The sequence below is a fragment of the Ramlibacter sp. 2FC genome, from assembly GCF_005503345.1.
Classification (GTDB): domain Bacteria; phylum Pseudomonadota; class Gammaproteobacteria; order Burkholderiales; family Burkholderiaceae_C; genus SCMQ01.
In genome coordinates, this window is record NZ_SCMM01000006.1 from 56,291 (window position 1) to 109,982 (window position 53,692).

A 53,692-nucleotide genomic window follows, 5' to 3' on the forward strand; every position below is an offset into this window, starting at 1 on the left:
CGAGCAGTGGGGCATCAAGCCCAGCGAGCTGCAAGTGCTGAACATGCAGCCCAACCAGATCGCCGCGGCCTGGGAGCGCGGCGACATCGACGCGGCCTTCGTCTGGGACCCGGCCCTGGGCCGCATCAAGCAAAGCGGCAAGGTGCTGATCACCTCGGGCGAGCTCAGCCGCAAGGGCAAGGCCACCTTCGACGGCATGGCGGTGCAGAAGAAATGGGGCGAGGCCAACGCCGAGTTCATGGCCCGCTTCGTCAAGGCCCTGGCCGAGGCCGACGCCGCTTTCCGCGCCAACCCGGCGGCCTGGGACGCGGCCTCGCCCCAGGTCAAGGCCATCGCCGCCAAGATCGGCGGCGAGCCGCGCGACATCGCCGACGCGGTCAAGCTCTACGCCTACCCGACGGCCGAGCAACAGGCCTCGCCGGCCTGGCTGGGCGGCGGCAAGGACGGCGGCGCAGCCAAGGCGCTGAAGTTCACCGCCGAGTTCCTCAAGGAGCAAAAGCGCATCGACGCCGTCGCGCCCGACTACAGCCTCTTCGTGACCTCGAAATACGTCGAGGCCGCGCTCAAGCTCAAGCAAGCCCCCTGAGGAGAAGCCGCCATGAGCCTCGAACAGCTGCGTGTCCAGGGTGTCAGCGTGGTCTACCCGGGACGCGATCCCAGCGAGCGCGTGCACGCGCTCGACAACATCAACCTCACCATCGACCCGGGCAACTTCGTGGTGGCCCTGGGCGCCTCGGGCTGCGGCAAGACCACGCTGCTGTCGCTGATGGCCGGCTTCATCTCGCCGACCCAGGGCGAGATGCTGCTGGGCGGGCGGCGCATTGAGGGCCCGGGCGCCGACCGCGGCGTGGTGTTCCAGAAGCACGCGCTGCTGCCCTGGCTCAGCGTGATGGAGAACACCGAATTCGGCCTCAAGCTGCAGGGCTGCCCGAAGGCCGAACGGCGCGAGCGCGCCGCGCGCAACCTCAGGCTGGTAGGCCTGCAGGACTTCCACAAGCACATGATCTACCAGCTCTCGGGCGGCATGCAGCAGCGCGTGGGCATTGCGCGCGCGCTGACCTGCAACCCGGCCATGCTGCTGATGGACGAGCCCATGGCGGCGCTCGACGCGCTGACGCGCGAGACCATACAGGAGCTGCTGCTGGACGTGTGGCGCCAGACGAACAAGATGTTCTTCTTCATCACGCACAGCGTGGAGGAGGCCCTGTTCCTGGCCTCGCACCTGATCGTGATGTCGCCGCGGCCCGGGCGCATCACGCACCGCTACGAGCTGGACTTCAACCGGCGTTTCCTGGAGAGCCGCGACGCGCGGGCCATCAAGTCCAGCCCCGACTTCATCGAGATGCGCGAGACCGTGCTGGGCATCATCTACGGCGACGAGCGCGCCGGCCATGCACACAAGGAGGCTCTCCATGCCTAAGATTGCAGCATCCCGCAAGCGGCAACGCGGCGCGGTTTCCATCACCCAGGCACCGACCATGAACCCCATGCATTCCAGCGGCTTGCTGCGGCGCCTGTTCGCCAAGCGCTCGGCGCGCCCCGGCGAGCAGTTCGGCGCCCCCGGCCAGGGCCGCGCCGGCGGCATCGCCACGGCGACCGTCCTGGCCACGCTGGGCCTGTGGCTACTGGTCACCCAGATGGGCTGGGTCAAGCCGCTGTTCCTGCCCTCGCCGCAGGCGGTGCTGGCCAAGCTGGTCCAGGTCTCGACCGAGGGCTTCGCCGGCGCCACGCTGCTCGAGCACACGCTGACCAGCCTGACGCGCGTGTTCGGCGCCTTCACCCTGGCCTGCCTCACGGCAATCCCTATCGGCGTGCTGATGGGCGTGAGCCGCGTGGCGCGCGGCATTTTCGATCCGCTGATCGAGTTCTACCGCCCGCTGCCGCCGCTGGCCTACCTGCCCATGGTCATCATCTGGTTCGGCATAGGCGAGTTCTCCAAGGTCTACCTGATCTTCCTGGCCATCTTCGCGCCCATGGCGATCGCCGCGCGCTCGGGCGTGCGCTCGGTCTCGATCGAGCAGATCCACGCCGCCTACTCGATGGGCGCGACGCGCATGCAGGTGATCTGGCACGTGATCCTGAAATCCGCCCTGCCCGAGATCTTCACCGGCATGCGCATAGGCATAGGCGTGGGCTGGACCACGCTAGTGGCCGGCGAGATGGTGGCCTCCACGCGCGGCCTGGGCTTCATGGTGCTCAACGCCGCCGAGTTCCTGGCCAGCGACATCGTGATCATGGGCATCATCGTGATCGGCCTGTTCGCCTTCGCCTTCGACATGCTGATGCGCCACCTCGAGAAGGTGCTGGTGCCCTGGAAGGGCAAGGTCTGAACCGCTGATCCGGGAGGGGGCTGCGCGCGAAGGCCGCGCTTGGTAGACTGGGGCGGCCGAGTCAAGGAGATGCCGCCATGCGCTCTGCCCCCCTCGCCCTCTTTTGCGCCCTGCTCGCGCTGTCGGGCGCGGCCCAGGCCGCCTCCGACACCCCGCCCAGCCCCGCGCAACTCGACGCCGACGGCGTGCAGCGCCTGACCCTGGTCGGCGGCAGCTATTTCTTCCGCCCCGAACGCATCGCCGCGCGCGCCGGCCAGCCGCTGGAGATCACGCTGCAGATGGAACCCGGCATCGTGCCGCACCGCTTCGTGCTCGAGGGGCCGGACGGCCAGCCGCTGGCCGAGGTGGCCATGGGCAGCGAGCCCAAGACCGTGCGCCTGACCCTGCCGGCCGGCGACTACCCGTTCTTCTGTCCGAACCGGCTGCTGGGCTTCAAGAGCCACCGCGAGCGCGGCATGGCCGGGCTGCTGCAGGTGCGGGAGTAGCCGGTGCGATGGGGCCTGCTGCTCGCCCTGGCCCTGACCGCTGAGGCCATGGCCGACCCGCTGGACGAGGCACAGGCCCGTTTCCAGGCATTGGGCGGCTACCAGCTCATACTGCGCTCGACCGCGGCCGACGGCCAGCGGCAGCAGCTGCGCTATTTCTTCCGCCGCCCGGGCTGGGTGAGGATGGAGTTCCTGGAGCCGCACCGCGGCCTGGTCCTGGTCTACGACCCCGAGGCCCAACGGATCAGCCTGTGGCCCTTCGGCCCGGGCCGCTGGCCCAGGCTGCGCCTGGCCCCGGACAGCCCGCTGCTGCGCGAGCGGCACGGCCACCGCATCGACCGCTCCGACGTCGGCGCCCTGCTGGAGAACCTGCAGGCCCTGCGCGCGCGCGGCCGCCTGTCGCCGCTAGGCGAGGCCGCCGTGGGCGGGCGGCAGGCCAGCGGCTGGGAGATTGCCGGCGACGCCAGCACCAGCGTGGCCGGCGTGCAGCGCTATCGGGTCTGGTTCGCGCGCGACACCCTGTTTCCGCTCCAGGTCGAGAGCTTCGGCCCCGGCGGGGCGCCGATCGAAACCGTGACCATGGACGAGATCGAGACCAACCCCGTCTTTTCCGCGCAGGTCTTCGCGCCCTGAGCCAGCGCCGCCCCATGCCCCCCGCCGCCAGCACCTCCTACCGCCTGACCACGCTGTGGCAGTTCGAGGCGCCGCTGGCGCCGGTGTGGGAGGCCATCGTGCTCGCCGAGGCCTGGCCGACCTGGTGGCCAGGCATAGAAAGCGTGGTCACGCTCGCGCCGGGCGACGCCCACGGCCTGGGCGCGCGCCGGCTGTGGCGCTGCAAGAGCGCCCTGCCCTACCGCCTGAGCTTCACCACCTGCGTGACCCGCATCGAGCCGCTGCGCCGGATCGAGGGCCAGGTCGAGGGCGAACTCGAAGGCCGGGGCTGCTGCCGCCTGTGGACCGAAGGCGGCCTGACCCAGGTGCGCCACGACTGGCAGGTGCGCACCACGCCGCTGTGGATGAACCTGCTCGCGCCGCTGACCAGGCCGCTGTTCCGCTGGAACCACGATGCGCTGATGCGCGCAGGGGGACGGGGGCTGGCGCGGCGGCTGCGTGCCTGAGCCGCCGGTGCCGCTACGATGTCGCGAATTGTTTCTTGGAGCAACACATGAAGATCGCAGTGATGGGCGCGGGCGCGGTGGGCTGCTATTACGGCGGCACGCTGGCGCGGGCGGGCCACGAGGTGACGCTGATCGGGCGGGCCCAGCATGTGCAGGCCGTGCGGCGCGATGGCCTGTGGCTGGACACGCAGGGCTTCGAGGCCCATGTGCCCATGCAGGCCAGCACCGAAGCCGAGGGCGTGCGCGGCGCCGAGCTCGTGCTGTGCTGCGTCAAGTCCACCGACACCGAGGAAGCCGCGGCGGCCATGGCCCCGCACCTGGCGCCCGGCGCCCTGGTGCTGAGCCTGCAGAACGGCGTGGACAACGCCGAGCGCCTGCAGGCCCTGCTGCCGCAGCGCGTGGTGGCGGCCGTGGTCTACGTGGCCACCGAGATGGCCGGGCCCGGCCATGTCAAGCACCACGGGCGCGGCGAGCTGGTGATCGGCCCCCTGCCCGGCAGCGAAGCCCTGGTCGCGCAGTTCGCCGCGGCCGGCGTGCCGGTGCAGGTCTCGGACAACGTGGCCGGCGCGCTGTGGGCCAAGCTGATCCTGAACTGCGCATACAACGCCTTGTCGGCCATCACCCAGCTGCCCTACGGGCGCCTGGTGCAGGGCCAGGGCGTGGAGGACGTGATGCGCGACGCGGTCCAGGAATGCCTGGCCGTGGCCCAGGGCTGCGGCGTCACGGTGCCGGACGACACCTGGGAGGCGGTGCAGCGCATCGCGCGCACCATGCCGACCCAGTATTCGTCGACGGCCCAGGACCTGGCGCGCGGCAAGCTCAGCGAGATCGACCACCTCAACGGCCTGGTGCTGCGCCGCGGCGAGGCGCTGGGCATCGCGACCCCGGTCAACCGCGTGCTGCACTGCCTGGTCAAGCTGCTCGAGGGGCGGCCGCTGCCGGGCAGCCCGGCCGCCTGAGCGGCGACGGCTCATACCGACTTGCGACCAGAAGAAGAAGTCCCTCACTGCGTCGAGTGAAGCGGGGAGGGCGGGCGAACGGCTCCGTTCATGTCCCCCGACGAGGGCGTGCCGCCCTCGTCTCCTCCTTGACTTCACTGCGCCGTTCACCCACCCTCCCCTTCGGGTCCACCAGCGCTCCCACGCCATCGCTTCGCACACCACGACGTCGGCTGGAGCGCTGCGGCGCGGTGTCGTGTGCAGTGAAGTCAAGGAGGAGGCGGCGGCCGAAGGCCGGCGCCGGGGGACATGAACGGAACACGGCACCGCGTCGCAGCGCGATGAGGCTATCTCATTGCATGCAAAACCGTATCAGACCAGCTGGTCCAGCGCGATCTCGAAGGCAGTGCGGGCGATGCCGGTACGCGCCGGCGAGCGCGCGTGGCAGCGCTCCAGCGCCTGGGCGATGGTGGCCGAGACGTCGCCGAAGATCGCCGCGTCCGAGACTTCGGCGTCGCCCTGCATCAGGAAGGCGAAGGCGCGCGCCATGCCGCAGTTGGCGATGAAGTCGGGCACCACGGAGACCTGGGCATCGGCCTGCTCGTAGATGGGACCGTAGAAGATCTCGGGGTCGGCGAACGGCACGTTGGCGCCGCTGGCCACGAGCTCGAGACCGCCCGCGACCAGCTGGTCCAGCTGCCCGCGCGTGACCAGGCGCGAGCCGGCGCAGGGCAGGAAGATCTCGGCCCCGGCCTGCCAGATCGCGCGGTTGACCTCGTCGAAGGGCAGCAGGCCCTCGGCGGCCAGCTGGTTGCCCTTGCGGCCCAGGAACAGCGCGCGCACCTGCTCGAAATCCAGGCCCTGGGGCGCGAGCAGCCCGCCCTCGCGGTCGATGATGCCGACCACGCGGGCCCCGGCCTGGGCCAGGTAGTAGGCCGCGGTCGCGCCCACGTTGCCCCAGCCCTGGACGATCACGCGCTTGCCCTCGAGCCGGCCGCCGTAGAGGCGGTGGTGGTGGCGCACCGACTCGGCCACGCCCCAGCCGGTGATCAGGTCGGCCACGCGGTACTTGCGCTCGGGCGCCGGCGTGTAGCGCAGGTCCTCGACCCGCTTGGCCACGCCCATGCGCAGCTGGCCGACCTTCTGCACGCGCTCGCTCTCGCTGGGCAGGAAATGGCCGTTGACCACGCCCTCCTGCGGGTGCCACAGGCCATGGCTTTCGGTGATCGGGATCACCTCATGCACCTCGTCGACGTTGAGGTCGCCACCGGTGCCATAGTAGGTCTTGAGCAGGGGCATCACGGCCTTGTACCAGCGGCGCAGCACGCCGTCCTTGCGCGGGTCGGCCGGGTCGAAGTCTATGCCCGACTTGGCGCCGCCTATGGCCGGGCCGCTGACGCTGAACTTGACCTCCATGGTCTTGGCCAGCGACTCGACCTCGCGCCGGTCCAGGCCCGGCCGCATGCGCGTGCCGCCGCCGGCGGCGCCGCCGCGCAGCGAGTTGATCACCACCCAGCCGCGCGCCGGCGTCTGGTCGTCGTGCCACTCGAACACGATCTGCGGGGCCTTGGTTTCGAAACGGTTCAACAGTTCTTTCATGGCATTCTTTCCTTCCGTCAGGGGTGCTCAGGCGAGCAGCAGCTTGTCGTCGTCCAGGGCTTCGCCGCGCGTCTTCTCGAACAGGTGCAGCAGGTCCTCGACGCCCATGTTGCTGCGCTCTTCGCCCGAGACGTCGAGGATCACGCGGCCCTCGTGCAGCATCACGGTGCGGCTGCCGTAGTCCAGCGCCTGGCGCATGCTGTGCGTGACCATCATGGCGGTGAGACCGGCGCCCTCGACGATGCGCGCCGTGAGCTCGAGCACGAAGGCCGCGGTCTTGGGGTCCAGCGCCGCCGTGTGCTCGTCCAGCAGCAGGATGCGCGAGGGCTTGAGCGAGGCCATCAGCAGGCTCACGGCCTGGCGCTGGCCGCCCGAGAGCAGGCCGATGCGGTCTGCCAGGCGCATCTCCAGGCCCAGCTTGAGCGTGGCCAGCTGCGCGCGGAACTGCTCGCGCAGGGCCCGGTTGAGCGAGAGCCCCAGGCCGCGGCGCTCGCCGCGCTGGCTGGCCAGCGCCATGTTCTCCTCTATGGTCAGGCCCTCGCAGGTGCCGGCCATGGGGTCCTGGAACACGCGCGCCACGAGCTGAGCGCGCTGCCAGGCGGCCTTGCGCGTGACGTCGACGCCGGCGATCTCGATGCTGCCGCGGTCGACCATCAGGTCGCCGCTGACCGCGTTGAGGAAGGTGGACTTGCCGGCGCCGTTGGAGCCGATCACGGTGACGAACTGGCCGGCCGGGATCTCCAGGCTGAGGCCGCGCAGCACGCGGTTCTCGATCGGTGTGCCGGGGTGGAAGGTCAGCTCGAGGTTCTTGGCGCACAGCATCACTTGGCCTCCTTGCGGTTCACGGTCACGGGGCGGCGCCCCACCGGCAGCAGGCGCGCCAGCTTGCGCTGGGAGCCGGGCACCAGCAGGGCCAGGGCCACCAGCACGGCGGTGACCAGGTTCAGGTCCTGGGCCTTGAGGCCCATGAAGTCGGTGTTGAGCGCGGTGGCGATGAAGAAGCGGTAGAGCACCGCGCCCAGCACGCAGGCCAGGGTGGTGAGCCACAGGCTGCGCGCGGGCAGCAGGGTCTCGCCGATGATGACCGCGGCCAGGCCGATCACGATGGTGCCCACGCCCATGGAGATGTCGGCCCCGCCCTGGGTCTGCACGAACAGCGCGCCGGCCAGCGCGACCAGGGCGTTGGACAGCGCCAGGCCCCAGACCGTGAGGCGGTCGGTCGAGATGCCCTGGGCACGCGCCATGCGCGGATTGCCGCCGGTGGCGCGCATGGCCAGGCCGGTCTCGGAGGCGAAGAACAGGTCCAGCAGCAGCTTGGCCAGGACCACGATGGCCAGCAGGATCAGCGGCTTGAGCCAGTACTCGGGCAGGTCGGCGAAGGCCAGCAGGCTGAACAGCGTGGGCTCGCTGATCAGCGCCACGTTGGGCTTGCCCATGACGCGCAGGTTGACCGAGTACAGCGCGATCATCACCAGGATGCTGGCCAGCAACTGGGTGATGCGCAGGCGCACGTTGAGCCAGGCCGTGAGGTAGCCGGCCGCGCCGCCGGCCACGATGGCCATGGCCGTGGCGGCAAACGGGTTCCAGCCCGCGACGATCAGCGCGGCCGCGACCGCGCCGCCCAGCGGGAAGCTGCCGTCCACCGTGAGGTCGGGAAAATTGATGACGCGGAACGACAGAAAGACGCCGAGCGCGACCAGTCCGAAGATCAGGCCGATCTCGATCGCGCCCAGGGAGGCGATGAGCGACATGGGAGCACCTTGAGGGGAAATGGCGGCGGTGCGCGCAGGCGCCGGCCGCCGGGGCCAGGGGATGTGTGACAGCGGGATAGCGGGCCAGGCGCGCCGGGCGGCGCCTGGCGGGGTGGCTTACTTGACCACGACCTTGGCGGACTTCACGAGCTCGTCCGGCAGCGTCACGCCCTGCTTCTGCGCGGCGCCGGGATTGACGTGCAGCTCGAAGCTGTGGCTCAGCTGCGAGGCCATCTTGCCGGGCGACTCGCCCTTGAGCACGCGCACCACCAGCTTGCCGGTCTGGCGGCCCAGGTCGTAGTAGTTCAGGCCCAGGGCGGCGACGGCGCCGCGCTTGACCGCGTCGGTGTCGGCCGCGACCACCGGCAGCTTGGCCTGCTGCGCGACCTTGGCAATGCCCTCGAAGGCCGACATCACGTTGTTGTCGGTCGGTGCGTAGATCACGTCGACCTTGCCGACCAGGCTTTGCGCGGCGCTGGGCACGTCGACCGTGCGCGCGGCCGCGCCCTCGACCAGGCTCAGCCCGGCGGCCTGCGTGGCCTTCTTCAGGGCCTCGACGATGGCCACCGAGTTGGCCTCGCCGGGGCTGTAGATCACGCCCACGCGCTTGGCGCCCGGCACGACGCGCTTGATCAGGTCCAGGTGCTTGTCCAGCGGCGAGAGGTCCGACACGCCGGTGACGTTGGTGCCCGAAGCCTCCCAGCTCTTGACCAGCTTGGCCGCCACCGGGTCGGTCACGGCGCTGTAGACCACCGGCACCTCCTTGGTCGCCGCCACCACGGCCTGGGCCGAGGGCGTGGCCAGGGCCACGATCACGTCGGGCCGGTCGCCCACGTACTTGCGTGCGATCTGGGCCGCCGTGCCGGTGTTGCCCTGGGCACTCTGGTATTCGAATCGGAGGTTCTTGCCGGGCTCGAAGCCGGCGGCCTTGAGCTCGTCGCGCACGCCGTCGCGCGCGGCGTCCAGCGCCGGGTGTTCGACGATGGCGGTGACGGCCACGGACTTGTCGGCGGCCAGGGCCGGGGCGGCCATGGCGCCCAGCGCCATGGCCAGGGCGGCAAGCCGCCCTTTGAAGAAATAATATTTCACTCGCTAGTCTCCTTGTGGGAATTCGGCCGGGCCGGGCCGCGATCGGCGGGCCCGGCGTTGATTCACCGAGACCCTGGGGTGGGGAGGTCTTCGGCAGGGAGAATTCTAGGGTTGGCGCGACAAAATTGTGTTGCGTAAGCCCCCCGGGAGAACCCCGGTTCATGCAATATGATTTCTTCCAACCCGTCAAATACGGAGGCGAGATTGCATCGACTTGATCTGGATCGAACCGACCTCAAAATCCTGCGCTTCCTGCAGGCCCATGGGCGCGCCTCCAATCTGGAGCTGGCCGAAGCCGCCAGCCTCTCGCCGGCGCAATGCCTGCGCCGCCACCGCCGGCTGGAGGAGCTGGGCCTGATCGCGCGCTACGAGACGCGCCTGGACCCGGTGGCCATGGGCTTTCAGGTGGTGGCCTTCATCCACGTGGCGATGGAGAAGGGCCATCTCCGCGAGATGCCCAAGTTTCGCGACCTGATCGCCGACATCCCCGAGGTGCAGGAGTGCTACTCGGTCACCGGCGACTTCGACTACGTGATCAAGATCATCGCGCACGACCTCAAGTCGCTGTCGGTGTTCCTGATGAACACGCTGATGCCCCTGCCCGGCGTGAGCAGCGTGCGCTCCAGCGTCTGCCTGGACGAGATCAAGTGCACCAGCGCGCTGCCGCTGGCGGAGTGAGGCGCGGGACTGCCTCGGTGAATCAGGCCTTGCCCAGGCGGGCAGCGGCCTCGCGCTTGCCTAGCCCCCGGATGGCGGCGATGCGCTCCAGCTGGGCGGCGCGGGGCTGGACCTTGCCGGACTCCCACTTATAGACCGACAGGGCCGAGGCGCCCAGCAGCTCGGCCATCTGCGCCTGGGAAATCCCCAGCTTGGCGCGCTGGGCGGCAAAGGCCTGGGCGCTGAACCGCACGCGCCTGGGCTGCTCGGCGGCCGCCGCCGCGTCGACCTTGGGCGCTGCCACCTTGACCGCGCGCTGGGCCAGCTTGACCTGGGACGCCAGTGCCTTGAGCTCGCGCTTGAGGGCCGCGATCTCGGTGCGATGGCTGGACGCTGCCTTTCTCAAGGCGAGCATTTCATCCTTGAGCTCCTTGCGGGCCACGCGGGCGATTTCTGACTTGAGGGCGTTTGAGAATGAGTTCATGCGCGCCATCCTAACCTCAGCGGCTTGCATAGGCACGAAAAGCGCGGCAACGCGGGATGATGGCGGTGCCATCCCGCCTTCGGATCTGGCCCAGGTGCCATCGACAGGCAGCGGGCGAATCCAAGCTTTCCGCAACGTTTCAAACCGAATGCTTACGCTTCGTACAGGGCGCCCGGTAGCGCTTGCGCCTGGAAACAAAGTCGCGCCATGTCCTGCGTCCAGGGCGTCAACCCCGCATCCTGCCCCAGGGTTAAGGGGGCGTGCTGCCACCGTTCGGCGGCATGTTCACAACACCATGAAAGGTTTATGAGATGACGAAGCTGCTCTCCGCATTGATCGCCGGCCTGTTCGCTGCCAGTGTCTTCGCCCAGGCAACGCCTGCCACCCCCGCGACGCCCGCCACGCCTGCTGCACCCACGACGGCCACGGCCCCGGCCTCCCCGGCAACGCCTGCCACGCCTGCTTCCGCAGCCACGCCCGCCAAAGCCGACGCCAAGGCCGGCATGAAGGCCGACGAGATGAAGGACGGCGCGCAGGGCAAGGCCAAGGGCAAAGCCAAGGAGCATGCCGGCAAGGCCAAGAAGACCTCGCAGGGCGAAGCCAAGCAGACCACGAAGAACTGACGGCGGCATAGGCCTCCGCTAGCCCATGCCCGCGAATGCGGGCATGGGTTCTTTCAGGGATGCCTCTGGATAAGGGCGGGGATCACTTGATCAGTTGCGCCAGCAGGTTCGCGACCTGCTTGCGCAGGGCCTCGTTCTCGGCCGTGAGTTCGGCCACGCGCGCCTGCAGCGCCCGCAGCTGATCGCCCGTGGGCGCCTCGGCCGGGCTGCCCTCCTCCACGAGCTTGGCCTCGCGCGGCTGGCGCCTGGCCTCGCGCACGCGCTTGGCCGCCTGCTTCAACTCGACCGCGCCGCCACTGGCGGCAGCCTGCTGCTCTTCCGGCGGCAGGGTGGCCACAGCCGCTGCAGCACTGAGCGACAGGGCCCCGGTCTTGAGGGCCGCCACCACCTCGGGTGCTGCCTGCTTCTGGATCTTCTCGATCATCAGCACCTGGCTGCTACGCAGGCGTGCCGCCCGCGCGATGTCCTCGCGGCTCTTGAGCGGCTCGGGATCGGCAGGCGCGGCCGCCAGGCCTTCCGAGGGCGCGGCCGGCGAAGGAGCGTCGTCCCAGGGCGGCTCGTCGCTGGCGTCCGCGCCTTCCGCCTGGCCGGCGGCCTGGCTGGACGCGGCCAGCATGCGCGCGCGCCGCTGCGCGACGATCTCGCGCTTGCGCAAGGCCAGGACGCCGCGCTGGAAGTCCGAGACGCTGCGCCGGCCCAGGTGCTGGTCGATCATCCACAGGTGGACGTCCTCCAGGCTCAGGAACAGCTGGCTTTGCTGGGTCCGGAACGGCAGACCGTGCTTCTGGCAGATGGCGTAGCGGTTGTGGCCGTCGACCAGCAGCTCGCCCCAGAGCACCAGGGCGTCGCGGCAACCTTCGGCCAGGAGGCTGCGCTCCAGCGCCTCGTGCTCCTCGGGCGTGAGCGGATCGATGTAGGCCTTGAGTTCTTCGTTGACGACGATGTTCATGGATTCTGGATTCGGGGCGCCGGCATGCGAAGCGGCGCAGAAAAGCAAAACGCCCACTGTTGAGTGGGCGTTTTGCTTGGCGGAGACCGCCTTGTCTTGGTTGCGCGAGGAGGATTTGAACCTCCGACCTTTGGGTTATGAGCCCAACGAGCTACCAGACTGCTCCATCGCGCGGTAGACGGGAATTATAGCATCATTCTGCGGCGTTGCTCTCGGCGGCTGCAGTTTCCACCACGGCCGGACGATCCACGAGCTCGACCAGGGCCATGGGCGCATTGTCGCCAACACGGAAGCCCATCTTCAGGATGCGGGTGTAGCCGCCCGGACGGGTCGCGAAGCGCGGGCCCAGGTCGGCGAACAGCTTGGTCACGCTGTCGCGGCTGCGCAGGCGGTCGAAGGCCAGGCGCTTGTTGGCCACCGTGGGCTGCTTGGCCAGGGTGATCATGGGTTCGATCACGCGGCGCAGTTCCTTGGCCTTGGGGACCGTGGTCTTGATGACCTCGTGCTCGATCAGCGAGTTCATCATGTTGCGCAGCATGGCGAGGCGGTGCTCGCTGGTGCGGTTGAGTTTACGGAGGCCGTGTCCGTGACGCATGGTGCTTTCCTTTCTTTATCAAAAACGGGCAGCCGTATCAGGTACTGCCCGGTGCACTCCCCAATGACGTGGGGACCGTTATTTTAAATCAGCGCTTCTCGAGGCCGGCGGGCGGCCAGCTTTCCAGCTTCATGCCCAGGGTCAGGCCACGCGAGGCCAGCACTTCCTTGATCTCGTTGAGCGACTTGCGGCCCAGGTTCGGGGTCTTGAGCAGCTCGTTCTCGGTGCGCTGGATCAGGTCGCCGATGTAGTAGATGTTCTCGGCCTTGAGGCAGTTCGCGGAACGCACCGTCAGCTCGAGCTCGTCCACCGGACGCAGCAGGATGGGGTCGAAGCGGTCGCTGCCGCCGCGCTGGGCCGGCTGGTCGAAGGCGGCCAGTTCGCTGCCCTCGAGCTGGGCGAACACCGCCAGCTGCTCGACCAGGATCTTGGCCGAGGCACGCACGGCCTCTTCGGCCGTGATCGCGCCGTTGGTCTCGATCTCGACGACCAGCTTGTCCAGGTCGGTGCGCTGCTCGACGCGGGCGCTCTCGACCGTGTAGCTGACGCGCTTGACCGGCGAGAAGGAGGCGTCGAGCACGATGCGGCCGATCGACTTGGTGGCCTCGTCGCCGTAGCGGCGCATGGTGCCGGGCACGTAGCCGCGGCCCTTCTCGACCTTGATCTGCATGTCCAGCTTGCCGCCCTGCGACAGCGTGGCGATCACGTGGTCGGGGTTGATGATCTCGACGTCATGCGGCGTCTGGATGTCGGCGGCGGTGACCAGTCCCTCGCCGTCCTTGCGCAGGCTCAGCGTGACTTCGTCGCGGTTATGGAGCTTGAACACCACGCCCTTGAGGTTCAGCAGGATGTTGACAACATCCTCCTGCACGCCGTCGATCGACGAGTACTCGTGCAGCACGCCGGCGATGGTGACTTCGGTTGCTGAATAGCCGACCATGGACGACAGCAGCACACGCCGCAGCGCGTTGCCCAGCGTATGGCCATAGCCGCGCTCGAAGGGCTCCAGCGTGACCTTGGCACGGTTGGGACCCAGCTGCTCGACGTTGATGGCTTTGGGTTTCAGCAATGTTGTTTGCATTAAGACTTCCTCTCAATACCCCCGGCTCGTTACACCGGTAAGGCTGGTGAAGCACCTGGAAGGCGGTGCCCCGCGTTCCAGGAACGTTGCGATCGGTAAAGGAAACCGATCAGCGCGAATACAGTTCGACGATCAGCGATTCGTTGATGTCGGCGGCGAACTCGTCGCGGTCCGGCACCTTCTTGAACGTGCCTTCGACCTTGTCGGCGTTGACATCGACCCAGGCCGGCAGGCCGACTTGCTGAGCCAGCTGCAGCGCTTCCGCGATGCGGCCTTGCTTCTTGGACTTCTCGCGCACCGCGATCACGTCGCCGGTCTTGACCATGTAGGACGGGATGTTCACGGACTGGCCGTTCACGGTGACCGCCTTGTGCGAGACCAGCTGGCGCGCTTCGGCGCGCGTGGAGCCGAAGCCCATGCGGTAGACCACGTTGTCCAGGCGGGACTCGAGGATGAACATCAGGTTGGCGCCGGTGTTGCCCTTGCGGCGGTCGGCTTCCTCGAAGTAGCGGCGGAACTGCTTCTCGAGCACGCCATACATGCGCTTGACCTTCTGCTTCTCGCGCAGCTGCAGGCCGAAATCGGAGGTGCGCTGGCCCGAGGTGCGGCCGTGTTGGCCGGGCTTGGAGTCGAACTTGGCCTTGTCGCTGATCGAGCGGCGGGCGCTCTTCAGGAACAGGTCCGTGCCTTCACGGCGGGAAAGTTTGGCCTTGGGGCCGAGGTAACGTGCCACTTGAGCTTCCTTTTAGTCATCTGCCGCGAACTGATCGCGGGAGCCACCAGCCTTGGCTGATGGCGGTGGGCTTGGTGAGTGAGATTAGATGCGGCGACGCTTCTGCGGACGGCAACCGTTGTGCGGCACGGGCGTCACGTCGGAGATCGAGGTGATGCGGATGCCGAGGGCAGCCAGGGCACGAACCGAGGACTCGCGGCCGGGGCCGGGGCCCTTGATCTCGACGTCCAGGTTCTTGATGCCCTGCTCCACGGCAGCACGGCCGGCCACTTCCGACGCGACCTGCGCGGCGAAGGGGGTGGACTTGCGCGAGCCCTTGAAGCCCTGGCCACCGGAGGAAGCCCAGGACAGGGCGTTGCCCTGGCGGTCGGTGATCGTGATGATGGTGTTGTTGAACGAGGCGTGCACGTGGGCAATGCCGTCCGACACGTTCTTGCGGACCTTCTTGCGCACGCGCTGCGCGGCGTTACTGGCGGGAGCTTTTGCCATGTTGAACTCTCAATCCCAATTATTTCTTCAAAGCCTGAGCGGCCTTGCGCGGGCCCTTGCGGGTACGTGCGTTGGTACGCGTGCGCTGGCCGCGCATCGGCAGGCCGCGGCGATGGCGGAAGCCGCGGTAGCAGCCGATGTCCATCAAGCGCTTGATGTTCATCGTGGTTTCACGGCGCAGGTCACCTTCGATGGTGAACTGTGCGATCTGGTCGCGGATTTTTTCCAGATCACCGTCGGTCAGGTCCTTGACCTTCTTGGAGTACGCAATGCCGCAGGCCTCGCAAATTTTGCGGGCGCGGGTGCGACCAATGCCGAAAATGGCCGTCAGACCAATCTCAGCATGCTGATGCGGCGGAATGTTGATGCCAGCGATACGTGCCATGTTCGTCCTCTAAAACTCTTGCGATCAGCCTTGACGCTGCTTGTGACGCGGATCCGTGCAGATCACGCGGACAACGCCCTTGCGGCGGATGATCTTGCAGTTGCGGCAAATTTTCTTGACCGAAGCCGAAACTCTCATTTCTTTCTCCTAAAACTCGTGGCCTGTTTACTTGGCGCGGAACACGATGCGTGCCCGCGTCAGGTCGTAAGGCGTTAACTCAACCGTGACCTTGTCCCCGGGCAGGATGCGGATGTAGTGCATCCGCATCTTCCCCGAGATGTGTCCCAACACAATATGACCATTTTCCAGCTTCACTCGGAAGGTGGCGTTGGGCAGGTTTTCAACCACCTCGCCCTGCATCTGAATGACGTCGTCCTTGGACATTCCCGATCCGATCAACCACCCAGCGTAGTCTTGAAATTCGCCTTTTTCAGCAGCGACTCGTATTGTTGGGACATCAGATAGTTCTGCACTTGCGCCATGAAGTCCATGGTCACGACCACGATGATCAGCAAGGACGTGCCGCCGAAGTAGAACGGCACGTTGTACTTGAGGATCAGGAACTCGGGCAGCAGGCACACGAAGGTGATGTAGACCGCGCCGGCGAGCGTCAGGCGCACCAGGATCTTGTCGATGTAGCGCGCCGTCTGGTCGCCCGGACGGATGCCCGGGATGAAGGCGCCGCTCTTCTTCAGGTTGTCCGCTGTCTCACGGCTGTTGAACACCAGGGCCGTGTAGAAGAAGCAGAAGAACACGATGGCCGCGGCGTACAGCATCACGTAGATCGGCTGGCCGGGGGTCAGCGCGCCCGCGATGTCCTTGAGCCACAGCATGGACTCGCCCGAGCTGAACCAGCTCACCACCGTCGCCGGCAGCAGGATGATCGACGAGGCGAAGATCGGCGGGATCACGCCGGCCATGTTCAGCTTCAGCGGCAGGTGCGAGGACTGGCCGCCGTAGACCTTGTTACCGACCTGGCGGCGCGCGTAGTTGACCAGGATCTTGCGCTGGCCACGCTCGACGAACACCACGAAGTAGGTCACCAGGACCACCAGGGTCACGATGAACAGCGCGGCCAGGATGCTCATGGCACCGGTGCGCACCAGCTCGAACAGGCCGCCCAGGGCGTTGGGCAGACCGGCCGCGATACCTGCGAAGATCAGGATCGAGATGCCGTTGCCCAGGCCGCGCTCGGTGATCTGCTCGCCCAGCCACATCAGGAACATGGTGCCGGCGGTCAAGCTGACCACGGCCGTCATGCGGAAGCCGAAGCCGGGGCTCAGCACCAGGCCGGCGGAGGCCTCCAGCGCCAGGGCGATGCCCAGCGACTGGAACACGGCCAGACCCAGCGTGCCGTAGCGCGTGTACTGGGTGATCTTGCGCCGCCCCGCCTCGCCCTCCTTCTTCAGCTGCTCGAACGCCGGAAGGACGTAGGTGAGCAGCTGCATGATGATGGAGGCCGAGATGTAGGGCATGATGCCCAGGGCAAACACCGTGAACCGCGACAGCGCGCCACCCGAGAACATGTTGAACAGGCTCAGGATGCCGCCCTGCTGGCCCTTGAAGAGCTGCTGCAGCTGGCCCGGGTCTATGCCCGGCACGGGGATGTGGGCGCCGATGCGGTACACCACCAGCGCGAGCAACAAAAAGACCAGCCGGCGACGCAGGTCGCCGAACTTGCCCGTTTTTGCGATTTGAGCCGCGCTAGTTGCCACTGCGATCTTCTTTCACCGATGTCAGGCCAGCGAACCGCCAGCAGCTTCGATGGCCGCCTTGGCGCCGGCGGTCGCGCCGATGCCCGTGAGCTTGACGGCCTTGCTGAGGGTGCCGGACTTGATGACCTTGACCACTTTCGCGATCTCGCTGACCAGGCCGGCCTGCTTCAGGGCCAGCAGGTCGACTTCGGACGCACCGAGCTGCTCCAGCGCCGTCAGCGTGACTTCGGCGTTGAACTTCAGCAGGTGCGACTTGAAGCCGCGCTTGGGCAGACGACGCTGCATGGGCATCTGGCCGCCTTCGAAGCCGACCTTGTGGTAGCCGCCCGAACGCGATTTCTGGCCCTTGTGGCCACGACCTGCGGTCTTGCCCAGGCCGGAGCCGATGCCGCGACCGACGCGGCGCTTGGCGTGCTTGGCGCCCGCCGCGGGTTGGATGCTATTGAGTTCCATCAACGGCCTCTTTAGAGAACTTTGACCAGGTAGCTGATCTTGTTGATCATGCCGCGCACCGCAGGGGTGTCCTGCAGCTCGCTCACGCTGTTCAGCTTGCGCAGGCCCAGGCCGCGCACGGTGGCACGGTGCGATTCCTTGCAGCCGATCGGGCTGCGAACCAGCTGGATCTTGACGGTTTGTTGCGTAGTCATATTCAAACTCCCGATCAAGCGAAGAGTTCTTCGACGGTCTTGCCGCGCTTGGCCGCCACTTCCGCCGGGGTGGTGGAATTGGCCAGGGCGTCGAACGTGGCGCGAACCATGTTGTAGGGATTGGACGAACCGTGGCTCTTGGCCACGATGTCGGTGATGCCCATGACTTCGAAGACTGCGCGCATCGGGCCGCCGGCGATGATGCCGGTACCCTTGGGAGCCGGCGCCATCATGACGCGGGCCGCACCGTGGTGACCCACCACGTTGTGGTGGATCGTGCCGTTCCTGAGCGACACCTTGGTCATGTTGCGGCGGGCCTCTTCCATGGCCTTCTGCACGGCAGCCGGCACTTCCTTGGACTTGCCCTTGCCCATGCCGACGCGGCCGTCGCCATCGCCCACCACGGTCAACGCAGCGAAACCAAGAATGCGGCCACCCTTGACCACCTTGGTGACGCGGTTGACCGCGATCATCTTTTCACGCAGACCGTCTTCGGGACCGTCACCTTGCGTTTTTGCCTGAAACTTAGCCATTTGAATTTCCGATCCGCTTAGAACTGCAAGCCCGCTTCACGTGCGGCGTCAGCCAGGGCCTTCACTCGGCCGTGGTAGGCGAAGCCGGCACGATCGAACGCCACCTTCTCGACACCGGCCGCCTTGGCCTTCTCGGCAATGCGCTTGCCGATCAGCTGCGCGGCGGCGGCATTGCCACCCTTGCCGGTGGCGCCGAGCGACTTGCGCACATCGGCTTCGGCGGTGGAGGCGCTGGCCAGCACCTTGCTGCCGTCGCCGGAGATCACGCTGGCGTAGATGTGCAGGTTGGTGCGGTTCACCGTCAGACGGGCAACGCCTTGCGTGGCAATGCGGATGCGGGTCTGGCGGGCACGACGAAGACGCTGCTCTTTTTTGGTCAACATGCTGCGGCTCCTTACTTCTTCTTGGTCTCTTTGATCGTGATCTTCTCATCCGCATAGCGGATGCCCTTGCCCTTGTAGGGCTCCGGGGGACGAATCGCACGGATCTCGGCGGCCACCTGGCCCACGCGCTGGCGGTCGGCACCCTTGATCACGATTTCCGTGGGGACCGGCGTTGCCACCGTGATGCCAGCCGGCATGTCCTTGTTCACCGGGTGGGAGAAGCCCACCGACAGGTTCAGCTTGGCGCCCTGGGCCTGGGCCTTGTAGCCCACGCCGACCAGGCTCAGCTTCTTCTCGAAGCCCTTGCTCACGCCGATGACCATGTTGTTCACGAGCTGGCGCAGCGTGCCGCTCATGGCATTGGCTTCGCGCGACTCGTTGGCGGGGGCGAAGCTCAGCTTGCCGCCCTCGTTGCTCACCTTGACCAGAGCGTGCTGGGGCAGCGACAGCTGGCCGCCGGCGCCCTTGACGCTGATCTGGTCGTCCTTGATCGACACGTCCACGCCAGCGGGGACGGTCACAGGCATTTTTCCTACGCGGGACATTTCAGTTTCTCCTCAATGCCACGTTAAGCCACATAGCAAAGCACTTCGCCGCCGACACCGGTGGCGCGCGCCTTGCGATCCGTCATCACGCCCTTGGGGGTGGTGACGATGGCCACGCCCAGGCCGTTCTGGACCTGGGGGATGGCATCGCGGCCCTTGTACACGCGCAGGCCGGGGCGGCTCACGCGCTCGATGCGCTCGATCACCGGGCGACCGGCGTAGTACTTCAGGGCGATTTCAAGCTCGGACTTGCCGGCTTCGGTCTTGACCTGGAAGCCGTCGATGTAGCCCTCATCCTTGAGCACCTGCGCAATGGCCACCTTCACCTTGGAAGAAGGCACGGACACGGTGGACTTGGCCACCATTTGCGCGTTGCGGATGCGGGTCAGCAGATCGGCGATGGGATCACTCATGCTCATGTTGTATCTCTCCTGCCGACTTACCAGCTGGCCTTGGTGATGCCGGGGATGTTGCCCTCGAAGGCCAATTCGCGGATCTTGGCGCGGCCCAGGCCGAATTGGCGGAAGGTGCCGCGCGGGCGACCGGTGATCTCGCAACGGTTGCGCTGGCGCGTGGGGTTGGCGTTGCGCGGCAGCTTCTGCAGGCCCAGGCGGGCGGCAGCGCGCTCTTCGTCGCTACGCTTGGCGTCGTTGGCGACGGCCTTCAGTTCCGCGTACTTCTTGGCGTACTTGGCAGCCAGTTTTTCTCGCTTGAGCTCGCGCTCGATCAAAGCTACTTTAGCCACAAGTCACCTCAGTTCTTGAACGGGAAACGGAAGCCGGCGAGCAGTGCCTTGCACTCGTCGTCGGTCTTGGCCGTCGTGGTGATGCTGATGTTGAGACCGCGCAGGGCATCGACCTTGTCGTACTCGATCTCGGGGAAGATGATCTGTTCCTTGACACCCACGTTGTAGTTGCCGCGGCCGTCGAAGGCACGGCCGGAGATGCCGCGGAAGTCACGCACGCGCGGCAGGGCCACGGTGACGAAACGGTCCAGGAATTCGTACATCTGCACGCCACGCAGGGTCACCATGCAGCCGATGGCCTGGCCTTCGCGGATCTTGAAGCCCGCGATGGCCTTCTTGGCCTTGGTCACCACCGGCTTCTGGCCGGCGATCTTGGTCAGGTCGCCGACGGCATGGTCCATGACCTTCTTGTCGGCCACGGCCTCGCTCACGCCCATGTTCAGCGTGATCTTGGTGATGCGCGGCACTTCCATCGGAGACTTGTAGCCAAACTTGGCCATCAGCTCGGGAGCGACCTTTTCGCGATAGTGTTGTTGCAGTCGTGCCATGGTCATGCCACCTTGATTTCTTCGCCGCTGGACTTGTAGACACGCACGCGCTTGCCGTCGGCCAGCAGCTTGATGCCCACGCGGTCCGCCTTGCCCGTGGCGGCGTTGAAGATCGCCACGTTGGACTGGTGGATCGGCATGGCCTTCTCCACGATGCCGCCGGTCGTACCCTTCATGGGGTTCGGCTTGGCGTGCTTCTTGACGAGGTTGACGCCCTCGATCACGAGATGCGAATCGTCGGTGCGCAGCGAGACCTTGCCGCGCTTGCCCTTGTCGCGCCCCGCGAGCACGATGATTTCGTCGCCTTTGCGAATCTTGTTCATGGCGCGTCCTTACAGAACTTCGGGAGCCAGGGACACGATCTTCATGAACTTCTCGGTACGCAGTTCACGCGTGACCGGGCCGAAGATGCGGGTGCCGATGGGCTCCAGTTTGTTGTTCAGCAACACGGCAGCGTTGCCATCGAATTTGACCAGCGAGCCATCGCCGCGGCGAATGCCCTTGGCGGTACGCACCACCACCGCGCTGTAGACCTCGCCTTTTTTGACGCGGCCGCGCGGAGCAGCTTCCTTGATGCTCACTTTGATGATGTCGCCGACACTGGCGTAGCGGCGCTTGGACCCGCCGAGCACCTTGATGCACAGCACGGACTTGGCGCCGGTGTTGTCGGCAACGTCTAACCGAGATTCAGTCTGGATCATTTCAATATTCCCAACTTGCATCCGAGATTCCCGCCGCCCCACTCAAGGTAAAGACGGCAAGTCACCCGGATCAGTCTTGGGCCCGTCGTCCACGCCACGAACCACTCGCGGCGCTTTTGCTGGGCAGAAATTTCCGCTAGTTAAAGCGAAGCCTGCTATTGTGGCAGCGCTTCGGCAAGCTGTCAAGCGCCTTCACTCGGGTAAATGCTGATAACGCGACGCCAAGGCCAGAAAGGCCTCGGCCTGCGGGTCCTGGCCGGTCTCTTCCCGCAGGATTTCCGCCACGGCCGGCGCCAGCCTGGCGGCCAGGGCCGCGTCCAGGAACAGCAGGCGGCTGCGCCGCGCCAGCATGTCCTCCACGGTGCGCGCGTACTCGTGGCGCGCCGCAAAACGCACCATGGCTTCGCTCAGGCCGCCGCCCAGTTCGCGATCCGCGCCCGGCAGGGCCTGCACCGCCGGCGCCTCGCTGCCGTAGGCGTGCAGGCCCGGCGGATCGCTGATGCGCGGCCGCCCGGCCGGCGCAGGATCGGCGCCGAGCAGCGGAAAGTTGGCAGTCACTTTCGATTCCGGCATTTCGAGCAGGCGCGCCTCCCCGCATTTGGCCAGCACGTCCTCGGCCATGGCGCGGTAGGTGGTCCACTTCCCGCCGGTCACCGTGACCAGGCCGCTGGCGCTGACCAGCACGGTGTGCTCGCGGCTCAGGCCCTTGGTGCCGCCCGCCTCCTCTTCCTGCGGCTTGACCAGCGGACGCAGCCCGACCCAGCAGCTGCGCACGTCGGCACGTGTCGGCGCGCGGCGCAGGTAGCGCGCCGATTCGCGCAGGATGAACTCGACCTCGTCGCGGAACGGCTCGGGTTCGCGCGCCAGGTCGTGGCGCGGGGTGTCGGTCGTGCCCAGGATGAGCTTGCCCAGCCAGGGCACGGCGAACAGCACGCGGCCGTCGGCGGTCTTGGGCACCAGCAGGGCATGGTCGGTCGACAGGAACTCGCGGTCCACCACCAGGTGCACGCCCTGGCTCGGCGCCACCATGGGCCGGGCCGGGCGCCCGGTGGCCCGGCCGTCCATCTGCCGGACCTCGTCCACCCAGACCCCTGCCGCGTTGACCACGCAGCGCGCGCGCACGGTGTAGGTTCGCCCGGTCTCCCGGTCCTCGCAGACCAGGCCCGCGACCCGGCCGGCCTCGTGCACCAGGCCGGTGGCGGCGCAGTAGTTCAGCAGCAGCGCGCCCTGGGCCGCAGCGGTGCGCGCCAGCACCAGGGCCAGGCGGGCATCGTCGAATTGACCATCCCAGTACTTGACGCCGCCGCGCAAGCCGTCGGCCTGCAGCCCGGGCAGGCATTGCAGCGTCCGGTTGCGACCGAGGAACTCGGTCTTCCCCAGTCCGTCGCGGCCAGCCAGCGCGTCGTAGGCCTTGAGGCCCAGGCCATAGAACGGCGCCTCCCAGCAGCGGTAGGACGGCATCACGAAGGGCAGCGGCTGCGCCAGGTGCGGCGCATTGCGCAGCAGGGTCGCGCGCTCGTGCAGCGCCTCACGCACCAGGCCGATGTCGCCCTGCGCGAGGTAGCGCACGCCGCCGTGCACCAGCTTGGTGGCGCGCGAGGAGGTGCCCTTGGCGAAATCGTGCGACTCCAGCAGCACCACGCGCAGGCCGCGCAGGGCCGCGTCGAGCGCCACGCCCAGGCCGGTGGCGCCGCCGCCGATGATGGCCAGGTCGTACAGGCAGGGCTCGGCCAGGCGCGCCATCAGGACATCGCGCGGGGTCGGCAGGGGGGTCGGTTGGTCGGTCATGGAAGCAGCTGGGCCAGGCGCTCGCGCCAACCGCCATCGGCCAGCCAAGGTCGGCGCCTTATTTTTCTATTTTGTTCGATTTTGATCTTTTATTGCAATCGTTTTCCCTAATAAAATTCCTTTTGTTTCGTTTTAGAGTCTGCTCCAGCCCCAACCGCCTCATCCCAGTCCCGCAGTGAACCCCAATCCCCGCCAGATTCGGCTGGTCGAAGCCGTACGCAGCCATGGCGCCATGAGCGTCGAACAGCTGGCCGAGATGCTCGGCGTGACGCTGCAGACCGTGCGCCGCGACGTGCAGCGCCTGGCCGAGGCCGGCTTGCTGGCGCGCTTTCACGGCGGGGTGCGCGTGCCCAGCTCCACGATAGAGAACATCGCGCACCAGCAGCGCGAAAGCCTGCATGCCGACGGCAAGGCGCGCATCGCGCGCGCCGTCGCCGCCCAGGTGCCCAACGACTGCTCGCTGATCCTCAACATCGGCACCACGACCGAGGCCATCGCCCGGGCCCTGCTGCGCCACCGCGGCCTGCGCGTGATCACCAACCACCTGAACGTGGCCGCCATCCTCAGTGCCAACCCGGACTGCGAGGTCATCGTGGCCGGCGGCCTGGTGCGCACGCGCGACCGCGGCATCGTCGGCGAGGCCGCGGTGGACTTCATACGCCAGTTCAAGGTCGACATCGCGCTGATCGGCGTCTCCAGCATAGAGTCCGACGGCTCGCTGCGCGACTACGACCTGCGCGAGGTCAAGGTGGCGCAGGCCATCATCGAGCAGGCGCGCGAGGTCTGGCTGGCCGCCGATGTCAGCAAGTTCAACCGCCCGGCCCTGGTGCGCCTGGCCACGCTGGAACAGATCGACCGCCTGTTCACCGACGCCGAGCCGCCGCCGCCGTTTCCGGCCCTGCTGGCCGAGGCCCAGGTGCGCTGCGAGATCGCCGCCTGAGCCCCGACCGCCCCCGTCCATCCTTCATCGCCGCTTCCCATGACCTACCTGCTCGCGCTCGACCAAGGCACCTCCAGCTCCCGCAGCATCGTGTTCGACGCCGGCGGCCGCCTGGTCGCGCAGGCCCAGCAGGAGCTGCCGCAGATCTACCCCCAGCCCGGCTGGGTCGAGCATGACCCGCAGGCGATCTGGCGCACCCAGCTCGCCACGGCGCGCGAGGCCCTGGCCAAGGCCGGGCTCCAAGCCCACGCGATCCGCGCGGTCGGCATCACCAACCAGCGCGAGACCACGCTGCTGTGGAACCGCGCCAGCGGCCAGCCCCTGCACCACGCCATCGTGTGGCAGGACCGCCGGGCCGAGCCGACCTGCGCCCGCTTGCGCGAGCAGGGCCTGGCCGACCTGGTCCAGTCCAGGACCGGCCTGCTGATCGACGCCTATTTCTCGGGCACCAAGCTCAGGTGGCTGCTCGACCATGTGCCGGGCGCGCGCGCCCAGGCCGAGCGCGGCGAACTGGCCTTCGGCACGGTGGACAGCTGGCTGGTCTGGCAGCTGACGCGGGGCCGGGTGCACGCCACCGACGTCAGCAACGCCTCGCGCACCATGCTGTTCAACGTGCACAGCAACCAGTGGGACCAGGAGCTGCTGCGCCTGCTGGACATTCCGGCCGCGCTGATGCCGCGCGTGCTGCCCTCGAGCGCGGCCTTCGGCGAGCTGGACGCCAGCCTGCTGGGCCACGCCATCCCCATAGGCGGCGTGGCCGGCGACCAGCAGAGCGCGCTGTTCGGCCAGGCCTGCTTCAGCGAGGGCATGGCCAAGAACACCTACGGCACGGGCTGCTTCATGCTGATGCACACGGGCAGCCGCTTCCAGACCTCGCGCAACGGCCTGCTGACCACCAGCGCCGCCCAGCCGGGGCCGCAGCCCGAGTACGCGATCGAGGGCAGCGTCTTCGTCGGCGGCGCCGTGGTGCAGTGGCTGCGCGACGGCCTGCACGCCATCCAGGCCAGCAGCGAGGTGCAGGCCCTCGCACAGAGCGTGCCCGATTCGGGCGGCGTGATGATGGTGCCGGCCTTCACCGGCCTGGGCGCCCCCTACTGGAAGCCCGAGGCGCGCGGCACCATCACCGGCCTCACGCGCGGCACCACGGTGGCCCACATCGCGCGCGCGGCGCTGGAGAGCATCGCCTACCAGAGCGCCGCCCTGCTGCAGGCCATGAGCCGCGACGCGGTGGCGGCCGGCGCCGCACCGGTCAGCGAGCTGCGCGTGGACGGCGGCGCCTGCGTCAACGACCTGCTGATGCAGTTCCAGGCCGACCTGCTCGGCATTCCCGTGGTCCGCCCGGCCGTGGTCGAGACCACGGCCCTGGGCGCGGCCTACCTCGCGGGGCTGGCCTGCGGCGTCTGGCGCGGCACCGACGAGCTGTCCGCGCTGTGGCGCGCCGAACGCCGCTTCCTGCCCACGCTGGACGCGGCGCGCGCGCAGGAGCTCATGGCGCAATGGGAGCATGCGGTGCGCCAGGCGACCCTTTCATAGGCCCTGGCCAGCGGCGACAATGCGGGATGCGGCCGCCCATCCGTTCGCGGCCTCTGAATTCCTGGAGCGACCACGATGAGCATGAGCACAGCCCCCTTCCCCGTATCCCCCATCGCCTTCATCGGCGGCGGCAACATGGCCAGCGCCATCATCGGCGGCCTGCTGCGCCAGGGCATGCGCGCCGAGCAGATCGAGGTCGTCGAGCCCTGGGCCGAAGCGCGCGAGCGCCTGCAGTCGCAGTTCGGCATCGCCGCCCTGCCCGAGGCCGGCCCGGCGCTGGCGCGCGCCGCGCTGGTGGTCTGGGCCGTGAAGCCGCAGACCTTCAAGGAGGCCGCTCAGGCCGCGCGCGAGCACACCGGCGCCGCCCTGCACCTGAGCGTGGCCGCCGGCATACGCTCGGACAGCATCGCCGCCTGGCTGGGCAGCGAGCGCATCGTGCGCTCCATGCCCAACACGCCGGCCCTGGTCGGCAAGGGCATGACGGCGCTCTACGCGCGGCCGGCCGTGACGGCCCACGACCGCGCCCTGGTCGAGCGCGTGATCAGCACCACCGGCGAGTTCCTGTGGGTCCAGGAAGAAGCGCAGCTGGACGCGGTCACGGCCCTGTCGGGCTCGGGCCCGGCCTATGTGTTCTTCTTCCTGGAAGCCATGACCGAGGCCGGTCTGGAGATGGGCCTCACGCGCGAGCAGGCGCATCGCCTGGCCGTTGGCACCTTCGTCGGCGCCTCGGAACTGGCGCGCGCCTCCGACGAACCGCCCGAAGTCCTGCGCCAGCGCGTGACCTCCAAGGGCGGCACCACCTACGCCGCCATCAGCGCCATGCAGCACGACGGCGTCAACGCCCTGTTCATCAAGGCGATGCACGCGGCGCGCCAGCGCGCCAAGGAGCTCGGCGACGAGTTCGGTTCCGCGTGAAGAGCGCTCAGCCCAGCGCGTAGGCCAACACGATGCCGGCGAACACGGCAAAACCCACCCAGTGGTTGAGCCGGAAGGCCTTGAAGCAGCCCTCGCGCGTGCGGTCCCGGATCAGGGTGTAGTGCCAGGCGGCCAGGGCCAGGGCCGCGGCGATGCCGGCGTAGAAGACCGGGCCGGGCAAGCGGCCGGCCAGGGCCAGGGCCCAGATCGCCAGGAACAGGCCGTAGCTCAGCATCACCCCCACCACGTCGTAGCGACCCAGGGTGATGGCCGAGGTCTTCATGCCTATCCTGAGGTCGTCGTCGCGGTCCACCATGGCGTACTCGGTGTCGTAGGCCAGCACCCAGAACAGGTTGCCCAGCAGCAGCAGCCAGGCCAGCCAGGGCGTCTGGCCGGTCGTGGCCGCGAAGGCCATGGGGATGCCGAAGCTGAAGGCCAAGCCCAGCACGGCCTGCGGCATGGACACATAGCGCTTGGCGAACGGGTAGACCAGGGCCAGCACCAGGCCGGCGAAGGACCAGGCGATGGTGGCGGCATTGGTGGTCAGCACCAGGCCGAAGGCCAGCAGCGCCAGCACCGCGCCCACGGCCAGGGCCTCCTTGACGCCGATCCGGCCGCTGGTCACGGGGCGCTGGGCCGTGCGCTTGACATGGCGGTCGAAGTCGCGGTCGGCCACGTCGTTGACGCAGCAGCCGGCGCTGCGCATCAGGATGGTCCCCAGCGTGAACACGGCCAGCAGGTGCCAGCCCGGAAAGCCGCCCGCCGCCACCCACAGGCCGCCCAGGGTGGGCCACAGCAGCAGCAACCAGCCGGCCGGCCGGTTCCAGCGGATCAGGTCGAGGTAGAGATTGAGTCGCTCGCGCATCAGCATCACAGACCGAGGGCGCTGAGGTCCAGGCGGCCGCCCCGCACCGGCGGACACCAGAAATAGGCCCCCGACAGGGGCCTGGAGATGCGGAACAGCGCGTCGGCGATGCCGTCGTCCAGGCCCAGCATGCGGCGCAGCTGCGCCTCGAAGGCGTCGAAGCTGCGGCCGAAGGCGACGAACACCAGGCCGGCCTGGGCACCGGCGGCCCAGGGCATGGAGCGGCGCAGCACGAAGGCCTCGGGCTCGAAGCTCTCCTGGGCCGTGCGCTTGACATGGGCGGACGCGTGCGCTTCGCCGAGCTCCTCGTTGTCGCTGCGCCGCCGGCCTATCACATGGTCCTGGGCGCCGGCGGACAGCGCCTCGAAGGCGTCGAAGTCGTGCTGCCATTGCTGCAGGGCCATGAAGCTGGCCCCGTCCTGCCCCGCGCCCTGGCCCTGCACCAGGGCCGCCGCCGCCGCGGCCTCACCCTCGGGATTCTCGGTGCCGTCCTCGTAGCCCGTGAGGTCGCGGCCATGGCCGCTCTCGCCCAGGCCATGGCGGAAGGCGTCCAGCGCCTGGTCCAGGCGCAGCGCCGGCGCCAGCGCCTTTTCCAGTCGGCGCGTGAACAGCACCAGGTCGCCGGCGTCGCCGCCCTCGCCGCGCAGCCAGCACAGCAGGGCCACGGGCGTGCTCGGCACCGCGATGCCGGGCGCCGATAGCGCGGGGAATTCGTGCAGGCCCGGCAAGGCGCGGTCGAGCGCGGCCGTCAGCTGCGGGCCCAGGCCGACCACCACGGCGCCCGAGGCGACTTGGGCCACCTCGGCCAGGCGGCGCAGGGCCTCGGGCAGCGCCGCGGGCTGGGCCACGGAAAACATCAGGTAGCGCCCCAGCGCCGGGATGGGGCGCAGGATGCCGGCTTGCGCCAGTTCGGACATGGACAGGCTCCTCGGTTTCAAACGTTCAGGACAGGCGCTTCACGCCCGGCAGCGCGCAGGCGTAGATCGCGTTGCGCAGGGCGGCGATCGCCTCGTAGCGGGTGAAGCTGCGCCGCCAGGCCAGCACCACGCGGCGGCTGGGCGGCGGTCCGCCCTGCTCGTCGGTGATGGTCAGGTACTTGACGAAGGGGTCCTCGTCCTTCTTGCGCCGCGGCTTGGGGTCCAGCGCCTCCTTGGGCACGGACAGGCGCGGCACCAGGGTCACGCCCATGCCGGCGGCCACCATGTGCTTGATGGTCTCCAGCGACGAGCCCTCGAAGCTCTTGCGTATGCCCTCGGCGTTGGACGAGAAATGCGCGAACTCGGGGCAGACCTCGAGCACATGGTCGCGAAAGCAGTGGCCCGTGCCCAGCAGCAGCATGGTCTCGCTCTTGAGCTGCTCGGCCGTCACCGAGGTCTGCGCCGCCAGCGCATGGTGGCTGGGCACGGCGGCCATGAAGGGCTCGTCGTAGAGCTGCGCCGTGGCCAGGCCGGTGTCGGGAAAGGGCTCGGCCATGATGGCGCAGTCGATCTCGCCGGTGCGCAGCATCTCCAGCAGCCGGGCCGTGAAGTTCTCCTGCAGCATCAGCGGCATTTGCGGCGTGTGCGCGATCGCCTGGCGCACCAGGTCGGGCAGCAGGTAGGGGCCGATGGTGTAGATCACGCCCAGGCGCAGCGGCCCGGCCAGCGGGTCCTTGCCGCGCTTGGCGATCTCCTTGATCGCCGCCGCCTGCTCCAGCACGCTCTGCGCCTGGCGCACGATCTCCTCGCCCAGCGGCGTGACCGAGACCTCGGAGGCGGCGCGCTCGAACAGCTTGACCTCGAGCTCGTCCTCGAGCTTGCGTATCGCCACCGACAGCGTGGGCTGCGAGACATAGCAGGCCTCTGCCGCCTTGCCGAAATGCTTCTCCCTGGCAACGGCGACGATGTACTTCAGCTCGGTGAGAGTCATAGGGGTCAGGCTTTCAGATACTCGGATTTTCCACCCAACCAGCGCGAAATGTGCCGCTCGGCCAGTTCGCGATGGCGATCGAGCATGAAGGGGGCCAGCTCGCGCGCCCATTCCAGCAGCGCGGTGTCGGCCTGCAGGTCGGCAAAGCGCAGCAGCGGGGCGCCGGACTGGCGCGCGCCCAGGAACTCGCCGGGGCCGCGGATCTCGAGGTCGCGGCGCGCGATCTCGAAGCCGTCGGCCGTCTCGGCCATGGCCCTGAGGCGCTCGCGCGCTGTCTCGCCCAGCCGCCCGCCCTCGGGCGCGCTGTAGAGCAGCACGCAGGCCGAGGCCGCCGCGCCGCGGCCGACGCGCCCGCGCAGCTGGTGCAGCTGCGACAGGCCGAAGCGCTCGGCGTGCTCGATCACCATCAGCGAGGCGTTGGGCACGTCGACGCCGACCTCGATCACCGTGGTGCTGACCAGCACGCCCATCTGCCCGCTGCTGAACAGCGACATCACGGCCTTCTTCTCGGCGGGCGGCATGCGCGAATGCAGCAGGCCGACCATGACGCCGGCACCGCCGCCGGGCCGCCCCAAGGCGGGGCCAGCCCCCTCGGGGGGCAGCAACCCGCGCAGCGGTGGAGCGTGGGGGCTATTGAGCGCTTCGTTAAGAGCCTCGTGCGTGGCCGTGGCGTTGGTCAGGTCCAGAACTTCGCTCTCCTCGATCAGCGGGCAGACCCAGTACACCTGCCGCCCCTGGGCCAGCTGGGCGCGGATGCGCTCCACGAGCTCGTCGCGCCGCTGGTCCGAGACCAGCTTGGTGACGATGGGCGTGCGCCCCGGCGGCAGCTCGTCCAGCGTGGACACGTCCAGGTCGGCGTAGTAGCTCATGGCCAGGGTGCGCGGGATGGGCGTGGCGCTCATCATCAGCATGTGGGGTTCGAAGGGGAGACTCCCCATCGGCTCGCCGATGGGTTGACCCCTTCCCTCCCCCGCTTGGCGGGGGAGGGCCAGGGAGGGGGTGTCGTCAGCATCCGCCAAGGGCGGTCGGGCTTTAGCCCGAATCGCCAGGCGCTGCGCGACGCCGAAGCGGTGCTGCTCGTCGATCAGGGCCAGGGCCAGGTTCCGAAAGCGCACCTGGTCCTGGATCACCGCATGCGTGCCGACCACCAGGGCCGCCTCGCCCGAGGCGATCAGCGCCAGCATCTCGCCGCGCGCCTTCTTCTTCTGGCTGCCGGTCAGCCAGGCCACCCGCACGCCCAGCGGCTCCAGCCAGCCGACCAGCTTGCTGAAATGCTGCTCGGCCAGGATCTCGGTGGGCGCCATCAGCGCGCACTGCCAGCCGCCGTCGATCGCGATCGCCGCCGCCAGCGCCGCCACTACGGTCTTGCCCGAGCCCACGTCGCCCTGCAGCAGGCGGTGCATGGGCACGGGCCGCGCCAGGTCGCGCGCGATCTCCTCGCCGACGCGGCGCTGCGCCGCCGTGAGCTGGAACGGCAGGGCCGCCAGCAGCCGCTCGTGCAGGCCACCGGGCCGCGCAGCCAGCCGCGGCGCACGCAGCGCATCGCGCTCGCGCTTGGCCATCAGCTGCGACAGCTGCTGCGCCAGCAGCTCCTCGGCCTTCAGGCGCTGCCAGGCCGGGTGGCTGTGGTCCTCGAGCTGGGCCAGCGCGACGTCCGGCGCCGGGTGGTGCAGGAAGGACAGCGCCTCGCGCAGGCCCCACAGCGGCCGGCCGCCCGGCGGCGCAGCGCCAGGCGGCAGCGTGTCCGACAGGTCGGCGCGCGCCAGCCCGCCCGCCACGGCGCGCCGCAGGTAGGCCTGGGGCAGGCCGGCCACCGTCGAATAGACCGGCGTGAGCGCCGTCGGCAGCTCGCCGCCAGCCGCCTTGAAGCTGGGGTGCATCATGGTCAGCCCCAGGAAGCCACCGCGCAGCTCGCCGCGCGCGCGTATGCGCGTACCCACGGCCAGCGCCTTCTGCTGCGAGGGGTAGAAGCTGAAGAAGCGCAGCAGGCAGGTCTCGGAGCCGTCGTCCACGGTCACCAGCAGCTGGCGGCGCGGCCCGGGCCGGATCTCGCTGGCCGTCACCTGGGCCTCGATCTGCACCGTCTCGCCCTCGCGCGCGTCGGCCAGGCGCCGGATGCGCGTCTCGTCCTCGTAGCGCAGCGGCAGGTGCAGGGCCAGGTCGATGTCGCGCGCCAGGCCCAGCTTCAGCAGGGCCTTCTGGGGCGCGGACAGCGATCGGGTGTCGGATGAACTCACTTGGTGTGCAGGGTGGGCAGGCCGGCTAGGGCCAAGCCCGCGCCTGGCGCAGCTCTATTATCGGCATGCGCGCAGCGGGCCCGCCCCATGGCCCGGGTTAGGATCGGCGCCTGCCCGGCCGCTGGCCACCGCGAACAGCCCCCAACCCCCATAGCCTGGAAAACCATGCAAGCCGACAACGCCGTCCTCGCCGACTACGAGCACATGTTCGAGCTCGCACCGGTCTCCCTGTGGCTGGAAGACTACAGCGCCCTGCGCGAGCTGTTCGGACACTGGCGCGAACAGGGCGTGAGCGACCTGCGCGCCCACCTGCGCGAAGACCCGCGACGCGTGGCCGAGTGCACCGCCTGCCTGCGCGTGCTCAAGGTGAACCAGCGCACGCTGGAGCTGTTTGCGGCGGCCTCGCAAGAGCAGTTGCTGGCGAACCTGGACCAGGTCTTCGCCCAGGACATGCTCGCGCAGGTGGTGCCCGAACTCGCCGCCCTGTGGGAAGGTCAGCTGGCGTTTGCCAACCAGACCGTGAACTACACGCTGGACGGCCGTCGCCTGGACGTGCAGATCCGCGCCCGGGTGCTGCCCGGTCACGAAGAATGCTGGGACCGCGTTCTGGTTTCGCTGGAGGACGTCACCGAACGAACCCGCGCCACCATGGAGCTGCAGCGCAGCGAGCGCTATGCGCGCCACCTGTTCGAGCGATCGCCCGTCTCTCTGTGGGTCGAGGACTTCAGCGGCGTCAAGCGGCTGCTCGACGAGGTGCGCGCACAGGGCATCGAGGATTTCCCGGTGTTCCTCAAGGTGCACCCCGAGTTCGTGACGCGCTGCATGCGCGAGATCCGCGTCATCGACGTCAACCAGCTGACGCTGCGCATGTTCGGCGCGGCGAGCAAGGACGAACTGCTCAACGAGCTCGAGCGCGTGTTCCGCGACGAGATGCAGGCCTCTTTCGCCGAGCAGCTGATCGACCTGTGGAACGGCAAGCTGTTCCAGCAGCGCGAGGTGCTCAACTACGCCCTGAGCGGCGACGCCATCCACATCCACATGCAGTTCAGCGTGCTGGCCGAGCACGCCGAGCACTGGGACCTGGTGCTGGTCTCGCTGGTGGACATCACGGCGCGCAAGAAGGCCGAGGCCTACCTCGAATACCTGGGCAAGCACGACGTGCTGACCAAGCTGCGCAACCGCTCCTACTACGCCGAGGAACTCAACCGCCTGGCGCGCAAGGGCCCGTGGCCGGTCAGTGTGCTGTCCATAGACCTCAACGGCCTCAAGCAGCTCAACGACGAGGAAGGCCACCAAGCCGGCGACGCGCTGCTGCGCCGCGCCGGCGAGGTGCTGGCCAAGGCGGTGGACGCGCCGGCCTGCGCGGCGCGCGTCGGCGGCGACGAGTTCGCGGTCCTGCTGCCCGGCACCGACGCCCAGGGGGCGCAGGCCACGCAGGAGCGCATCGAGTCTCTGCTGGAGCTCAACAACCAGTTCTACCCCGGGCACGTGCTGAGCATGGCGATCGGGCTGGCCAGCTGCCAGGAGGGCGAACAGCTCGAAACCGCGCTGCAGCAGGCCGACCGCGCCATGTACGCGGCCAAGCAGCGCTACTACGAGCTCAGCGGGATAGAAAGGCGCACCCTCCCGCGCCCGGCTCGGCAAGAGCCTGCCACATAGAGGCTGGCACAATAGCGTTTTCCCCTTGGCACGGGCCCGTCCGGCCCTCAAGCAGCATGAACGACAGCCCCTCGAACGCCGTTCGCGCGTTCAGCCTCTCCGACTTCGATTTCGCGCTCCCTCCCGAGCTGATCGCCCAGCATCCCGCGCCCGAGCGCAGCGGCTCGCGCCTGCTCGACGGCCGCGGCCCCAACCCGGTGGACCGCATCTTCCGCGAGCTGCCCGCCCTGCTCTCGCCCGGCGACCTGCTGGTGTTCAACGACACCCGCGTGGTCAAGGCAAGGCTGTTCGGCGAGAAGGCCTCGGGCGGCAAGCTGGAGCTGCTGATCGAGCGCGTGCTGCCCGGCCACGAGGTCGTGGCCCACATGAAGGTCAGCAAGAAGCCGCCGATAGGCGCGACGCTCTACCTGGCCGGGGGCACGCGTGGCGGCCGCTTCACCGCCGGGCCGCCCCAAGGTGAAGGCGCGCCCCCTCGGGGGGCAGCGACCCGCGCAGCGGCGAAGCGTGGGGGCGCAGCGTTCAGCGCCACGCTGCTGGGGCGCTGGCCCGACCAGGACGGCGCGCTGTTCCGCCTGCGCCTGTCCGACGAGCCGCACGCGCTGATGGAAAGGCACGGCCATGTGCCGCTGCCGCCCTACATCAGCCACGCCGACTCCGAGGAGGACGCGCGGCGCTACCAGACCGTGTTCGCCAAGAACCCCGGCGCGGTCGCCGCGCCCACCGCGGCCCTGCATTTCGACGAGGCCCTGCTGGCCGAACTCGACGCGCGCGGCGTGCAGCGCGCCAGCGTCACGCTGCATGTGGGCGCCGGCACCTTCCAGCCGGTCAAGACCGAGAACATCGCCGAGCACCGCATGCACAGCGAGTGGTACGAGGTGCCCGAGGCCACGCAGCGCGCCATCGCCGAATGCCGCGCGCGCGGCGGCCGCGTGGTCGCCGTGGGCACGACCACGGTGCGCACGCTGGAATCCTGGGCGCAGTCGGGCCAGGCCAGCGGCGACACCCAGATCTTCATCACCCCGGGCTTCGCCTTCCAGGTGGTGGACCGGCTGGTCACCAACTTCCACCTGCCCAAGTCCACGCTGATGATGCTGGTCAGCGCCTTCGCCGGCTACGAGCATGTCATGGCCCTGTACCGGCACGCGATCCGCGAACAGTACCGCTTCTTCAGCTACGGCGACGCCATGCTGCTGGACCGCCAAGAACGAGCCTGAACATGCTGCAATTCGAACTCCTCACCACCGACCCCGGCTCGCACGCGCGCCGCGGCCGCCTCACGCTCAACCACGGCGTGGTCCAGACGCCGATCTTCATGCCCGTGGGCACCTACGGCACCGTCAAGGGCGTGATGCCGCGCAGCCTGGAGGAGATGGGCGCGCAGATCATCCTGGGCAACACCTTCCACCTCTGGATGCGCCCCGGGCTGGACATCATGCAGAGCTTCGGCGGCCTGCACAGCTTCGAGAACTGGCGCAAGCCCATCCTGACCGACTCGGGGGGTTTCCAGGTCTGGAGCCTGGGCGAGATGCGCAAGATCAGCGAGGAAGGCGTGAAGTTCGCCTCGCCGGTCAACGGCGACCGGCTGTTCCTCACGCCCGAGATCTCGATGCAGATCCAGACCATACTGAACTCGGACATCGTCATGCAGTTCGACGAGTGCACGCCCTACGAGACCCAGGGCCACCTGACCACCGAGCGCGAGGCGCGCGCCTCGATGGAGCTCTCGCTGCGCTGGGCCAAGCGCTGCCAGGCCGAGTTCGCTCGGCTGCAGAACCCGAACGCGCTGTTCGGCATCGTGCAGGGCGGCATGTTCGAGCAGCTGCGCCAGGAATCCTTGGACGCCCTGGTGGCCATGGATTTCCCCGGCTACGCCGTCGGCGGCGTCAGCGTGGGCGAGCCCAAGCCCGAGATGCAGCGCATCATGGCCCACACCCCGCACCGCCTGCCCGAGCACAAGCCGCGCTACCTGATGGGCGTGGGCACGCCGGAAGACCTGGTGGAGGGCGTGGGCGCGGGCGTGGACATGTTCGACTGCGTGATGCCCACGCGCAACGCGCGCAACGGCCATCTGTTCACGCGCTTCGGCGACCTCAAGATCCGCAACGCGCGCCACAAGAGCGACCCGCGCCCGCTGGACGAGACCTGTACCTGCTACACCTGCGCCGGCCATACGGCACCCGACGGCCGGGTCACGGGCGGCTTCTCGCGCGCCTACCTCCACCACCTGGACCGCTGCGGCGAGATGCTGGGCCCCATGCTGACCACCATCCACAACCTGCACTACTACCTGAACCTCATGCGCGAGCTGCGCGAGGCACTGGATGCGGGTCAGTTCGGCGCGTTCCGCCAGAAGTTCGCGGCGGACCGGGCACGCGGGGTCTGAGGCGCGGACTGCCTCGCGCGGTTCAGCGTCCGCCCGGGAGCGGCCGCGCCGCCGTGCCACAAGCGTGGCAGAAATGCGAGAACGCGCTCTTGCGCGCCTGGCAGTGGCCGCAGTGGTCGTGCAGGCCGATGCCGCAGTGCGGGCAGAAATCGTTCTTCTGGTCCTTCAAATCCACCGCGCGCTCGCAGCCCGGGCACACGCCCTTGGCCAGGCGCGCCAGCGCCACGTCGTAACTGAGCTCCTCGCGGCGCTGGGCGTCGGGCAGGGCCTCGGCCATCTTCTGCCGCTCCAGGTAGCGCTGCAACGCCAGGATGGCGTAGCGCCCGACCAGGGCCGTGAGCAGGATGCCCACCGTGTAGCGCACATAGCCGCCGTAGCTCGGCAGGTAGGGCACGAGCTCGACGAAGAAGGCGAACAGCGCGAAGTAGATGAAGCCCCAGACGAAAGGCCAGTAGGCGCTATTGCGCTTCTTAGCGAACAGCCAGCCGGCCACCACCAGCAGCGGCAGCGTGAGCGCCAGGCGGTAGAGGAAGATGCGCAGCTCCTGGGCGCGGCGCGCGCCCTCCAGGCCTTCGCGGGCGCTGCGCTCGAGCTCGGCCAGCCGGGCCTGGGCCTTGGCGGTCGCCTGGCGCGCGTCCAGAGCGATCTGCTGCTGCGCCTCCACGGCGGAAAGCGCCTCGCGCTCGGCACGGCGCAGCTGGTCCAGCTGGCTCGTGCGCTGGATCAGCTCGGCGTCCTGCTCGGCGCGGGCCGTTGCCTGGCGCGTGGCCAGCCAGTTGTTGAAGCTCTCGCGCGCCGCGCGGTTGTCGGCCTGGGCCACCTTCAGGCGCTGCTGCGCCTGCTCCAGCGCGTCCTGCGCGTCCCGGCCGCTGCGCTGTGCGGCCTTCAGGGCCTCGCGCAGCGGCGGCGTGGCCACCGGGTCCATGAAGTCGTCCAGCTGCTGGCGCTGCTCGACCTTGGGCAGGTCGCCCACGACGGTGCCGCCCAGGCCGATCAGGAACCAGGCGAACACCAGGGCCACGGCCCACAGGCCGCGGCGGAACCAGGTTTCGGACAGGCGAAGCGCTTTGCTCATGAAGTACCTCTTGCTGCGTTGAACACGGGGCGAAGCATGGCCGGCCAGCGGGCCGATGGCGTGGATTTTCCATGCCGGTGGCGGGCCGTCGCATGCCGAGTATCGGTACACGATACCCGACACGCGGCCAGGCTCGCGGCCGGGCCCTGGCGCGGCGCGCCAGCCGGGCGCAAAATCGACGGTCCGTGCCACGGAGACCAACTTGCGACCGAGCAAGCCCACCACCGCCAGGCCGGCCGCCACGCGGCTCGTGCGCGGCAGGCGCCGGGTCGGACCATGGCGATTCGCGTGAGCTGCCATGCCGGCCATCGCGGCGAGGCCGAGCCGCGCAGCTTCTGGCTCGGCGAGCGCCGCGTCGAGGTGCAGGCCATCCTCGACCGCTGGCTGGCGCCGGACCACCGCTACTTCAAGCTGCAGGGGGACGACGGCGGCACCTACATCCTGCGCCACGACGCGGCCGCGGACGAATGGGAGATGACGATGTACAGCGCCTGGGGCCCGCGCGGGCCGGCGTAGCGCCCGCCGGCCAGGCCTCGCGCGTCAGCCCCGGTCGAAAAAGGGGCGGGTGTGAAATATGTCCGTCGCCAGCCGCTGGCGCCCCCGCGCCAGGCTGCGCTTGAGCACGAAGTCGAACAACAGGGGGTTGTACCTGCGCAGCGCCTGCAGCGGCGCCACGGCCGAGTCCGCGAGCAGCCTGGCGGCCGCCAAGGCCTCCAGGTCATAGAGCGGCAGCACCCCGGGCAGGGGGTAGTCGGAGCCGTGCAGCAGACGGCCATGCCAGTCCTGTCTTTGCAGCAAGGCGCGCCAGATGCGGGCACGGCGATTGGCCTGGAACAACGCAGAGATGTCCCCCCAGAGCAGGGGCTTGCCGTTCGACATCTGCTCCTTCATCAGGCGAGCAAACAGGTCGAACGCGGCCACGCGCGGCTGCGAGCGCGCATCGAGGTCGACGGCCCGGCCCAGCGAGGCGCAATGCGCCATCACCACCCGCACACCCGACGCCAAGGGGGCGCGTGCCAGCAAGGGCGTGCCATAGTCCTCCTGCCCCGCACCGGGCGCTGCCATTTCTTCGCCGCAATGCACGATCAGCGGCATCCCTGTGGCGGCCAGCCAGTCGTACAAGGGACGGCAACGGGCATCGCGCATGTCGATGTTCATGGCGCTGGGCAGCCACTTCAAGGCCACGGCGCCGTCGCGGCGAGCCTGCTGCAGCTGGGCCAGCGCGTTCTCGGCATAAGGGTGGACCGAGGCCACCCAGGCAAAGCGCTCGGGATGGCGCTGCGCGACGGCGGCCGCATAGGCGTTGGGCACGTGAATCGTGCTGACGTCGGGCCTGGGCCGGCCCTGGTCGCTGTGGGCATGCGCGAACGCGTACAGCATCCATTTGGCGCCTTCGGGAAAGTCCTGCGTCAGGTGGTGCAGACGCGCGACATAGTCGGCATCGACCGAGCCGCTGTCGCGGGGCACGCAGGCGGCGTTCATGACGATCTTGCGCCGCAGCACTTCGATCGGATGCCACAGCGAGTACAGGTCCGGGTTCACGGTACAGCCGCTGCCGCTGTCGCCCGTGCCCAGCAAATGCGCGTGCATGTCCCAGAGCCGGCTCGCATCGATGCCCTCGAACGCCGCCAGCACCAGTTCGTGCCGCGCCCATTCGCTGGGCATGCGCCCCAGGCAGGGATTGAGCAGACCATCGGCCAGGGTGATCGCCTGGGCGGGGCGGATCCGCGCCGTGAACAGCCCCGCCCCCAGTGCCAGCGTGCAGCACAGCATGTGACGACGAGGCATGGCACTCATGGCGTTTTTCTCCCCGTCAGGGGCACGGGCGACGCGGGCCGGCTCAGGCGCCGCGCGCGTCCGGGCGAATCCGCTTCGAGGCCAGCCAAGCTACCACAAAGCGCGGCGCCTGCACCAGTCGGTCGATCCGGGGGCGACGGGGGCGCTGATGCCGCAGCGGGCCCGCCGGCGCGTTCAGGCCGCGAGCAGCGCGCCCACCCGCTCGCGCAGCCCTTGCGGCGTCACCGTCGCGGGAACCAGGGCGGGGCCCACGTTCAGGCCCACGCGGTTGTACAGGCCGCGCCGGAACGGCCGCACCATGGCCACGTTCTCGCCGTCGCGCACTTCCACGCGGCTGAAGAAGGAGCCCCAGAGGTTGGTCAGGGCCATGGGGATCACAGGCGGGTGCAGGCCTTGTTGCGCGGCATGCTCCAGGATCTTCATGACGCCGCCCTTGAATTCCTGCAGCGCCCCGTCGCGCGTGATGCCGCCCTCGGGGAAGATGGCCAGCAGATCGCCCTCGCGCAGCACCCGGGCGGCGGTTTCGAAGGCGGCCTCGTAGGCGATCGGGTCTTCGCTGCGCGGCGCCACGGGAATCGCCTTGGCGAGCCGGAACAGCCAGCCCAGCAGCGGCACGCGGAAGATGCGGTGGTCCATCACGAAGCGGATCGGGCGCGGGCTGGCGGCCATCAGCAGCACGGCGTCGACGAAGCTCACGTGGTTGCAGACCAGCACGGCCGCACCCTGCACCGGGATGTGCTCGTCGCCGCGGATGCGGAAGCGGTAGGCCAGGTGCGAGGCCACCCAGGCGACGAAGCGCAGCAGGTACTCGGGCACCAGCAGGAAGATGTAGCCCGCCACCAGCGCGTTGGCCAGGCCGGTGAACAGGAAGATCTGCGGGATGCTGAAGCCGGCCTCGAGCAGCCCGCCCGCGATGAGGGCGCTGGCGATCATGAACAGCGCGTTGAGGATGTTGTTGGCCGCGATGATGCGCGCGCGGTGCGTAGGCTGGGCGCGCAGCTGGATCAGCGCGTACATGGGCACGCTGTACAGGCCCACGCTGAGGCTCAGCAGGGCCAGGTCGGCCATCACGCGCCAGTGTGCGGGCCGGGCGAGGAACTCGGCGAGCGTCAGCGCCTCGGCCGGCGGCAGCGCGTGCGAGGCAAGGTACAGGTCGACCGCGAACAGGCTCATGCCGATCGCGCCCAGCGGCACCAGGCCGATCTCGACATGGCGGCGCGAGAGCTGCTCGCACAGCAGCGCGCCCGTGCCTATGCCGACCGAGAACACCACCAGCAGCAGCGAGGCCACCTGCTCGTTGCCGTGCAGCACCTGCTTGGCGAAGCTGGGGAACTGGCTCAGGAACACGGCGCCGAAGAACCACATCCAGCTGATGCCCAGCAGCGAGCGGAACACGACCAGGTTGCCGTGCGCGAGGCGCAGGTTGCGCCAGGTCTCGCTGACCGGGTTCCAGTTGACCTTGAGGCCCGGGTCGGTGGCCGGCGCGCCGGGAACGAACTGCGCCACCAGCCGCCCCGCCAGCGCCAGCCCCAGGCAGGCGATGGCCACGTCGCGCGGGCCGACCACGGGTATCGCCACGAGCAGTCCGCCCGCGACATTGCCCAGCAGGATGGCGACGAAGGTGCCCATCTCCACCATGCCGTTGCCGCCGGTGAGCTCGCGCTCGTTCAGCACCTGCGGCAGGTAGGCGAACTTGACCGGCCCGAACAGCGTGGAGTGCAGGCCCATCAGAAAGGTGCAGGCCAGCAGCAGCGCGACGTTGGCCGAGACGAAGCCCCAGGCGGCCAGGGCCATGATGGCGATCTCCAGGTTCTTGACGAGGCGGATCATGCGGGTCTTGTCCCATTTGTCGGCCAGCTGGCCCGAGGTGGCCGAGAACAGCAGGAAGGGCAGGATGAACAGCGCGCCGATGGCCAGGCCCGCCATGGCCGGCGGCAGCCAGGCCAGCTGCAGCTGGTAGGTCACCATCACGGTGAAGGCGAACTTGAACAGGTTGTCGTTGGCCGCGCCCGCGAACTGCGTCCAGAAGAAGGGGGCGAAGCGGCGCTGGCGCAGCAGCGCGAACTGGCTGGGGTGAGCCGCCGCGCCCGAGGGCGCCTCAGGGGGCTGGTGCTGCGTGGACATGGCTTTTCTCCTCCTTCAGGCTTTCGTGGGTTTGCGAGGGCTCCTGCTGCCGCGATCGTAGCCAAGGGCCGGTGGCGCCAGCGCAGCCAGGCCTCGGGCGAGTTTGCGCGCGCTGTCGTCGAAGGTCTTCATGCCGGCTCCGGTGGGTTCAACGGTGCGAAGTCTGCTTGCTAAGCCTGGGCCAGGAATCGAAAATCGATACGGAAGAAAAAATCAAATCCCTCGGCATCAGAATTCAATACCCATGAGCACCACCGCCGACCTGGTCACCCTGCTGAAGAAAGAGCTCAAGGCGGCTCAGATGACCTATGCCGACTTGGCCCGGGCGCTGGGCCTGGCCGAGTCCAGCGTCAAGCGCATGCTGGCGCGCGGCGACATGCCGCTGTCGCGCATCGACGCGATCTGCCGCGCGCTCAAGCTCGATTTCGCCGAACTCGCACGCCGCCTGGCCGACGCGCAGCCGCTGCTCAAGGAGCTCACGCAGGAGCAGGAAAAGGCGGTGGTAGCCGACAAGAAGCTGCTGCTGGTGGCGATCTGCGTGCTGAGCCAATGGACGCTGGAGCAGATCACCAGCGACTACCGGCTCAGCGAGGCCGAGGCCATCAAGTACCTGGCCCAGCTCGACCGCATCGGCATCATCGAGCTGCGGCCGCTGAACCGCTACCGGCTCAAGCTGGCCAAGGCCTTCCGCTGGCGGCCGCACGGGCCGGTGATGGACTACTTCCGCGAGCACGCGGTGCTCGACTATTTCTCGGGCGGCTTCGACGGTGCGGGCGAAGGCCTGCTGCTGGTGCACGGTTCGGTCGCCCGCGCTCTCGCGCCCGCCTTCCTGGAGCGCATGCAGCGCGTGGCGCAGGATTTCGCGCAGCAGCACCTGGCCGACCAGAAGCTCGCCCCCGCCGACCGCGAGGGCTACACGCTGCTGCTGGCCATGCGCAGCTGGGAGTTCGCAGCCTTCGCGGCCCTGCGGCGCTGAAGCCGGCACGGGGCCTCGTCTATGGCGCCTCGTCGGTGAACACCGTCAGCACGCCGGTATAGCCGTAGAGGTGGTCGCGCGCGATCTCGCCGCCCGCGAAAAAACCCACCAGCGGCACGTCGCCGAGGGCGCGGCGCACGATTTGCAGCTCGGCGCTGGGCCCGCCGAAATGCGGGCCGCCGCGGCCCGCGCAGCTGACGTAGAGCGCGCCGGCGATGCGCCGCGCGGGGTGCGGCGCCGACTCGGCCTCGGACGCGGCCAGGGCGCTGGCCGCCTCCACGCTCATGGCCTCTGGCTCGAGCTCCTCGCGGATTTCGGCGCAGATGCGCACCAGGTCGGCCCGCGCCGCCTGGGCATGGCGCTGGCAGAAGGCCAGGCGCGTGCCGACGTCGGGCTGGTCCGCGATCGCCACGCCCTTGCGCGCGGGATCCAGGCCAATGATGTGGCGCACCACCACGTCGCTGCCGAAATGGCCGGTGCGGCCCACGGCCTCATGGCCCGGCTCGCTGAGCCCGACCAGGGTGGCGCGCACCGCGGCCAGGGCCTCGCGCGGCAGCCCGGGCGAGACGCCGAGGTCGCGCAGCAGCACGTCGAGCGCCGGCTCGTCGCCCAGCGTCAGCAGCACATGGCCGTCCACCGCCGTGAGCACGCGCTGCGGCGCCACCGGCTGGCAACCCTGGGTGACACGCGAGACCAGGTGCACGCCGGGCCCGAAAGCCACGCCGGACAGGCCGCCGCTGAACACACCGCTGGCCGCGCCCTGCCCGCGCATGTTGCCGTTGCCGCCCACGGCGAACTGGACCACGGCGGAGCGGCTGGAGGCCAGGCCGCCGAACAGGTAGCCGGTCTCGGTGCGCGCCGCCATCTCGGCGATCAGCTCGGCCAAGTCGGGCGTGCCGGCGTCGGCATGGACCAGGGCCGTGTGCGCGGCAAAGCCCGGTCCCAGCGGGGCCACGCCGGAGAACACGCGGTACTGGTCGTGCGGCAGCTCGCAGAGCATGACGGCCAGCGCCGGCTCGTCGAAATACTCGACGTTGTTGGACGCGATGCCCACCCCGACGGTGCCGGACCAGTCGGTCACCTCGGGCAGCTCCGCGCTCAGGAAGTCCAGGATGTCCGGCGCCTGGCCGGCATAGTGGTCCGTGATGTAGAGCAGGCCCAGCGTGGGCGCACTGGCATGGTCGGGCAGCGCCATGCGCGCGCGCAGCTGGGCCAGCACCAGGGCGGCCGCCATGCGCCACTGCGGATGGGTGGCATGGGCGTAGGGGAACAGCTTCATGGCAGACCCTGGCGCGGCGCGGGCGGCCGTCTCAGGCGCGGCGCGGCGCGCGCTTGCGCGCCGGCCGGGCCGCCGGCTCGGCCGCGCCGGGGTCGGCCTGGGGCGCGGCAGTGCCCGCCTTGGGCGTCGCGGCGGCCTGGGCCACCGAGCTGGCCATGTCGCTGGCCGTCTTGAAGGCGTCCTGAGCCAGGCCGCTGGCCATCTGGCGCGTGGTGTCGAAAGCTTTCTGCGTGGCCGCGTCCTGCATGGCGCTGGCGGCAATCTGCTGGAACTGCTGGGTCAGCGCGCCCCACCACTGCAGCGGATCGACCACGCCCTCGCCGGCCGGCCCGTCGGTCGGCTCGGCCGCCTTGGCCTTGGGGCGTTTTTTCGGGGCCGGCTTGGCCGCCGCCTCGGCGGGCGCGGGCGCCGCTGCCTCGGCCTGGCGCTCGGGCGCACTTTCGGCAGCAGGCTTGATCTTGAAGGCCTCGGCCACTTCGCCGAGCTGGAAGTTCATGCCCTTGAGCGCGGCCAGGGTCATCTTCTGCACCTCCAGCGCCTGGATGGTGGCCTTGAGCCCGGTCGCGTTCTGGTCCAGCCAGAACTGCACGGCCTTGAGCTCCTGGATGCGCTTGTCGAGCTCCTCGACGCTGAGCGTGGGCGCGACCCAGTTGGCCAGGTTCGGCAAGGGACTGGTGCCGGCCGCGCCCTTGACCGCGGAGCCGGCCAGGCCCTGCAGGAAGTCGAAGCCGGGAATGAACTTGCCGAAGCCAAAGGGGGTGGTGTCGCTCATGGTCGCTCCAAATCGACGGGGGTCATCACAAGCGCAGCTTACTCCAAGGCAAGCCGGCCGGCGACGGCCTTTGGGGCAGCGCGCCCTGCGCGCCCCGCTACGCCGACGCGAGCAGGGCGCGCAGGGCCGGCACCACCAGGCCCGTGCTGACCAGCAGCAGCAGCACGCACACCACGCGGCGCACCGTAGGCGGCTCGAACGGCGGCGGCCGGCGCGCCATCCAGCGGGTCTGCAGCAGCACCAGCGGCGCCGCCTCGACGCAAAGCCAGACGGCCGAGACGCTGAAGCGCTCGCCGGCCACCATCATGGCCAGGCGCAGCACGCCGTTGGCGGCGAACACGCCGACCAGGGCGTCGCGGATGGCGGGCAGGCTGGAGCTCTGGGTCGGTGGCATGACGCGCCGTTCGAACACCGGGCGGCTGGTGCGAAACAGCATCAGTGCGTTGACCAGGGCCGGCACGCTGGCCACGTTGACCACGTCGGTCGTGGACGCAAACCGCTCTCGCAGCACGAGGCCTGTAAGACCAAGCCACGGCGGTGCTGCTCGCAGCGGCAGACGAACTCGAGCTGACGGACGCGGCCAGTGCGGCGCTGCTGCGCCACACCTACGCGCGTACCTTGTGCTCGATAAGCGCGTGCCGCTGCCCAAGGCGCAGGCGCTGCTCGGCCACGCGTCGGTGCAAACGACGGGAGCTCGCGGAAATGAGCTTCGGCTCGACAGGGGGTGACCGAACGAATAACTCGGAGCCGCCCTTCGATCGCCTCGGGCAGGCCGCCGGAAGCAGTCCCGTGGGCTACCCACCCCTTCACCAGCCGTCCAGACACCGCATTCGGGTTTGTCCCATGGATCGCTCGGCGCCTGCACGGCACAATTATTTTCTACTAGGTAGTAATTAATGAATCCACCCAAGCGCACCCCTGTCGAGCAGATCCGCGTCGAGCACCGGCTCAAGGTGATCCGCGCCCTGCGTGACCATGGCCCTCAATCGCGGGTGGAGTTGTGCGAATCGCTCAGCCTGGCGCCGACGACCATGACCAAGCTGGTCGCCGACCTGCTCCAAGAAGGGTTGATTGACGAGTCCGGCGTGCAGACTCAGAGCGGCGGCGTGGGGCGGCCGCGGCTCGAGTTGCGACTCGTGCCCGAATCTCGCCACATCGTCAGCGTCGCCATTGCGCCCGAGGGGCTCGACTGGGCGATGGTGAAGCTGGATCTCAGCGTGGCGAGACAGGGCCGAGTTGCGTTCCCTGTCGCGAGCCGGCCACCCCAGGACACGCTCGACGCCGTCGCGGCCCTCGTATCCGAGCTGGTCGGTATGCCACGCGGCAAGCACAACGCCGGGCCGAGCGGTGTGGCAATCGCGGTGCCGGGATTCGTGGATGATCAGATGCGTGTGAGCCTGCGCGCGCCTCACATCGGCTGGAGCCATGTGGCGATCGCCGATCACCTGGAGGCGCAGCTCGAGCTCCCCGTCGTCGTGCACAACAACGCGCGCGCGATGGCGCTCGCGGAGCTGCAGCAGCTGCGCGCCGACGGCGTGCCCCCCCTGCTCTACGTGCAGGCCAAACACGGCATGGGCGCTGCCATCATCGACAGCCCCGCATCCGTGCTGCAGCGCCACTACGTTCTCAGCGAACTGGGCAACATCCCGGTCCAGCGCCATGCCTCCGCCGCGGACGGCCCGGATGACCTACGGCTCGGCGCGGTCGTCAACGAGCAGTACCTGCAGTCCGTGCTGGGTTTGAAGGCGGGCGCTGCGGACGTCGTTCCGGAGTTGGAGCGGCGCGCGCTCGCGGGCGAGGAGGCCGCCGCCCGGCTATACGCGCAGACGGTGCATTACCTCGCCATAGGGCTCGGCATAGCGATCGACCTTCTCAACCCAAGAACCATCGTCCTCGGAGGCATCTACGCGCTCGCCTCCGACCGCTTTCTCGACGATCTACTGGCCGACATCAAGCGGCAGGCGCTCGGCGAATTCACACAGCAGATCAGGCTGCTGCGCAGTTCACTTGTCGGCCAAGGCGCCCAGATCGGGGCGGCCATGGTCGGCATGGAACGATTCCTGGCACTCCACTGAAAGAGAGGCAACCATGTCTTCCAACCCGAGCACCATGACGAACGGGCAGGCGCCACGCCTGCGTTCGTCAAGGCCGGCCGACAGGCTGATCACACTCAACATTGCATCGGTAGCGATCGGGCTCGTCGCCTGGTGGCTCGTCTCGAAGCTCGATCTCAACGGCCTGCCCGGACCGCAGGCCGTGCTTGAGCGATGCCTTCAATTGATCGGGAACGGCTCGATCTTCGTGGACATCGGTGCCTCGCTGAGGCGCGTCTTCCTCGGTTTTGCCATCGGCACCCTGCTCGCCGTTCCGATAGGCTTTCTGATGGGGTGGTACGGCTGGGCGCGCGGGCTGCTGGAGCCGTACATCCAGTTCTTCCGCACCATACCGCCGCTGGCCATCATTCCGGTCGCCATCGTCTTCCTTGGCATCGGCGAGGTTCCGAAGGTCTTCGTGATCACGCTGGCGGCCTTCCTGGTGTCCGTCATCTCCACCTTCCAAGGCGTGATCACGGTAGACAAGGTGCTGATCAACGCGGCGCGCGTGCTCGGCGCGGACGACTTCACGGTATTCCGGCGCGTGGTAATTCCGGCATCGACGCCGTTCATCCTGGTCGGCATGCGCGTCGGTCTGGGTGCCGCATGGTCGACGCTGGTCGCGTCCGAACTGATCGCGGCACAGGAGGGCCTCGGCCACCGCATGCAGCAGGCACAGGTGTATTACGACTTGCCCACGATCTTCGTTGGGCTGGTGCTGATCGGCGTCCTCGGCATGGTCATGGACCGCGCCATCCTTTGGGCCGACAAACGATTGACCACATGGCAGGAGCGGCGATGAACCCCAAGATTTCCTTTCAGCAGCTCAGCTGCGCCTTCGAGCTCAACGGGCGCCGGTTCAAGGCCCTCGACCAGGTATCCCTGGACATCGCAGACGGCGAGTTCGTGACGGTGGTCGGCCCCTCGGGGTGCGGCAAATCGACGATGATGAACGCGGCAGCCGGGCTGCTCGAACCGACGGCGGGTCGAGTGCTCGTCGAGGGCAAGCCGGTGCACGGGCCGAGTCCCGAGCGGGGCGTCATCTTCCAGCAGTACGCGCTCTTTCCCTGGCTCACGGTGCGGCAGAACATCGCCTTCGGGCTCGAGATCGCCAAGGTGCCGTCGCAGGAGCGCAAGCGCATCGTGGACCGCTGCATCGAGTTGGTCGGCCTGACGCCGTTCGCGGACGCGCTGCCCAAGACCCTGTCGGGCGGCATGAAGCAGCGCTGCGCCATTGCACGCGCTTACGCGGTGGACCCGGCCATCCTGCTGATGGACGAGCCCTTCGGCGCGCTCGACGCCTTGACCCGCGTGACGATGCAGGACCAGCTGCTCGCGACGTGGGCGAAGGACACGCGCACCGTCATGTTCATCACGCACGACGTCGAGGAAGCGGTGTACCTCGCCAACCGGGTCATCGTGATGGCGGCCCGCCCGGGCCGCATCCACCGGATCGTCCCGGTCGATCTGCCGTACCCGCGCACCGAGGCAATGCGACTGTCCCCCGAATTCATGCGCATCCGCAACGAGGTATGGGATGCCGTGTACCACCAACCCGAGCTCCGGCAGGACGAGAGCTCGCCTGAAGTTCAATGATGACGAAAGACCAGACCATGAATTCCAGCGGAACGAATGACGCGTGCAGCAACACGATCCCCCGGCGCGCCGTGCTGTCGCTTGGCCTCAGCGCCGGCCTTGCATGCCTCGGTGCACGAGCGCAGACCGGCAAGCCGCTTGCCGCCAGGATCGGCTACATCGGCGATTTCAACGGCGCCTCGATAGTTGCGATCGCCAACAAGCTCAACCTCTGGGCCAAGCACGGCATCGCGCCCGAACTGAAGATCTTCACCAACGGACCGCTGCAGATCCAGGCGCTTGGAACCAAGGACCTCGATTTCGGCTACATCGGGCCTGGCGCGCTGTGGCTGCCGATGTCGGGCCGCGCCAAGATCATTGCGATCAACAACCTCGGCTTCTCGGATCGGGTGATTGCCCAGCCCGGCATCTCGTCAATCAAGGAACTCAAGGGCAAGACCGTCGCCGTGCCCGAGGGCACGACGGGCGACATGTTGCTGCGCCTGGCGCTGCAAAAGAGCGGCATGACGCTGGACGACATAAAGCGGGTGGCGATGGACCCGAGCACCATCGTCACGGCCTTCTCGTCGGGACAGGTGGACGCGGCCGGGATCTGGTATCCGCTGGTGGGAACCATCAAGCTGCGCGTCCCGAAGCTCCAGGAACTGTTCTCCAACAGCGAGCTTTACCCCACTTACTGCTTTCCCACCTCGTTCGTTTCGCGCGCCGATCTCGCGGACTCGAATCCCGCGCTGGTCGAGGCGATGATCCGCGTGATCAAGGAGGCGAACGACTTCCGTGTCAAGAACCTGAAGCAATCGGTCGAGATCACGGCGGGCCTGCTCAATGCGCCGCTGCCGGCGCTCGAGTCGGAGGCCGCGGTCACCAAGAATTTCACGACGGAGGAATTGGTCAAACTGACTCGCGACGGGACGGTCAACCGCTGGCTGGCCGGGATGAACGATCTGTTCAAGGGCCTGGGTCGCGTGACGGAATCGGTGAATCCCGACAAGTACTTCCTGGCCGCCAAGTACGCCGAAACCAAGCTGTAAAGGAAGATCGACCATGACGCACAAGCGCCCCAACATCGTCTTCATCATGGCGGACGATCACGCCGCGAAGGCGATCGGCTGCTACGGGTACAACCTCAACCGAACACCGAACATCGATCGCATCGCCAACGAGGGCATGCGCTTCAATCACTGCTACGTCACGAACTCCATTTGCACGCCAAGCCGGGCCAGCATCCTCACAGGCACCCACAACCACGTCAATGGCGTGCAGACTCTCGCGAGCGCAATCAACAACCGCGGCCCGAACGTGGCGAAGCAGCTTCGGGCGGCCGGCTTCCAGACCGCGATCATCGGCAAGTGGCACCTCGGCGAAGGCAAGGACCACGAGCCGACGGGCTTCGACCACTGGTCCGTGCTCCCGGGACAGGGCGACTATCACGACCCGGTGTTCATCGGTCCCGATGGCCCCGCCGTCGTACGGGGCTACGCCACCGACATCATCACCGACAAGACGATCGACTGGCTTGAGCAGCGCGACAAGGACCGGCCCTTCTTCGTGATGTGCCACCACAAGGCGCCGCATCGGTCGTGGGAGCCGCATCCGCGACACAAGCACCTCTACGATGAGGACATCGACCTGCCGGAGACATTCAGCGACGATTACAAGAACCGCGCGAAGGCCGCGGCCGCCGCCCGCATGCGCATCGCCGAGGACATGACCTACCTCGATCTCGGACTGGTGCAGCCGGAAGGCGGCGCGGAGGTCGGCGAGCCGATGTGCCCGGGCTCGCCGGAGCGCAAGTTGCCTAACCCCGACGACGTCCGCGCCGTGCGTCTCATCGACAAGGACACGGCCGAGGTGTTCACGTTCGAGACGAGCGAGCAATACACCTGCTTCAAGTTCCAGCGCTACATGCAGCGCTACCTGCGCACGATCGCCGCGGTGGACGAAGGCGTCGGTCGCATCCTGGACTACCTCGACGCGAACCGGCTTGCCGAGGACACGCTGGTCATCTACACGTCCGATCAAGGATTCTTCCTCGGCGAGCATGGCTGGTTCGACAAGCGCTTCATGTACGAGGAATCGTTCCAGATGCCGTTTCTCGTGCGCTACCCGCGCGAGATCGCGGCAGGCAGCGTCTGCGACGAGATCATCACCAACGTGGATTTCGCGCCCACGTTTCTCGATGTCGCGGGCGTCGTGCAGCCAAGCTACATGCAGGGCCGCAGCTTCCGCCCGCTGTTGCAAGGCCAAGTGCCGCCCGACTGGGAGCAACTGGCCTACCACCGCTACTGGATGCATCGCGACGCAACGCACAACGCCTACGCGCACTACGGCATCCGCAACAAGCGCTACAAACTGATCTACTGGTACAACCAGGGACTGGGCCTGCCCGGGACGCAGACCGGCGACGAGCCACCCGAGTGGGAGCTCTTCGATTGCGACGAGGATCCGCTCGAACTCATCAACTGCCACGACGACCCAAGGTACCGCGACGTGGTCGGCGAGATGACCCGGCTGCTCGAGCGCAAGATGGCCGAGATCGGCGACGAGCCGGTGCACCCGCGCGCGGGCGCGGCGGTCTCCCACGCGTATCTGGCCGGCGTGCCGCCGAAGAGCATCGCCTGAGCACGGGCGACAACATGCTGAAAAGGATGGCACAGATGTCCAGTGCCTGCCGTCGCATGGGGCCCGTGGCCCTGGCCGCCATGCTTGCACTCTCGGCTTGCGACGCAGGCGCGGACGCTGCGAGCGAGTCCACGTCCCGCCAGGCGACGCTGTCCGCCGCGCGGACGAACGCCGCGCCGAGCGCGAGTCTCTCGCCCGAGGCGCGGGCGCAAGCGCTCGTCGATTCCATGACCCTCGAGGAAAAGTCCGCGCTGCTGTACGGCTACGGCACGAAGGCCGTCGGCGGGCAGACCTGGCAGGTCTACGTCAAGGGCAATGCGCGCCTGGGCATCCCCGATATGGTCCAGGGCGATGCGCCCAGCGGCATCTGGCAGGGCAGTGCGGCGGTGACGCAGATGCCGAACTCGGCCGCGCTGGCCGCGAGCTTCTCGCGCGAGGTCGCGCACGCCTATGGCGAGACGCTGGGGGCGCAGACACGGGCACTCGGCTATGGCGTGCTGCACGGCCCGAACGTCGACGTGCTGCGCGACCCGCGGCATGGGCGCGCGCACGAGTCCTTCGGCGAGGACCCGTATCTGGTCGCGCAGACCGCCACCGCGTACGTAAAGGGCCTGCAGAGCCATCGCGTGATTGCCGACGCCAAGCACTTCGCTGTCAACACGGTCGAGAAGGACCGCACGCGAGTCGACGCGGTGATCGACAACAGGACCCTGCACGAGCTGTACACGGCGCCATTCCAGGACGTGGTACAGGACGCGCGCGTGGGCATGGTCATGTGCGCCTACACCAAGATCAACGGCGTCCAGGCCTGCGACCACGAGGACCTGTTGAACGGACTGCTGCGCCGAGCCTGGGGCTTCGAGGGCATCGTGCGCACCGATGCCGGCGCCGCGCATGCGCTGCAGTCTCTGCGCTACGGGGTGGACCAGGAGTTCCGCAGCGAGTCGCAGTTCGGCAAGGTGCTGATCGAGGCCGTGCGCGCCGGTACCTTCCCGCTCTCGGCCGTCGACGAGGCGGTCAAGCGCATCCTGCGCACGATGATCGCCTACGGCATCTACGACGACCCGCCGCAGCGCACGGGCGCCGACCTGCAGGCCGGCGCGGCCGTCGCGCAGCAGGTGGCAGAGCACGCGATCGTCCTGCTGCGCAACCAGGGCGGGCTGCTGCCGCTGGACGCGTCGCGCCTGCAGCGCATCGCCCTGATCGGCACCAGCGTGGACGACACGCTGACGGCAGGCGGGCCGGCCAATCCGGCGCCGCAGGGCAAGGACACGATCCTGCAGGCGATCCGCGACCGCGTGCCGGGCGCCGTCGTGCTGCATGCGCGCGGCGTCGATCCGATCTACCCGATCGCCGTCGCGCCGGGCTATCCCCAACTGCCCTCGGGGGCGCTCACCGCCGAGGATGGAAGCAGCCGCGGCGCCAGCGCGGTGTATCACGCCGCCGACGGCTCGCGGCTCGCCAGCCGCGTCGACACCTGCCTGTGCTATACGCCGGCGAACAATTTCTCAAGCAGCGTGACGGCCCGACAGGACCCGCCGGCCGGCACGACGCGCGCCAGCTGGACGGCCACGCTGCAGGCCGAGGTCGCCGGCAGCTACGGCTTCGACCTGGCGACCAATGGCGCGGCGCAACTGTTCATCGGCGGCCGGCTCGTCGCGAAGACCGAAGGCCGCACCGACCTCGCGCCGGCGGCCGTCGAGCTCCAGCTCGCGCAGGGTGCGCACGCAGTGCGCGTCGAGTATGCGCTCGGCGCCGCCCCGAGCCCACAGCTGAAAGTGGGCTGGAGGGCGCCTTCAGCAGCGATGGACGCGAACATTCGCGCCGCAGCCGAAGCGGCGGCGCGCGCCGACGTGGCGATCGTTGTCGCGCGTGACCTCGAGTCTGAATCGGTGGACCGCCCTAGCCTGACGTTGCCCAACGACCAGGATCGCATGGTCCAGGCCGTGGCGCGCGCCAACCCGCGCACCATCGTCGTCCTCACGACAGGCAGCGCCGTCACGACGCCTTGGAACGCGCAAGTGCCTGCCATGCTCGAAGCCTGGTACGGCGGCACGCGCGGCGGCGCGGCTCTGGCCCGCGTGCTGTTCGGCGACATCAATCCGTCGGGCCGCCTGCCTGTCTCCTTTCCCAGGGCCGACGCGGACCTGCCGACCTACGCGCCCGAGCAGTTCCCTGGCGTGAATCAGGTGCAGCGCTTCAGCGAGGGCCTGCGCATCGGCTACCGCCACTTCAACACCCCTGGCACCCCCCGCGCCGAATACCCCTTCGGATTCGGCCTGTCGTACACCCACTTCGCGTACTCGGACCTCGTGCTGGACCGCGTAGCGTTCAACGCGGGGACCGCAGGCGCGGATGGCACGCTCAAGGGTCGGCATGGCGTGACCGCCACGTTCACGGTGACCAACACCGGGCGCCGGGCCGGTGCCGTCGTGCCCCAGCTCTACGTCGAGTACCCGCGCGCGGCCGGCGAACCGACGCCGTTGCTCAAGGGCTACGACAAGGTGGAGCTGCGGCCCGGCGAATCCAAGCGCGTATCCATCGCGCTCGACCAGCGCGCCTTCTCGGTGTACGACGCGAGCGCGGGCAAGTGGGCGGTCGTGCCCGGCTCCTACAGGCTGGCCATCGGAGACTCTTCGGTCGACGCAGCCCTGCTCTCATCCGTGCAGGTACGCACCGGCTCGCCTCAGTGAGGAGCTGGTAGGTCCATGATGTGGAATTCCAAATGGCGAAGCGAGGGTCACGATCCTGACTACTGACCGGCTGGGCGCCATGCGGCTGCTGCTCGACGCGCGGGACGCGGGCACGCCGGTGCTCGAGATCTGGGACCATCGCAGCCTGCCGGCCGAGGCCGAGGACTTCCGGGCCCACGAGCGCGGCGACGGCTTCGAGGCCGAGGCGCGCGCGTCAAGCGGCTGCGCGCCGCGACCGGCGACGCCTTCGATGCCGGCCGCCAGATGCTGGCGCCCCTGCTGTCGGCCGCCGGCCCGCGGATCACGGCCGCGGCGTTCGCCAACGACCACCTGGCCTGCGGCACGCTGATGCAGGCCGCGAGCCAGGGCGTCGCCGTTCCCGGGCGCATCGCCCTGCTGGGCTTCGGAGATTTCCCCATCGGGCGCCAGCTGCAGCCCTCGCTGTCGACCCTGCGCCCGCCCACGGCCGAGATCGGCCAGGTCGCGGCGCAGGCCGTGCTGGAGTCGGTCGGCGAGGGCCTGGACCCGGCCAGCCGCGCCCTGCCCTGCCAGCTGATCGCCCGCGACAGCACCGGCGGCGCGGCAGCGGCCGACAGCGCCGCACCGCACTGAACCGGCGCCGGCGCGCGCTCAGTGCTTGTGCACGCCGTGGGTATGGCCGTCGGCCGCCGCGCCGGGGGGCGCGACGCTGACCGGCAGCTGGAGCTCGAGCTTGCTTTCCGCGCCGCGCGCGTCCTTGAACACCAGGGTCAGCGGCACCTGGCTGCCCTTGGGCAGGGCGGCCTTCAGGTTCAGCAACATGATGTGCAGGCCGCCGGACTTGAACTCCACGGTCTTGCCGGCCGGGATGTCGACGCCGGACAGGGCGCGCATGCGCATCACGTCGCCGTCCATCTTCATCTCGTGCACTTCCAGCTGCCCGGCCACCGGCGTCGAGCCGCCGACCAGGCGGATACCGCCCGGGGCGCTGATCTTCATGAAGGCGCCGGTGCTCTTCTGGCCCTGCACCGAGGCGCGGACCCAGGCGTCCCTGACCTCGATGGATTGCGCCAGCGCGGCACCGCCCAGCAGGCACAGGGCCAGGGCGACAAAACTGTTTTTCATGGGTTTCTCCAAAAGCGAGCGGATGGGTTTAGTGCGCATGATGGCCGACAGTTTCCGAGGGCAGGATGTCCAGCGCTGCGGCCGGCGACTTCAGGCCCTGGGTCGAGCTGCCGCTGGCCGGCAGCTGCGACCAGTCCAGGCTGCCTTTCTCGCAGGTCTGCAGCACCTTGAACCACAGGGTGCCGGCCTGCGCGGGCAGGGTGCCGCGCA

General features: G+C 68.7%; 61 protein-coding genes, 1 tRNA gene and 1 pseudogene (2 of these 63 cut by a window edge). 25 read left to right on the forward strand and 38 right to left on the reverse strand.

Annotation, left to right across the window (positions count from 1 at the left end):
• The 7 genes from tauA to FFS10_RS04435 all read left to right on the forward strand — a co-directional run.
• Positions 1 to 586, forward strand: the 3' portion of a protein-coding gene (gene tauA, locus FFS10_RS04405; protein ID WP_137891897.1) for a taurine ABC transporter substrate-binding protein. 455 nt of this gene lie to the left of the window's left edge; only the last 586 of its 1,041 coding nucleotides appear in the window; its start codon lies beyond the left edge, outside the window; its stop codon occupies positions 584 to 586.
• Between the two features lie 12 nt (positions 587 to 598).
• Complete coding sequence (locus tag FFS10_RS04410; RefSeq protein ID WP_137891900.1) at positions 599 to 1,420, forward strand: taurine ABC transporter ATP-binding protein; 822 nt, start codon at positions 599 to 601, stop codon at positions 1,418 to 1,420.
• A 67-nt stretch (positions 1,421 to 1,487) separates the two neighbouring features.
• Complete coding sequence (locus FFS10_RS04415; RefSeq protein ID WP_212744089.1) at positions 1,488 to 2,330, forward strand: ABC transporter permease subunit; 843 nt, start codon at positions 1,488 to 1,490, stop codon at positions 2,328 to 2,330.
• Positions 2,331 to 2,407: 77 nt separating this feature from the next.
• The gene (locus FFS10_RS04420) at positions 2,408 to 2,815 is read left to right on the forward strand and encodes a cupredoxin domain-containing protein (RefSeq protein ID WP_137891904.1); all 408 of its coding nucleotides are present in this window, start codon (positions 2,408 to 2,410) and stop codon (positions 2,813 to 2,815) included.
• Between the two features lie 3 nt (positions 2,816 to 2,818).
• Positions 2,819 to 3,448 (forward strand): LolA family protein, encoded by a 630-nt coding sequence (locus tag FFS10_RS04425; protein ID WP_212744085.1) that lies wholly within the window; start codon positions 2,819 to 2,821, stop codon positions 3,446 to 3,448.
• Positions 3,449 to 3,462: 14 nt separating this feature from the next.
• Positions 3,463 to 3,933: an SRPBCC family protein gene (locus FFS10_RS04430; RefSeq protein ID WP_137891906.1), complete on the forward strand. Its 471-nt coding sequence runs from the start codon at positions 3,463 to 3,465 to the stop codon at positions 3,931 to 3,933.
• 47 nt (positions 3,934 to 3,980) lie between these two features.
• On the forward strand, positions 3,981 to 4,892 hold the full coding sequence (locus FFS10_RS04435; protein ID WP_137891908.1) for a ketopantoate reductase family protein: 912 nt from the start codon (positions 3,981 to 3,983) through the stop codon (positions 4,890 to 4,892).
• A gap of 351 nt (positions 4,893 to 5,243) precedes the next feature.
• Here the strand turns inward: FFS10_RS04435 and FFS10_RS04440 are convergent, their stop codons facing one another.
• The 4 genes from FFS10_RS04440 to FFS10_RS04455 form a co-directional block, all read right to left on the reverse strand.
• Positions 5,244 to 6,470 carry a Glu/Leu/Phe/Val dehydrogenase dimerization domain-containing protein gene (locus tag FFS10_RS04440; protein WP_137891910.1) on the reverse strand — a complete coding sequence of 409 codons (1,227 nt, stop codon included), beginning with the start codon at positions 6,468 to 6,470 and terminating at the stop codon, positions 5,244 to 5,246.
• A 27-nt stretch (positions 6,471 to 6,497) separates the two neighbouring features.
• Positions 6,498 to 7,292, reverse strand: a complete 795-nt coding sequence (locus tag FFS10_RS04445) for an ABC transporter ATP-binding protein (RefSeq protein ID WP_137891912.1) — start codon at positions 7,290 to 7,292, stop codon at positions 6,498 to 6,500.
• Positions 7,292 to 8,221, reverse strand: coding sequence for an ABC transporter permease (locus FFS10_RS04450; protein WP_137891914.1), 930 nt, complete (start codon positions 8,219 to 8,221; stop codon positions 7,292 to 7,294). Before FFS10_RS04450 ends, FFS10_RS04445 begins: the two co-directional genes overlap by 1 nt.
• 117 nt (positions 8,222 to 8,338) lie before the next feature.
• Positions 8,339 to 9,268: an ABC transporter substrate-binding protein gene (locus FFS10_RS04455; RefSeq protein ID WP_137892045.1), complete on the reverse strand. Its 930-nt coding sequence runs from the start codon at positions 9,266 to 9,268 to the stop codon at positions 8,339 to 8,341.
• Between the two features lie 246 nt (positions 9,269 to 9,514).
• Here FFS10_RS04455 and FFS10_RS04460 point away from each other — a divergent pair, with 246 nt between their 5' ends.
• Positions 9,515 to 9,988 carry an Lrp/AsnC family transcriptional regulator gene (locus FFS10_RS04460; protein WP_137891916.1) on the forward strand — a complete coding sequence of 158 codons (474 nt, stop codon included), beginning with the start codon at positions 9,515 to 9,517 and terminating at the stop codon, positions 9,986 to 9,988.
• A 22-nt stretch (positions 9,989 to 10,010) separates the two neighbouring features.
• On the opposite strand, the gene FFS10_RS04465 is transcribed toward FFS10_RS04460, so the two are convergent.
• Positions 10,011 to 10,451 carry a helix-turn-helix domain-containing protein gene (locus tag FFS10_RS04465; RefSeq protein WP_137891919.1) on the reverse strand — a complete coding sequence of 147 codons (441 nt, stop codon included), beginning with the start codon at positions 10,449 to 10,451 and terminating at the stop codon, positions 10,011 to 10,013.
• Between the two features lie 311 nt (positions 10,452 to 10,762).
• Here FFS10_RS04465 and FFS10_RS22920 point away from each other — a divergent pair, with 311 nt between their 5' ends.
• Positions 10,763 to 11,074 carry a hypothetical protein gene (locus FFS10_RS22920; RefSeq protein ID WP_171016011.1) on the forward strand — a complete coding sequence of 104 codons (312 nt, stop codon included), beginning with the start codon at positions 10,763 to 10,765 and terminating at the stop codon, positions 11,072 to 11,074.
• 82 nt (positions 11,075 to 11,156) lie between these two features.
• Here FFS10_RS22920 and FFS10_RS04475 read toward each other — a convergent pair whose 3' ends face one another.
• The 21 genes from FFS10_RS04475 to FFS10_RS04575 all read right to left on the reverse strand — a co-directional run bounded on the left by FFS10_RS04475 (position 11,157) and on the right by FFS10_RS04575 (position 22,911).
• The gene (locus FFS10_RS04475; RefSeq protein ID WP_137891921.1) at positions 11,157 to 12,023 is read right to left on the reverse strand and encodes a ParB N-terminal domain-containing protein; all 867 of its coding nucleotides are present in this window, start codon (positions 12,021 to 12,023) and stop codon (positions 11,157 to 11,159) included.
• 97 nt (positions 12,024 to 12,120) lie between these two features.
• Positions 12,121 to 12,197, reverse strand: a tRNA-Met gene (locus FFS10_RS04480).
• A gap of 19 nt (positions 12,198 to 12,216) precedes the next feature.
• Positions 12,217 to 12,618, reverse strand: a complete 402-nt coding sequence (gene rplQ, locus FFS10_RS04485; protein ID WP_137891923.1) for a 50S ribosomal protein L17 — start codon at positions 12,616 to 12,618, stop codon at positions 12,217 to 12,219.
• An 88-nt stretch (positions 12,619 to 12,706) separates the two neighbouring features.
• Positions 12,707 to 13,699 (reverse strand): DNA-directed RNA polymerase subunit alpha, encoded by a 993-nt coding sequence (locus FFS10_RS04490; protein ID WP_137891925.1) that lies wholly within the window; start codon positions 13,697 to 13,699, stop codon positions 12,707 to 12,709.
• A gap of 109 nt (positions 13,700 to 13,808) precedes the next feature.
• Complete coding sequence (gene rpsD, locus FFS10_RS04495) at positions 13,809 to 14,432, reverse strand: 30S ribosomal protein S4 (protein WP_137891927.1); 624 nt, start codon at positions 14,430 to 14,432, stop codon at positions 13,809 to 13,811.
• Between the two features lie 84 nt (positions 14,433 to 14,516).
• A complete protein-coding gene (rpsK, locus tag FFS10_RS04500; protein WP_137891929.1) occupies positions 14,517 to 14,921 on the reverse strand; it encodes a 30S ribosomal protein S11 in 405 nt (134 codons plus the stop codon).
• A gap of 19 nt (positions 14,922 to 14,940) precedes the next feature.
• Positions 14,941 to 15,306: a 30S ribosomal protein S13 gene (gene rpsM, locus FFS10_RS04505; protein ID WP_137891931.1), complete on the reverse strand. Its 366-nt coding sequence runs from the start codon at positions 15,304 to 15,306 to the stop codon at positions 14,941 to 14,943.
• 24 nt (positions 15,307 to 15,330) lie between these two features.
• The gene (rpmJ, locus tag FFS10_RS04510; RefSeq protein ID WP_011481465.1) at positions 15,331 to 15,444 is read right to left on the reverse strand and encodes a 50S ribosomal protein L36; all 114 of its coding nucleotides are present in this window, start codon (positions 15,442 to 15,444) and stop codon (positions 15,331 to 15,333) included.
• A 27-nt stretch (positions 15,445 to 15,471) separates the two neighbouring features.
• Complete coding sequence (infA, locus tag FFS10_RS04515; protein ID WP_137891933.1) at positions 15,472 to 15,690, reverse strand: translation initiation factor IF-1; 219 nt, start codon at positions 15,688 to 15,690, stop codon at positions 15,472 to 15,474.
• Between the two features lie 11 nt (positions 15,691 to 15,701).
• Positions 15,702 to 17,021, reverse strand: a complete 1,320-nt coding sequence (secY, locus tag FFS10_RS04520) for a preprotein translocase subunit SecY (RefSeq protein ID WP_137891935.1) — start codon at positions 17,019 to 17,021, stop codon at positions 15,702 to 15,704.
• A 21-nt stretch (positions 17,022 to 17,042) separates the two neighbouring features.
• A complete protein-coding gene (gene rplO / locus FFS10_RS04525) occupies positions 17,043 to 17,474 on the reverse strand; it encodes a 50S ribosomal protein L15 (RefSeq protein WP_137891937.1) in 432 nt (143 codons plus the stop codon).
• 11 nt (positions 17,475 to 17,485) lie between these two features.
• Entirely contained in the window at positions 17,486 to 17,668 is a 183-nt protein-coding gene (gene rpmD, locus FFS10_RS04530) for a 50S ribosomal protein L30 (RefSeq protein ID WP_137891939.1), read from the reverse strand.
• 14 nt (positions 17,669 to 17,682) lie between these two features.
• On the reverse strand, positions 17,683 to 18,201 hold the full coding sequence (gene rpsE, locus FFS10_RS04535) for a 30S ribosomal protein S5 (RefSeq protein ID WP_137891941.1): 519 nt from the start codon (positions 18,199 to 18,201) through the stop codon (positions 17,683 to 17,685).
• Between the two features lie 17 nt (positions 18,202 to 18,218).
• Positions 18,219 to 18,584 (reverse strand): 50S ribosomal protein L18, encoded by a 366-nt coding sequence (gene rplR, locus FFS10_RS04540; protein ID WP_137891943.1) that lies wholly within the window; start codon positions 18,582 to 18,584, stop codon positions 18,219 to 18,221.
• An 11-nt stretch (positions 18,585 to 18,595) separates the two neighbouring features.
• Entirely contained in the window at positions 18,596 to 19,129 is a 534-nt protein-coding gene (gene rplF / locus FFS10_RS04545; RefSeq protein WP_137891945.1) for a 50S ribosomal protein L6, read from the reverse strand.
• Positions 19,130 to 19,152: 23 nt separating this feature from the next.
• Positions 19,153 to 19,548, reverse strand: a complete 396-nt coding sequence (gene rpsH / locus FFS10_RS04550; protein ID WP_137891947.1) for a 30S ribosomal protein S8 — start codon at positions 19,546 to 19,548, stop codon at positions 19,153 to 19,155.
• A 20-nt stretch (positions 19,549 to 19,568) separates the two neighbouring features.
• Positions 19,569 to 19,874, reverse strand: coding sequence for a 30S ribosomal protein S14 (gene rpsN / locus FFS10_RS04555; protein WP_137891949.1), 306 nt, complete (start codon positions 19,872 to 19,874; stop codon positions 19,569 to 19,571).
• A gap of 8 nt (positions 19,875 to 19,882) precedes the next feature.
• The gene (gene rplE / locus FFS10_RS04560) at positions 19,883 to 20,422 is read right to left on the reverse strand and encodes a 50S ribosomal protein L5 (protein ID WP_137891951.1); all 540 of its coding nucleotides are present in this window, start codon (positions 20,420 to 20,422) and stop codon (positions 19,883 to 19,885) included.
• 2 nt (positions 20,423 to 20,424) lie between these two features.
• On the reverse strand, positions 20,425 to 20,745 hold the full coding sequence (gene rplX / locus FFS10_RS04565) for a 50S ribosomal protein L24 (protein ID WP_137891953.1): 321 nt from the start codon (positions 20,743 to 20,745) through the stop codon (positions 20,425 to 20,427).
• Between the two features lie 9 nt (positions 20,746 to 20,754).
• On the reverse strand, positions 20,755 to 21,123 hold the full coding sequence (gene rplN, locus FFS10_RS04570) for a 50S ribosomal protein L14 (RefSeq protein WP_137891954.1): 369 nt from the start codon (positions 21,121 to 21,123) through the stop codon (positions 20,755 to 20,757).
• A gap of 192 nt (positions 21,124 to 21,315) precedes the next feature.
• Positions 21,316 to 22,911, reverse strand: coding sequence for a glycerol-3-phosphate dehydrogenase/oxidase (locus FFS10_RS04575; protein ID WP_137891956.1), 1,596 nt, complete (start codon positions 22,909 to 22,911; stop codon positions 21,316 to 21,318).
• 175 nt (positions 22,912 to 23,086) lie between these two features.
• Between FFS10_RS04575 and FFS10_RS04580 the strand changes: the two genes are divergently transcribed.
• From FFS10_RS04580 to proC, 3 genes are all read left to right on the forward strand, one after another.
• Entirely contained in the window at positions 23,087 to 23,851 is a 765-nt protein-coding gene (locus FFS10_RS04580) for a DeoR/GlpR family DNA-binding transcription regulator (protein ID WP_137891958.1), read from the forward strand.
• A 39-nt stretch (positions 23,852 to 23,890) separates the two neighbouring features.
• The gene (gene glpK / locus FFS10_RS04585) at positions 23,891 to 25,384 is read left to right on the forward strand and encodes a glycerol kinase GlpK (RefSeq protein WP_137891960.1); all 1,494 of its coding nucleotides are present in this window, start codon (positions 23,891 to 23,893) and stop codon (positions 25,382 to 25,384) included.
• 81 nt (positions 25,385 to 25,465) lie between these two features.
• Positions 25,466 to 26,299, forward strand: a complete 834-nt coding sequence (proC, locus tag FFS10_RS04590) for a pyrroline-5-carboxylate reductase (RefSeq protein ID WP_502702650.1) — start codon at positions 25,466 to 25,468, stop codon at positions 26,297 to 26,299.
• Between the two features lie 7 nt (positions 26,300 to 26,306).
• On the opposite strand, the gene ubiA is transcribed toward proC, so the two are convergent.
• The 4 genes from ubiA to recG are packed head-to-tail and all read right to left on the reverse strand — an operon-like array spanning position 26,307 to position 31,309.
• Positions 26,307 to 27,164, reverse strand: a complete 858-nt coding sequence (ubiA, locus tag FFS10_RS04595; RefSeq protein ID WP_137891964.1) for a 4-hydroxybenzoate octaprenyltransferase — start codon at positions 27,162 to 27,164, stop codon at positions 26,307 to 26,309.
• A gap of 5 nt (positions 27,165 to 27,169) precedes the next feature.
• Positions 27,170 to 28,081: a Dyp-type peroxidase gene (locus FFS10_RS04600; protein ID WP_137891965.1), complete on the reverse strand. Its 912-nt coding sequence runs from the start codon at positions 28,079 to 28,081 to the stop codon at positions 27,170 to 27,172.
• 25 nt (positions 28,082 to 28,106) lie between these two features.
• Entirely contained in the window at positions 28,107 to 29,072 is a 966-nt protein-coding gene (locus FFS10_RS04605) for a LysR substrate-binding domain-containing protein (protein ID WP_137891967.1), read from the reverse strand.
• Between the two features lie 5 nt (positions 29,073 to 29,077).
• Positions 29,078 to 31,309, reverse strand: a complete 2,232-nt coding sequence (gene recG, locus FFS10_RS04610; RefSeq protein WP_137891973.1) for an ATP-dependent DNA helicase RecG — start codon at positions 31,307 to 31,309, stop codon at positions 29,078 to 29,080.
• A gap of 165 nt (positions 31,310 to 31,474) precedes the next feature.
• Here recG and FFS10_RS04615 point away from each other — a divergent pair, with 165 nt between their 5' ends.
• From FFS10_RS04615 to tgt, 3 genes are read left to right on the forward strand one after another with little or no spacing between them, the layout of a single operon-like run.
• A complete protein-coding gene (locus FFS10_RS04615; RefSeq protein ID WP_137891975.1) occupies positions 31,475 to 32,968 on the forward strand; it encodes a sensor domain-containing diguanylate cyclase in 1,494 nt (497 codons plus the stop codon).
• Between the two features lie 56 nt (positions 32,969 to 33,024).
• A complete protein-coding gene (gene queA / locus FFS10_RS04620; RefSeq protein WP_137891977.1) occupies positions 33,025 to 34,182 on the forward strand; it encodes a tRNA preQ1(34) S-adenosylmethionine ribosyltransferase-isomerase QueA in 1,158 nt (385 codons plus the stop codon).
• A gap of 2 nt (positions 34,183 to 34,184) precedes the next feature.
• Positions 34,185 to 35,351, forward strand: coding sequence for a tRNA guanosine(34) transglycosylase Tgt (gene tgt, locus FFS10_RS04625; protein WP_137891979.1), 1,167 nt, complete (start codon positions 34,185 to 34,187; stop codon positions 35,349 to 35,351).
• A 22-nt stretch (positions 35,352 to 35,373) separates the two neighbouring features.
• Here the strand turns inward: tgt and FFS10_RS04630 are convergent, their stop codons facing one another.
• Entirely contained in the window at positions 35,374 to 36,426 is a 1,053-nt protein-coding gene (locus FFS10_RS04630; RefSeq protein WP_137891981.1) for a serine endopeptidase, read from the reverse strand.
• Between the two features lie 288 nt (positions 36,427 to 36,714).
• On the opposite strand from FFS10_RS04630, the gene FFS10_RS04635 reads away from it, so the two are divergent.
• Positions 36,715 to 36,942, forward strand: coding sequence for a hypothetical protein (locus FFS10_RS04635; protein ID WP_249931168.1), 228 nt, complete (start codon positions 36,715 to 36,717; stop codon positions 36,940 to 36,942).
• 24 nt (positions 36,943 to 36,966) lie between these two features.
• Here the strand turns inward: FFS10_RS04635 and FFS10_RS04640 are convergent, their stop codons facing one another.
• Together FFS10_RS04640 and FFS10_RS04645 are read right to left on the reverse strand one after the other, a co-directional pair.
• A complete protein-coding gene (locus tag FFS10_RS04640) occupies positions 36,967 to 38,223 on the reverse strand; it encodes an amidohydrolase family protein (protein WP_137891985.1) in 1,257 nt (418 codons plus the stop codon).
• Positions 38,224 to 38,397: 174 nt separating this feature from the next.
• Positions 38,398 to 40,347: an MFS transporter gene (locus tag FFS10_RS04645; RefSeq protein WP_137891987.1), complete on the reverse strand. Its 1,950-nt coding sequence runs from the start codon at positions 40,345 to 40,347 to the stop codon at positions 38,398 to 38,400.
• Between the two features lie 244 nt (positions 40,348 to 40,591).
• On the opposite strand from FFS10_RS04645, the gene FFS10_RS04650 reads away from it, so the two are divergent.
• Positions 40,592 to 41,323: a helix-turn-helix domain-containing protein gene (locus FFS10_RS04650; RefSeq protein ID WP_137891989.1), complete on the forward strand. Its 732-nt coding sequence runs from the start codon at positions 40,592 to 40,594 to the stop codon at positions 41,321 to 41,323.
• 19 nt (positions 41,324 to 41,342) lie between these two features.
• On the opposite strand, the gene FFS10_RS04655 is transcribed toward FFS10_RS04650, so the two are convergent.
• The 3 genes from FFS10_RS04655 to FFS10_RS04665 all read right to left on the reverse strand — a co-directional run bounded on the left by FFS10_RS04655 (position 41,343) and on the right by FFS10_RS04665 (position 43,885).
• Positions 41,343 to 42,602, reverse strand: a complete 1,260-nt coding sequence (locus FFS10_RS04655) for an FIST signal transduction protein (protein WP_137891991.1) — start codon at positions 42,600 to 42,602, stop codon at positions 41,343 to 41,345.
• Positions 42,603 to 42,633: 31 nt separating this feature from the next.
• Positions 42,634 to 43,374 (reverse strand): PhaM family polyhydroxyalkanoate granule multifunctional regulatory protein, encoded by a 741-nt coding sequence (locus FFS10_RS04660; protein ID WP_137891992.1) that lies wholly within the window; start codon positions 43,372 to 43,374, stop codon positions 42,634 to 42,636.
• A 97-nt stretch (positions 43,375 to 43,471) separates the two neighbouring features.
• On the reverse strand, positions 43,472 to 43,885 hold the full coding sequence (locus FFS10_RS04665; RefSeq protein ID WP_137891994.1) for a hypothetical protein: 414 nt from the start codon (positions 43,883 to 43,885) through the stop codon (positions 43,472 to 43,474).
• A gap of 11 nt (positions 43,886 to 43,896) precedes the next feature.
• Here FFS10_RS04665 and FFS10_RS23370 point away from each other — a divergent pair.
• From FFS10_RS23370 to FFS10_RS04700, 8 genes and pseudogenes are all read left to right on the forward strand, one after another.
• A pseudogene (locus FFS10_RS23370) lies at positions 43,897 to 44,102 on the forward strand (hypothetical protein); the annotation flags it as partial.
• A 168-nt stretch (positions 44,103 to 44,270) separates the two neighbouring features.
• Entirely contained in the window at positions 44,271 to 45,449 is a 1,179-nt protein-coding gene (locus tag FFS10_RS04670; protein WP_137891996.1) for an ROK family transcriptional regulator, read from the forward strand.
• A gap of 13 nt (positions 45,450 to 45,462) precedes the next feature.
• Positions 45,463 to 46,269: an ABC transporter permease gene (locus FFS10_RS04675; protein ID WP_137891999.1), complete on the forward strand. Its 807-nt coding sequence runs from the start codon at positions 45,463 to 45,465 to the stop codon at positions 46,267 to 46,269.
• On the forward strand, positions 46,266 to 47,063 hold the full coding sequence (locus tag FFS10_RS04680; protein WP_137892002.1) for an ABC transporter ATP-binding protein: 798 nt from the start codon (positions 46,266 to 46,268) through the stop codon (positions 47,061 to 47,063). Before FFS10_RS04675 ends, FFS10_RS04680 begins: the two co-directional genes overlap by 4 nt.
• Positions 47,060 to 48,094 (forward strand): aliphatic sulfonate ABC transporter substrate-binding protein, encoded by a 1,035-nt coding sequence (locus FFS10_RS04685; protein WP_212744086.1) that lies wholly within the window; start codon positions 47,060 to 47,062, stop codon positions 48,092 to 48,094. The genes FFS10_RS04680 and FFS10_RS04685 overlap by 4 nt, the downstream gene beginning before the upstream one ends.
• A gap of 13 nt (positions 48,095 to 48,107) precedes the next feature.
• Entirely contained in the window at positions 48,108 to 49,685 is a 1,578-nt protein-coding gene (locus tag FFS10_RS04690) for a sulfatase family protein (RefSeq protein WP_137892004.1), read from the forward strand.
• Between the two features lie 35 nt (positions 49,686 to 49,720).
• Entirely contained in the window at positions 49,721 to 52,378 is a 2,658-nt protein-coding gene (locus FFS10_RS04695) for a beta-glucosidase (RefSeq protein ID WP_171016016.1), read from the forward strand.
• Between the two features lie 129 nt (positions 52,379 to 52,507).
• Positions 52,508 to 52,990, forward strand: coding sequence for a substrate-binding domain-containing protein (locus FFS10_RS04700; protein WP_137892008.1), 483 nt, complete (start codon positions 52,508 to 52,510; stop codon positions 52,988 to 52,990).
• 18 nt (positions 52,991 to 53,008) lie between these two features.
• Here the strand turns inward: FFS10_RS04700 and FFS10_RS04705 are convergent, their stop codons facing one another.
• Together FFS10_RS04705 and FFS10_RS04710 are read right to left on the reverse strand one after the other, a co-directional pair.
• Complete coding sequence (locus FFS10_RS04705) at positions 53,009 to 53,482, reverse strand: copper chaperone PCu(A)C (RefSeq protein ID WP_137892010.1); 474 nt, start codon at positions 53,480 to 53,482, stop codon at positions 53,009 to 53,011.
• A 28-nt stretch (positions 53,483 to 53,510) separates the two neighbouring features.
• Positions 53,511 to 53,692, reverse strand: partial view of a YcnI family copper-binding membrane protein gene (locus FFS10_RS04710; protein WP_137892012.1) — the 3' portion only. The gene runs 373 nt beyond the window's last position; 182 of the gene's 555 nt are visible here — the last part of the coding sequence; its start codon lies beyond the right edge, outside the window; the stop codon is at positions 53,511 to 53,513.

Coding starts and splice junctions, on each gene's coding strand:
- FFS10_RS04410 (WP_137891900.1), top strand. CDS start 599: ATGAGCCTCGAACAGCTGCGTGTCCAGGGTGTCAGCGTGGTCTACCCG.
- FFS10_RS04415 (WP_212744089.1), top strand. CDS start 1,488: ATGCATTCCAGCGGCTTGCTGCGGCGCCTGTTCGCCAAGCGCTCGGCG.
- FFS10_RS04420 (WP_137891904.1), top strand. CDS start 2,408: ATGCGCTCTGCCCCCCTCGCCCTCTTTTGCGCCCTGCTCGCGCTGTCG.
- FFS10_RS04430 (WP_137891906.1), top strand. CDS start 3,463: ATGCCCCCCGCCGCCAGCACCTCCTACCGCCTGACCACGCTGTGGCAG.
- FFS10_RS04435 (WP_137891908.1), top strand. CDS start 3,981: ATGAAGATCGCAGTGATGGGCGCGGGCGCGGTGGGCTGCTATTACGGC.
- FFS10_RS04440 (WP_137891910.1), bottom strand. CDS start 6,470: ATGAAAGAACTGTTGAACCGTTTCGAAACCAAGGCCCCGCAGATCGTG.
- FFS10_RS04445 (WP_137891912.1), bottom strand. CDS start 7,292: ATGCTGTGCGCCAAGAACCTCGAGCTGACCTTCCACCCCGGCACACCG.
- FFS10_RS04450 (WP_137891914.1), bottom strand. CDS start 8,221: ATGTCGCTCATCGCCTCCCTGGGCGCGATCGAGATCGGCCTGATCTTC.
- FFS10_RS04455 (WP_137892045.1), bottom strand. CDS start 9,268: ATGGCGCTGGGCGCCATGGCCGCCCCGGCCCTGGCCGCCGACAAGTCC.
- FFS10_RS04465 (WP_137891919.1), bottom strand. CDS start 10,451: ATGAACTCATTCTCAAACGCCCTCAAGTCAGAAATCGCCCGCGTGGCC.
- FFS10_RS22920 (WP_171016011.1), top strand. CDS start 10,763: ATGACGAAGCTGCTCTCCGCATTGATCGCCGGCCTGTTCGCTGCCAGT.
- FFS10_RS04475 (WP_137891921.1), bottom strand. CDS start 12,023: ATGAACATCGTCGTCAACGAAGAACTCAAGGCCTACATCGATCCGCTC.
- rplQ (WP_137891923.1), bottom strand. CDS start 12,618: ATGCGTCACGGACACGGCCTCCGTAAACTCAACCGCACCAGCGAGCAC.
- FFS10_RS04490 (WP_137891925.1), bottom strand. CDS start 13,699: ATGCAAACAACATTGCTGAAACCCAAAGCCATCAACGTCGAGCAGCTG.
- rpsK (WP_137891929.1), bottom strand. CDS start 14,921: ATGGCAAAAGCTCCCGCCAGTAACGCCGCGCAGCGCGTGCGCAAGAAG.
- rpsM (WP_137891931.1), bottom strand. CDS start 15,306: ATGGCACGTATCGCTGGCATCAACATTCCGCCGCATCAGCATGCTGAG.
- rpmJ (WP_011481465.1), bottom strand. CDS start 15,444: ATGAGAGTTTCGGCTTCGGTCAAGAAAATTTGCCGCAACTGCAAGATC.
- infA (WP_137891933.1), bottom strand. CDS start 15,690: ATGTCCAAGGACGACGTCATTCAGATGCAGGGCGAGGTGGTTGAAAAC.
- rplO (WP_137891937.1), bottom strand. CDS start 17,474: ATGGAACTCAATAGCATCCAACCCGCGGCGGGCGCCAAGCACGCCAAG.
- rpmD (WP_137891939.1), bottom strand. CDS start 17,668: ATGACTACGCAACAAACCGTCAAGATCCAGCTGGTTCGCAGCCCGATC.
- rpsE (WP_137891941.1), bottom strand. CDS start 18,201: ATGGCTAAGTTTCAGGCAAAAACGCAAGGTGACGGTCCCGAAGACGGT.
- rplR (WP_137891943.1), bottom strand. CDS start 18,584: ATGTTGACCAAAAAAGAGCAGCGTCTTCGTCGTGCCCGCCAGACCCGC.
- rplF (WP_137891945.1), bottom strand. CDS start 19,129: ATGTCCCGCGTAGGAAAAATGCCTGTGACCGTCCCCGCTGGCGTGGAC.
- rpsH (WP_137891947.1), bottom strand. CDS start 19,548: ATGAGCATGAGTGATCCCATCGCCGATCTGCTGACCCGCATCCGCAAC.
- rplE (WP_137891951.1), bottom strand. CDS start 20,422: ATGGCACGACTGCAACAACACTATCGCGAAAAGGTCGCTCCCGAGCTG.
- rplX (WP_137891953.1), bottom strand. CDS start 20,745: ATGAACAAGATTCGCAAAGGCGACGAAATCATCGTGCTCGCGGGGCGC.
- rplN (WP_137891954.1), bottom strand. CDS start 21,123: ATGATCCAGACTGAATCTCGGTTAGACGTTGCCGACAACACCGGCGCC.
- FFS10_RS04575 (WP_137891956.1), bottom strand. CDS start 22,911: ATGACCGACCAACCGACCCCCCTGCCGACCCCGCGCGATGTCCTGATG.
- glpK (WP_137891960.1), top strand. CDS start 23,891: ATGACCTACCTGCTCGCGCTCGACCAAGGCACCTCCAGCTCCCGCAGC.
- proC (WP_502702650.1), top strand. CDS start 25,466: ATGAGCACAGCCCCCTTCCCCGTATCCCCCATCGCCTTCATCGGCGGC.
- ubiA (WP_137891964.1), bottom strand. CDS start 27,164: ATGCGCGAGCGACTCAATCTCTACCTCGACCTGATCCGCTGGAACCGG.
- FFS10_RS04600 (WP_137891965.1), bottom strand. CDS start 28,081: ATGTCCGAACTGGCGCAAGCCGGCATCCTGCGCCCCATCCCGGCGCTG.
- FFS10_RS04605 (WP_137891967.1), bottom strand. CDS start 29,072: ATGACTCTCACCGAGCTGAAGTACATCGTCGCCGTTGCCAGGGAGAAG.
- FFS10_RS04615 (WP_137891975.1), top strand. CDS start 31,475: ATGCAAGCCGACAACGCCGTCCTCGCCGACTACGAGCACATGTTCGAG.
- queA (WP_137891977.1), top strand. CDS start 33,025: ATGAACGACAGCCCCTCGAACGCCGTTCGCGCGTTCAGCCTCTCCGAC.
- tgt (WP_137891979.1), top strand. CDS start 34,185: ATGCTGCAATTCGAACTCCTCACCACCGACCCCGGCTCGCACGCGCGC.
- FFS10_RS04630 (WP_137891981.1), bottom strand. CDS start 36,426: ATGAGCAAAGCGCTTCGCCTGTCCGAAACCTGGTTCCGCCGCGGCCTG.
- FFS10_RS04640 (WP_137891985.1), bottom strand. CDS start 38,223: ATGAGTGCCATGCCTCGTCGTCACATGCTGTGCTGCACGCTGGCACTG.
- FFS10_RS04645 (WP_137891987.1), bottom strand. CDS start 40,347: ATGTCCACGCAGCACCAGCCCCCTGAGGCGCCCTCGGGCGCGGCGGCT.
- FFS10_RS04650 (WP_137891989.1), top strand. CDS start 40,592: ATGAGCACCACCGCCGACCTGGTCACCCTGCTGAAGAAAGAGCTCAAG.
- FFS10_RS04655 (WP_137891991.1), bottom strand. CDS start 42,602: ATGAAGCTGTTCCCCTACGCCCATGCCACCCATCCGCAGTGGCGCATG.
- FFS10_RS04660 (WP_137891992.1), bottom strand. CDS start 43,374: ATGAGCGACACCACCCCCTTTGGCTTCGGCAAGTTCATTCCCGGCTTC.
- FFS10_RS04670 (WP_137891996.1), top strand. CDS start 44,271: ATGAATCCACCCAAGCGCACCCCTGTCGAGCAGATCCGCGTCGAGCAC.
- FFS10_RS04675 (WP_137891999.1), top strand. CDS start 45,463: ATGTCTTCCAACCCGAGCACCATGACGAACGGGCAGGCGCCACGCCTG.
- FFS10_RS04680 (WP_137892002.1), top strand. CDS start 46,266: ATGAACCCCAAGATTTCCTTTCAGCAGCTCAGCTGCGCCTTCGAGCTC.
- FFS10_RS04685 (WP_212744086.1), top strand. CDS start 47,060: ATGATGACGAAAGACCAGACCATGAATTCCAGCGGAACGAATGACGCG.
- FFS10_RS04690 (WP_137892004.1), top strand. CDS start 48,108: ATGACGCACAAGCGCCCCAACATCGTCTTCATCATGGCGGACGATCAC.
- FFS10_RS04695 (WP_171016016.1), top strand. CDS start 49,721: ATGTCCAGTGCCTGCCGTCGCATGGGGCCCGTGGCCCTGGCCGCCATG.
- FFS10_RS04705 (WP_137892010.1), bottom strand. CDS start 53,482: ATGAAAAACAGTTTTGTCGCCCTGGCCCTGTGCCTGCTGGGCGGTGCC.